The organism is Mycobacterium sp. 852002-53434_SCH5985345, assembly GCF_001667155.1.
Lineage (GTDB): Bacteria > Actinomycetota > Actinomycetes > Mycobacteriales > Mycobacteriaceae > Mycobacterium.
The window spans coordinates 115,343-171,077 of sequence record NZ_LZIE01000058.1; the positions used below are offsets into that span (position 1 = coordinate 115,343).

The 55,735-nt window shown below is 69.0% G+C and carries 55 protein-coding genes and 2 pseudogenes (2 of these 57 cut by a window edge); 28 read left to right on the forward strand and 29 right to left on the reverse strand.

Features of this window, described 5'->3' with window-relative positions:
* Positions 1–207, forward strand: the 3' portion of a protein-coding gene (locus A5756_RS14080) for an NUDIX domain-containing protein (RefSeq protein WP_066953223.1). It extends 510 nt beyond the left edge of the window; the window shows 207 of its 717 coding nt (coding positions 511–717); the start codon falls outside the window, past its left edge; it ends in the stop codon at positions 205–207.
* Positions 208–368: 161 nt separating this feature from the next.
* Entirely contained in the window at positions 369–1,709 is a 1,341-nt protein-coding gene (locus A5756_RS14085; RefSeq protein WP_066953225.1) for a lipase family protein, read from the forward strand.
* On the opposite strand, the gene A5756_RS14090 is transcribed toward A5756_RS14085, so the two are convergent.
* From A5756_RS14090 to bioB, 3 genes are read right to left on the reverse strand one after another with little or no spacing between them, the layout of a single operon-like run.
* Positions 1,704–2,357 carry a DUF2567 domain-containing protein gene (locus A5756_RS14090; protein ID WP_197505405.1) on the reverse strand — a complete coding sequence of 218 codons (654 nt, stop codon included), beginning with the start codon at positions 2,355–2,357 and terminating at the stop codon, positions 1,704–1,706. The genes A5756_RS14085 and A5756_RS14090 overlap by 6 nt on opposite strands.
* Before the next feature lie 17 nt (positions 2,358–2,374).
* Complete coding sequence (locus A5756_RS14095) at positions 2,375–2,602, reverse strand: hypothetical protein (protein ID WP_066953229.1); 228 nt, start codon at positions 2,600–2,602, stop codon at positions 2,375–2,377.
* A 14-nt stretch (positions 2,603–2,616) separates the two neighbouring features.
* The gene (gene bioB / locus A5756_RS14100; protein ID WP_066953231.1) at positions 2,617–3,651 is read right to left on the reverse strand and encodes a biotin synthase BioB; all 1,035 of its coding nucleotides are present in this window, start codon (positions 3,649–3,651) and stop codon (positions 2,617–2,619) included.
* A 130-nt stretch (positions 3,652–3,781) separates the two neighbouring features.
* On the opposite strand from bioB, the gene A5756_RS26255 reads away from it, so the two are divergent.
* The 4 genes from A5756_RS26255 (at position 3,782) to A5756_RS14115 (ending at position 7,617) form a co-directional block, all read left to right on the forward strand.
* Entirely contained in the window at positions 3,782–3,955 is a 174-nt protein-coding gene (locus A5756_RS26255) for a hypothetical protein (protein ID WP_197505776.1), read from the forward strand.
* Positions 3,956–4,039: 84 nt separating this feature from the next.
* Positions 4,040–5,884 carry a hypothetical protein gene (locus tag A5756_RS14105; RefSeq protein WP_066953233.1) on the forward strand — a complete coding sequence of 615 codons (1,845 nt, stop codon included), beginning with the start codon at positions 4,040–4,042 and terminating at the stop codon, positions 5,882–5,884.
* 3 nt (positions 5,885–5,887) lie between these two features.
* A complete protein-coding gene (locus A5756_RS14110) occupies positions 5,888–6,256 on the forward strand; it encodes a hypothetical protein (protein ID WP_066953235.1) in 369 nt (122 codons plus the stop codon).
* Positions 6,253–7,617: a hypothetical protein gene (locus tag A5756_RS14115; RefSeq protein ID WP_066953237.1), complete on the forward strand. Its 1,365-nt coding sequence runs from the start codon at positions 6,253–6,255 to the stop codon at positions 7,615–7,617. The genes A5756_RS14110 and A5756_RS14115 overlap by 4 nt, the downstream gene beginning before the upstream one ends.
* On the opposite strand, the gene A5756_RS14120 is transcribed toward A5756_RS14115, so the two are convergent.
* From A5756_RS14120 to A5756_RS14135, 4 genes are all read right to left on the reverse strand, one after another.
* Complete coding sequence (locus tag A5756_RS14120) at positions 7,614–8,123, reverse strand: 2'-5' RNA ligase family protein (protein ID WP_066953239.1); 510 nt, start codon at positions 8,121–8,123, stop codon at positions 7,614–7,616. The genes A5756_RS14115 and A5756_RS14120 overlap by 4 nt on opposite strands.
* On the reverse strand, positions 8,123–8,803 hold the full coding sequence (bioD, locus tag A5756_RS14125; RefSeq protein ID WP_066953241.1) for a dethiobiotin synthase: 681 nt from the start codon (positions 8,801–8,803) through the stop codon (positions 8,123–8,125). The genes A5756_RS14120 and bioD overlap by 1 nt, the downstream gene beginning before the upstream one ends.
* Positions 8,800–9,948: an 8-amino-7-oxononanoate synthase gene (locus A5756_RS14130; protein ID WP_066953243.1), complete on the reverse strand. Its 1,149-nt coding sequence runs from the start codon at positions 9,946–9,948 to the stop codon at positions 8,800–8,802. The genes bioD and A5756_RS14130 overlap by 4 nt, the downstream gene beginning before the upstream one ends.
* A gap of 61 nt (positions 9,949–10,009) precedes the next feature.
* Positions 10,010–11,314, reverse strand: a complete 1,305-nt coding sequence (locus A5756_RS14135; RefSeq protein WP_066953245.1) for an adenosylmethionine--8-amino-7-oxononanoate transaminase — start codon at positions 11,312–11,314, stop codon at positions 10,010–10,012.
* A gap of 62 nt (positions 11,315–11,376) precedes the next feature.
* Here A5756_RS14135 and A5756_RS14140 point away from each other — a divergent pair, with 62 nt between their 5' ends.
* The 8 genes and pseudogenes from A5756_RS14140 to A5756_RS25915 all read left to right on the forward strand — a co-directional run bounded on the left by A5756_RS14140 (position 11,377) and on the right by A5756_RS25915 (position 21,794).
* The gene (locus A5756_RS14140; protein WP_066953247.1) at positions 11,377–11,829 is read left to right on the forward strand and encodes a hypothetical protein; all 453 of its coding nucleotides are present in this window, start codon (positions 11,377–11,379) and stop codon (positions 11,827–11,829) included.
* 160 nt (positions 11,830–11,989) lie between these two features.
* Positions 11,990–12,139: a hypothetical protein gene (locus tag A5756_RS25910; protein ID WP_156659512.1), complete on the forward strand. Its 150-nt coding sequence runs from the start codon at positions 11,990–11,992 to the stop codon at positions 12,137–12,139.
* 13 nt (positions 12,140–12,152) lie between these two features.
* Positions 12,153–12,806: pseudogene (gene ripD / locus A5756_RS14145) on the forward strand (NlpC/P60 family peptidoglycan-binding protein RipD); the annotation flags it as partial.
* Positions 12,807–13,169: 363 nt separating this feature from the next.
* Entirely contained in the window at positions 13,170–15,320 is a 2,151-nt protein-coding gene (locus tag A5756_RS14150) for an acyltransferase family protein (protein WP_066953251.1), read from the forward strand.
* A 38-nt stretch (positions 15,321–15,358) separates the two neighbouring features.
* Complete coding sequence (gene glgX, locus A5756_RS14155; protein WP_066953253.1) at positions 15,359–17,557, forward strand: glycogen debranching protein GlgX; 2,199 nt, start codon at positions 15,359–15,361, stop codon at positions 17,555–17,557.
* Between the two features lie 3 nt (positions 17,558–17,560).
* Positions 17,561–19,861, forward strand: a complete 2,301-nt coding sequence (treY, locus tag A5756_RS14160; protein WP_066953255.1) for a malto-oligosyltrehalose synthase — start codon at positions 17,561–17,563, stop codon at positions 19,859–19,861.
* Positions 19,854–21,587 (forward strand): malto-oligosyltrehalose trehalohydrolase, encoded by a 1,734-nt coding sequence (treZ, locus tag A5756_RS14165; protein WP_066953256.1) that lies wholly within the window; start codon positions 19,854–19,856, stop codon positions 21,585–21,587. The genes treY and treZ overlap by 8 nt, the downstream gene beginning before the upstream one ends.
* A 51-nt stretch (positions 21,588–21,638) precedes the next feature.
* On the forward strand, positions 21,639–21,794 hold the full coding sequence (locus tag A5756_RS25915) for a hypothetical protein (RefSeq protein WP_156659514.1): 156 nt from the start codon (positions 21,639–21,641) through the stop codon (positions 21,792–21,794).
* Between the two features lie 7 nt (positions 21,795–21,801).
* Here the strand turns inward: A5756_RS25915 and A5756_RS14170 are convergent, their stop codons facing one another.
* Positions 21,802–23,130 carry an aminotransferase class I/II-fold pyridoxal phosphate-dependent enzyme gene (locus A5756_RS14170; protein ID WP_066953258.1) on the reverse strand — a complete coding sequence of 443 codons (1,329 nt, stop codon included), beginning with the start codon at positions 23,128–23,130 and terminating at the stop codon, positions 21,802–21,804.
* A 35-nt stretch (positions 23,131–23,165) separates the two neighbouring features.
* Here A5756_RS14170 and A5756_RS14175 point away from each other — a divergent pair, with 35 nt between their 5' ends.
* The gene (locus tag A5756_RS14175) at positions 23,166–23,828 is read left to right on the forward strand and encodes a pyridoxamine 5'-phosphate oxidase family protein (protein ID WP_066953260.1); all 663 of its coding nucleotides are present in this window, start codon (positions 23,166–23,168) and stop codon (positions 23,826–23,828) included.
* Positions 23,829–23,839: 11 nt separating this feature from the next.
* On the opposite strand, the gene A5756_RS14180 is transcribed toward A5756_RS14175, so the two are convergent.
* From A5756_RS14180 to A5756_RS14195, 4 genes are read right to left on the reverse strand one after another with little or no spacing between them, the layout of a single operon-like run.
* A complete protein-coding gene (locus A5756_RS14180) occupies positions 23,840–24,760 on the reverse strand; it encodes a phosphatase PAP2 family protein (RefSeq protein WP_066953261.1) in 921 nt (306 codons plus the stop codon).
* 13 nt (positions 24,761–24,773) lie between these two features.
* On the reverse strand, positions 24,774–26,057 hold the full coding sequence (gene ilvA, locus A5756_RS14185; protein ID WP_066953263.1) for a threonine ammonia-lyase: 1,284 nt from the start codon (positions 26,055–26,057) through the stop codon (positions 24,774–24,776).
* 38 nt (positions 26,058–26,095) lie between these two features.
* Positions 26,096–26,533 (reverse strand): nitroreductase family deazaflavin-dependent oxidoreductase, encoded by a 438-nt coding sequence (locus A5756_RS14190; protein ID WP_066953264.1) that lies wholly within the window; start codon positions 26,531–26,533, stop codon positions 26,096–26,098.
* A 39-nt stretch (positions 26,534–26,572) separates the two neighbouring features.
* Positions 26,573–27,055, reverse strand: coding sequence for a MarR family winged helix-turn-helix transcriptional regulator (locus A5756_RS14195; RefSeq protein ID WP_066953266.1), 483 nt, complete (start codon positions 27,053–27,055; stop codon positions 26,573–26,575).
* Positions 27,056–27,155: 100 nt separating this feature from the next.
* Here A5756_RS14195 and A5756_RS14200 point away from each other — a divergent pair, with 100 nt between their 5' ends.
* The 3 genes and pseudogenes from A5756_RS14200 to A5756_RS26470 form a co-directional block, all read left to right on the forward strand.
* On the forward strand, positions 27,156–27,779 hold the full coding sequence (locus tag A5756_RS14200; RefSeq protein WP_066953268.1) for an NADPH-dependent F420 reductase: 624 nt from the start codon (positions 27,156–27,158) through the stop codon (positions 27,777–27,779).
* An 88-nt stretch (positions 27,780–27,867) separates the two neighbouring features.
* Positions 27,868–28,767 carry a TIGR03619 family F420-dependent LLM class oxidoreductase gene (locus A5756_RS14205; protein WP_066953270.1) on the forward strand — a complete coding sequence of 300 codons (900 nt, stop codon included), beginning with the start codon at positions 27,868–27,870 and terminating at the stop codon, positions 28,765–28,767.
* Positions 28,754–28,881, forward strand: a pseudogene (locus A5756_RS26470) (SDR family NAD(P)-dependent oxidoreductase); the annotation flags it as partial. The gene A5756_RS14205 and the pseudogene A5756_RS26470, both read left to right, overlap by 14 nt.
* Here A5756_RS26470 and A5756_RS14210 read toward each other — a convergent pair.
* Positions 28,853–29,434, reverse strand: coding sequence for a TetR/AcrR family transcriptional regulator (locus tag A5756_RS14210; protein ID WP_066953272.1), 582 nt, complete (start codon positions 29,432–29,434; stop codon positions 28,853–28,855). The pseudogene A5756_RS26470 and the gene A5756_RS14210 overlap by 29 nt on opposite strands.
* A gap of 95 nt (positions 29,435–29,529) precedes the next feature.
* Between A5756_RS14210 and A5756_RS14215 the strand changes: the two genes are divergently transcribed.
* Together A5756_RS14215 and A5756_RS14220 are read left to right on the forward strand one after the other, a co-directional pair.
* Positions 29,530–29,937 carry a hypothetical protein gene (locus tag A5756_RS14215; protein ID WP_066953274.1) on the forward strand — a complete coding sequence of 136 codons (408 nt, stop codon included), beginning with the start codon at positions 29,530–29,532 and terminating at the stop codon, positions 29,935–29,937.
* Positions 29,934–31,379: an FAD-dependent oxidoreductase gene (locus A5756_RS14220; RefSeq protein ID WP_066953275.1), complete on the forward strand. Its 1,446-nt coding sequence runs from the start codon at positions 29,934–29,936 to the stop codon at positions 31,377–31,379. The genes A5756_RS14215 and A5756_RS14220 overlap by 4 nt, the downstream gene beginning before the upstream one ends.
* A 2-nt stretch (positions 31,380–31,381) precedes the next feature.
* Here the strand turns inward: A5756_RS14220 and A5756_RS14225 are convergent, their stop codons facing one another.
* The 4 genes from A5756_RS14225 to A5756_RS14240 form a co-directional block, all read right to left on the reverse strand.
* Positions 31,382–32,167, reverse strand: a complete 786-nt coding sequence (locus A5756_RS14225; RefSeq protein WP_066953277.1) for a DUF6065 family protein — start codon at positions 32,165–32,167, stop codon at positions 31,382–31,384.
* Between the two features lie 43 nt (positions 32,168–32,210).
* A complete protein-coding gene (locus A5756_RS14230) occupies positions 32,211–32,774 on the reverse strand; it encodes an arsinothricin resistance N-acetyltransferase ArsN1 family B (protein WP_066953341.1) in 564 nt (187 codons plus the stop codon).
* Positions 32,775–32,878: 104 nt separating this feature from the next.
* Positions 32,879–34,126: an HNH endonuclease signature motif containing protein gene (locus A5756_RS14235; protein WP_066953279.1), complete on the reverse strand. Its 1,248-nt coding sequence runs from the start codon at positions 34,124–34,126 to the stop codon at positions 32,879–32,881.
* Between the two features lie 230 nt (positions 34,127–34,356).
* Positions 34,357–34,875, reverse strand: a complete 519-nt coding sequence (locus tag A5756_RS14240) for a phenolic acid decarboxylase (protein ID WP_066953343.1) — start codon at positions 34,873–34,875, stop codon at positions 34,357–34,359.
* 168 nt (positions 34,876–35,043) lie between these two features.
* Here A5756_RS14240 and A5756_RS14245 point away from each other — a divergent pair, with 168 nt between their 5' ends.
* Positions 35,044–36,129: a diguanylate cyclase gene (locus tag A5756_RS14245; RefSeq protein WP_066953281.1), complete on the forward strand. Its 1,086-nt coding sequence runs from the start codon at positions 35,044–35,046 to the stop codon at positions 36,127–36,129.
* A gap of 40 nt (positions 36,130–36,169) precedes the next feature.
* Here A5756_RS14245 and A5756_RS14250 read toward each other — a convergent pair whose 3' ends face one another.
* The 4 genes from A5756_RS14250 to A5756_RS14265 are packed head-to-tail and all read right to left on the reverse strand — an operon-like array spanning position 36,170 to position 40,822.
* Entirely contained in the window at positions 36,170–38,062 is a 1,893-nt protein-coding gene (locus tag A5756_RS14250; RefSeq protein ID WP_066953283.1) for a lysophospholipid acyltransferase, read from the reverse strand.
* Complete coding sequence (fadD11, locus tag A5756_RS14255; protein ID WP_066953285.1) at positions 38,059–39,885, reverse strand: fatty acid--CoA ligase FadD11; 1,827 nt, start codon at positions 39,883–39,885, stop codon at positions 38,059–38,061. The genes A5756_RS14250 and fadD11 overlap by 4 nt, the downstream gene beginning before the upstream one ends.
* A gap of 60 nt (positions 39,886–39,945) precedes the next feature.
* Positions 39,946–40,419, reverse strand: a complete 474-nt coding sequence (locus A5756_RS14260) for a VOC family protein (protein WP_066953287.1) — start codon at positions 40,417–40,419, stop codon at positions 39,946–39,948.
* A gap of 13 nt (positions 40,420–40,432) precedes the next feature.
* Positions 40,433–40,822: a helix-turn-helix domain-containing protein gene (locus A5756_RS14265; protein ID WP_066953289.1), complete on the reverse strand. Its 390-nt coding sequence runs from the start codon at positions 40,820–40,822 to the stop codon at positions 40,433–40,435.
* 54 nt (positions 40,823–40,876) lie between these two features.
* Here A5756_RS14265 and A5756_RS14270 point away from each other — a divergent pair, with 54 nt between their 5' ends.
* Both A5756_RS14270 and A5756_RS14275 read left to right on the forward strand, forming a co-directional pair.
* Entirely contained in the window at positions 40,877–41,323 is a 447-nt protein-coding gene (locus A5756_RS14270) for a PPOX class F420-dependent oxidoreductase (RefSeq protein WP_066953292.1), read from the forward strand.
* Positions 41,324–41,394: 71 nt separating this feature from the next.
* Positions 41,395–42,249, forward strand: a complete 855-nt coding sequence (locus tag A5756_RS14275) for an MBL fold metallo-hydrolase (protein ID WP_232001802.1) — start codon at positions 41,395–41,397, stop codon at positions 42,247–42,249.
* 197 nt (positions 42,250–42,446) lie between these two features.
* Here the strand turns inward: A5756_RS14275 and dnaE are convergent, their stop codons facing one another.
* The 4 genes from dnaE to A5756_RS14295 form a co-directional block, all read right to left on the reverse strand.
* Positions 42,447–45,986 carry a DNA polymerase III subunit alpha gene (gene dnaE / locus A5756_RS14280; RefSeq protein WP_066953296.1) on the reverse strand — a complete coding sequence of 1,180 codons (3,540 nt, stop codon included), beginning with the start codon at positions 45,984–45,986 and terminating at the stop codon, positions 42,447–42,449.
* A gap of 78 nt (positions 45,987–46,064) precedes the next feature.
* Complete coding sequence (locus A5756_RS14285; RefSeq protein WP_066953298.1) at positions 46,065–46,496, reverse strand: SRPBCC family protein; 432 nt, start codon at positions 46,494–46,496, stop codon at positions 46,065–46,067.
* A gap of 84 nt (positions 46,497–46,580) precedes the next feature.
* The gene (locus A5756_RS14290) at positions 46,581–47,384 is read right to left on the reverse strand and encodes an SDR family oxidoreductase (protein ID WP_066953300.1); all 804 of its coding nucleotides are present in this window, start codon (positions 47,382–47,384) and stop codon (positions 46,581–46,583) included.
* A 4-nt stretch (positions 47,385–47,388) separates the two neighbouring features.
* A complete protein-coding gene (locus A5756_RS14295; RefSeq protein WP_066953302.1) occupies positions 47,389–48,429 on the reverse strand; it encodes an SDR family NAD(P)-dependent oxidoreductase in 1,041 nt (346 codons plus the stop codon).
* Between the two features lie 285 nt (positions 48,430–48,714).
* Here A5756_RS14295 and A5756_RS14300 point away from each other — a divergent pair, with 285 nt between their 5' ends.
* The 3 genes from A5756_RS14300 (at position 48,715) to A5756_RS14310 (ending at position 50,602) form a co-directional block, all read left to right on the forward strand.
* Positions 48,715–49,125: a group 1 truncated hemoglobin gene (locus tag A5756_RS14300; RefSeq protein WP_066953304.1), complete on the forward strand. Its 411-nt coding sequence runs from the start codon at positions 48,715–48,717 to the stop codon at positions 49,123–49,125.
* 67 nt (positions 49,126–49,192) lie between these two features.
* Entirely contained in the window at positions 49,193–49,822 is a 630-nt protein-coding gene (locus tag A5756_RS14305) for a lysozyme inhibitor LprI family protein (protein WP_066953306.1), read from the forward strand.
* A 21-nt stretch (positions 49,823–49,843) separates the two neighbouring features.
* Positions 49,844–50,602, forward strand: a complete 759-nt coding sequence (locus A5756_RS14310) for a class I SAM-dependent methyltransferase (RefSeq protein ID WP_066953348.1) — start codon at positions 49,844–49,846, stop codon at positions 50,600–50,602.
* Here the strand turns inward: A5756_RS14310 and A5756_RS14315 are convergent, their stop codons facing one another.
* Both A5756_RS14315 and lspA read right to left on the reverse strand, forming a co-directional pair.
* On the reverse strand, positions 50,603–51,529 hold the full coding sequence (locus A5756_RS14315; RefSeq protein WP_066953308.1) for an RluA family pseudouridine synthase: 927 nt from the start codon (positions 51,527–51,529) through the stop codon (positions 50,603–50,605).
* On the reverse strand, positions 51,522–52,109 hold the full coding sequence (gene lspA, locus A5756_RS14320; RefSeq protein WP_082948108.1) for a signal peptidase II: 588 nt from the start codon (positions 52,107–52,109) through the stop codon (positions 51,522–51,524). The genes A5756_RS14315 and lspA overlap by 8 nt, the downstream gene beginning before the upstream one ends.
* Positions 52,110–52,180: 71 nt before the next feature.
* Here lspA and A5756_RS14325 point away from each other — a divergent pair, with 71 nt between their 5' ends.
* A complete protein-coding gene (locus A5756_RS14325) occupies positions 52,181–53,110 on the forward strand; it encodes an asparaginase (RefSeq protein WP_066953350.1) in 930 nt (309 codons plus the stop codon).
* Here the strand turns inward: A5756_RS14325 and A5756_RS14330 are convergent.
* Positions 53,075–54,472 (reverse strand): DNA polymerase IV, encoded by a 1,398-nt coding sequence (locus tag A5756_RS14330; RefSeq protein ID WP_197505406.1) that lies wholly within the window; start codon positions 54,470–54,472, stop codon positions 53,075–53,077. The genes A5756_RS14325 and A5756_RS14330 overlap by 36 nt on opposite strands.
* A gap of 49 nt (positions 54,473–54,521) precedes the next feature.
* On the opposite strand from A5756_RS14330, the gene A5756_RS14335 reads away from it, so the two are divergent.
* On the forward strand, positions 54,522–55,022 hold the full coding sequence (locus tag A5756_RS14335) for a hypothetical protein (protein WP_066953312.1): 501 nt from the start codon (positions 54,522–54,524) through the stop codon (positions 55,020–55,022).
* 48 nt (positions 55,023–55,070) lie between these two features.
* Here A5756_RS14335 and A5756_RS14340 read toward each other — a convergent pair whose 3' ends face one another.
* Positions 55,071–55,735: the 3' portion of a hypothetical protein gene (locus A5756_RS14340; RefSeq protein ID WP_066953314.1), read on the reverse strand. The gene runs 106 nt beyond the window's last position; only the last 665 of its 771 coding nucleotides appear in the window; the start codon falls outside the window, past its right edge; the stop codon is at positions 55,071–55,073.

The window sequence follows — 55,735 nt, forward strand, 5'->3', positions numbered from 1 at the left end:
CTCCGCGACATCTACGGCGCCGCGCTCGGCTACCAAGTCGATGCGACGAACCTGCAACGCGTGCTGGTCCGCCGCGGCGTGATCAGCCAGACCGGCACCATCGCGCAGTCGGGCCGCAGCGGCGGGCGGCCGGCGGCCCTGTACCACTTCACCGACTCCCGACTGCGGATCACCGACGAATTCGCCGCCTTACGGCCCCCCGGCTAGGCTTGTGAAAAGCGTCTTCGGGTGACGCGATCGCAAATCGATGCCAGTGGCGCGTCCGACTCTGCACGCCCCGGCAACAAGTCGCTCACAGTGCGGCGATTACGTTTTGGTTACCTGCCGTTCGTGCGCGACAATGCCGGATGGCCTAGAAGGGAGCCTCAATGGCTGAGCTCGGCAATCTGGCAGGCACGCATGGCGCGGAGTGGATCGCCCGGCCGCCGCACGAGGAACTGCAGCGCAAGGTACGCCCGCTGCTGCCCTCGGACGATCCGTTCTACCAGCCGCCACTGGGCTTCCAACACGCCGAACCCGGGACGGTGCTGCGTTCGCGCGACGTCGAACTGGCGTTTTTGGGTTTGATCCCGCAGCCGGTCAAGGCCATTCAGCTGCTCTACCGGACGATGGACATGAACGGGGAGCCGGAGGCGGCGGCGACCACCGTGATCGTCCCGGCCGAGCTCGCGCCGGAACGTCCGTGCCCGCTGCTGTCCTACCAGTGCGCGATCGACGCCGTGTCGTCCCGTTGCTTCCCGTCCTACGCGCTGCGGCGCCGGGCGAAGGCCCTCGGATCGATCGGTCAGTTCGAACTCTTCCTGATCGCCGCCGCCGTCGCCGAGGGCTGGGCCGTCTCCGTGCCGGACCACGAGGGGCTCCAGGGCCTGTGGGGTGCGCCGTACGAGCCCGGCTATCGCGTCTTGGACGGCCTCCGGGCCGCTCTGGGTTCGGAACGCCTCAGGCTTTCCCCGGAGGCGCCGATCGGGCTGTGGGGGTACTCCGGCGGCGGGCTGGCCAGCGCCTGGGCCGCCGAGGTATGCGCCGACTACGCGCCCGAACTGGACATCGTCGGGGCGGTACTGGGGTCACCGGTCGGGGATCTCGGCAACACCTTCCGCAGGCTCAACGGCAGTTTCCTTTCGGGCCTGCCCGCGCTGGTGGTGGCCGCGCTGGCCCACATCTATCCCGAGCTGGACAGGGTGATCAAGGAGCACAGCAACGAAGAGGGGCGCGCCCTCCTCGAGTCGCTCGAGAAGATGACCACCGTGGAGGCGGTCGTCCGGATGGCGGGCAAAAACATGGGCGACTACCTCGACGAGCCGCTGGAGAGCATCCTGTCCACGCCCGAGGTGATGCACGTCTTCGAGAACATCAAGCTGGGCGTGGCCGTGCCGACGCCACCGGTGTTGATCGTGCAGGCCGTCCACGACTACCTCATCGACGTGAAAGACATCGACGTGCTCGCCGACGCCTATTCGGCCGGCGGCGCCCAGGTGACCTACCACCGGGACGCGTTCAACGAACACATGCTGCTACACCCGCTGTCGGCGCCGATGACGCTGCGCTGGCTCACCGACCGGTTCGACCGCCGCCCGCTGACCGAGCACCTCATCCGGACCACCTGGCCGACGATGTTCCATCCGATGACCTATGTCGGGATGGCCCGGCTGGCCAAGATCGCCGCCAAGGTCATCTTCGGCCGGAGCATTCACCGCCGTCCGCTATGAGACGGCCGCTTCGGCGGCACCCCCTGCTCCCACCGGGAGCGCATCGGAAGGCCGGCCGCCCGGCGGACGGGCGCCCAGGTCGTCGCGGGCGTCGGCGGCCGCCAGCACCGCATACACCAGCGCGGCGATAGCGGCGGGCCACAGCAGGGTCAGCGCGACCTGCAGCGGGTTTTGGGCGAAGAACACCGGGGGCGCCTGGACGACGTACGCCACCGACGGGCTTTTGGACAGCGGCACCGCGTCGAAGTTCAATGCGCCGTAGCTGATCCGGACCAGCGCGGCCCCGGTGGCCGTCGCGGCCGCGGCAGCGGTCAACAGGCCGGTGGACAGCGCGACGACCATCCCCGGCCCGCGGTGCTCGCGCCACTGCCACCCGAGCACGGGCGCCACGACGGCCAGCACGGTCAGCAGCCCCAGCATCAGGCACGGCGCGTCGAAGAAGTGCTCGGACTCGGTGCCGAGATAGTCGTGGACCCGTTCACCCGCCCGCGTGAGCGCCACCACGGCATGGATCGGCGGGGCGATCCACGCCCACAGCCCACCGACCAGCACACCGGCCGCCGCGGACCCCAGCCCGGCGATGGCGATGGCGCGCACCGGCGGCTTACGCGGGGCGATTGCGGCCGGCGGCGTGTCCCGTCCTTCCATGGGCGTCACGGGCTCGGTCATCGCTGGGTCTCCAGCTCGACGGAGTCGACCTGACCGTGCCGCGAGCATTGCGCCCGCCAGCCGTCGGGTCGGACCTGCACGATCATCCGGCGTCCGCATTCCGCACAGAACCGGGGCGGCTCGAGGCCCAACTGTGCCGCTGTCGGCACCACGGTGCCGCCCAATTCCCCGGTGTAGACGTTGTAGACGCCGGCGCTGACCGGAGCGCCCAGATCCCGAACCACAGTCGCCAAGTTTCCTACAGGGTGGCGTTGAGCGCCTTGATAGGCATCTGTAGGTCGTCGAGCAGTTCCAGGTCGGCCTCGGCCGGGCGGCCGAGGGTAGTCAGATAGTTCCCGACGATCACCGCGTTGATGCCGCCCAGGATGCCCTGCTTGGCGCCCAGGTCGCCCAGGGTGATCTCGCGGCCCCCGGCGAACCGCAGCATCGCGCGCGGCAAGGCCAGGCGGAAGGCGGCCACCGACTTCAGCGCCTCGGCCACCGGCAGCACCTCCAGGTCACCGAACGGCGTGCCGGGACGCGGGTTGAGGAAGTTCAACGGCACCTCGTCGGGCCCGAGCTCGGCCAGTTCGGCGGCGAACTCCGCGCGCTGCTCGAGCGTCTCGCCCATGCCCAGGATGCCGCCGCAGCACACCTCCATGCCGGCATCGCGCACCATCGACAGGGTCTGCCAGCGCTCTTCCCAGGTGTGGGTGGTCACCACGTTGGTGAAGAACGAGCGGGCGGTCTCCAGGTTGTGGTTGTAGCGGTGCACACCCATCGCCGACAACTGCTCGACCTGCTCGGTGGTCAGCATCCCCAGCGAGCAGGCGATGTTGATCTCGACCTCATTGCGGATCGCCTCGATGCCGGCCGCGACCTGGGCCATCAACCGCTCATCGGGCCCACGGACGGCGGCCACGATGCAGAACTCGGTGGCACCCGACTTTGCGGTTTGCTTGGCGGCCTCGACCAGGCTGGGAATGTCCAGCCGGGCGCTGCGCACCGGCGAGGCGAACAACCCCGATTGCGAGCAGAAATGACAATCCTCCGGGCAACCGCCGGTCTTCAGGCTGATGATGCCCTCGACCTCGACCTCGGGCCCGCACCAGCGCATCCGGACCTCGTGGGCCAGCGCCAGCAGGTCGTCGAGCCGGTCGTCGGGCAGTTGCAGCACCCGCAGCACCTGCTCGCGACTCAGTCCCTCGCCGCGCTCGAGTACCTGTTCGCGGGCGACCGCCAGGATGTCTGCGTCGTTGGCGCCGGTGGCCGGTCGAGTTGCCGCTTGAGTCACCCGTACTCCCCTGCATCATCGGTGGCCGCGCACGCGGCCCCCCTGCCCACGGTGGTGGCAGCTTGAATAAAAGTGTTCAAAGTAGGGTAACGGCCGCAGAACATGCCGTCCGCCGGGGTATCTCACCAGAATGACCGATCCGCACGTCGCGTACGTGGCTCACCACATGATCCTGCTGGCGATCCCGGCCTTCTTGCCGGCGATCATCGTCGTCGGGGCGATCCTCTACGTCGCGCTCAAGGACCGCCGCTCCCCCGGCGACCAGGAGGAGGCCGGGCAGCGCAACGACGAAATCGGTGATTGACCGGCCGCCGATTTGGGCATTCCGCTTCCTGCGAGCTGGATCACAGCCCGCCAGGCGGTCGGGCGCTGTTGGGAGGGTTTGACGATGAAATCGGCGGAACTCACTTTCGTTGCCGAGGCACCGGCGCGCGGCGCCGGCCTGAACCAGGTGATCGGGCTGTCGGTCGCGGCGGTAGTGATCGCCGCGGTCATGCTCTGGGTCGGTTATGCCCACCGCACCCATCGGATCGAGTGGTTGACCCGGGTCGCCGACAAGCTGGGCGAGAAGTTCCACCGGCCCAATTGGGTGGCGCTTCCGGTCCTCATCTTCACGACGTTCATCATCTGCGCGCTGTTCGGATTCATCTGGGACGTCAGCTGGCACATCGGCAACGGGCGCGACCCCGGCCCCTTGGCCAACCCCGCGCACTACTTCATCATCATCGGGCTGTTCGGAATCTTCGTCGCCGGCATGGTCTCGGTGGTGCTGCCGTTCGACAAGCCGGGCCCCGCGTCGGTGCGGATCACCCGCAACTGGCACGCGCCCGTCGGCGGCCTGCTGATGGCGGGCTGCGGGATGTACGCGATGATCGGGTTCCCGCTCGACGACATCTGGCACCGCATCTTTGGGCAAGACGTAACCCTCTGGGGCCCAACACATTTGATGATGATCGGCGGTGCGTGTTTCTCGCTGTTCTCGGTGCTGATGCTGGAGCGTGAAGGTGAGGCGCACGACGGCGACGAGGTAACCCACGGCGCCTTCATCACCTTCCTGCGTTACCTGTCCTTCGGCGGGCTGTTCATCGGCCTGTCCGTCTACCAGATCGAGTTCGACTTCGGGGTTCCGCAGTTCCGGCTGGTGTTTCAGCCGATGCTGATTGCCGCGGCGTCCGCGCTGGCGGCTGTCGCCGCCCGCATGACGATGGGACGCGGTGCCGCGATCATCGCGGCGCTGTTCGCCATCGCGCTGCGCGGTGCGGTTGCGGTGCTGGTCGGCCCTATCCTGGGCGCTCCGATCAACTGGTTCCCGCTGTACCTGGGTCCCGCGCTGGTCGTCGAGCTGGTGGCGCTGACCCCGTTGATCAAGCGTCCGGTGGCCTTCGGCGCCGTCTCCGGCCTCGCGGTCGCCACGGTGGGGCTGTGGCTGGAATCGCTGTGGATCGGGGCCGTGTACCACTACCCGTGGCCGACCAGCATGTGGGGCGAGGCGCTGGCGATGTCGGTGCCCGTCGCGGCGCTGACCGGGGTTTGCGGCGCGCTGTTCGGCCTGGTCCTCACCGGCCGGCGCCTGCCAAGCCGCGGGGTCGGCATCTCGGTGGTGGCGGCGGCGGTGGTGGTGATCGGCATCGCGGTGGCCAACGGCCTGCACATCCTCGTGCCGGGACAGAACACCGCCACGGTGACGTTGACGGATCTCCCCAGCCCCGCGGGGCAACGCATGGTGTCGGCCGACGTGATGATCTCCCCGACGACCATGGTCAGTGACCACCCGGACTGGCTGACGATCCTGTCCTGGCAGGGGCGGATGCAGAACGACCGTGGCCTGATGATCGACAAGCTCGCCAAGGTCGGGCCGGGGCACTACCGGTCCACCCAGCCGGTCCCGGTGTGGGGAGACTGGAAGACGCTGTTGCGGGTGCAGGACGGCCGCACGATGACGGCCGTGCCGATCTACGAGCCGGCCGACGACGCCATCCCGGCGCCCGAGGTCCCCGCGCTCGCGACCAGCACGCGGCCGTTCGTCCTGGAGGTCACCATCCTGCAGCGCGAACGCGACCAGAGCGCGCCCGCCTGGTTGTTCACCGCCGGGGGGATCGTCGTGCTGTTCCTGACGCTGATGGTGATCAGCGCCTTGACCTGGGGCGCCGGCCGGATCAACAACTACGACACCCTGCCCAAGCGGCCGAAGGAAGAGAAGCACACCGTGCCGGGCACCCCCCAGGCGGCGTGATCGATGACGATCCGTAGCACCCTGAGCGCGGCGTGGGTGGCGGCGCTGGCGTGGGCGTTGATCGCTTGCGGCGGTTCGCATAACCAGTCGCAGCCCGCCGGCGCGGGCCCGACGATCGATGTCACCATCGCCAAGGGGCAGGTGACTCCCACCAATGCCGCCCTGCAGGCCAAGGTGCACCAGCCGATCACGGTGAAGGTGACCAGTGACGCCGCCGACGAGCTGCACGTGCACTCGACGCCCGACCACAAGTTCCAGGTGGCGGCCGCGCCAAACCAGACGTTCCAGTTCAGCGCCGACGTGCCCGGCAACGTCGAGGTGGAGTTGCACCACCTGGACCGCACGATTGCGACCGTCCAAGTCCAACCGTGACCGGCGGCGGCGCGACCGTGGTGCTCGCGCACGGGCTCGGCGGATCCGGCGACCTTCCGGTGCCGTACATGTACGCGATGGTCGGCGCGGCGTGGGCCCTGACGTTCACCTTCGCGCTGGTCGCCTTCGCCTGGCGGCGGCCGCGGTTCGATCCGCTCAAGCCCGGCCGCCCACTGCCCGCGGCGGTGACCGCGCTGGTTGACGCCCCGGCGACGCGGTGGACGGCCGCCGGGCTGGCGCTGGTGTTCGCCGCGTGGGCGGTGGCGGCCGGGGTGTGGGGCCCGCAGTCGGAGACCAATGCCCTGCTGGGCGTGTTTTACGTGCTGCTGTGGGTCGGGTTGGTGGCGGTGTCACTGGCGATTGGGCCCGTTTGGCGGGTCATCTCCCCGATGCGGACGGTCTACCTGTTGCTGCGACGGGCCACACCCGAGCGCCTGCACCGACCGCGGCGGCCCTATCCCGAACGGTGGGGCTACCGGCCGGCCGCGCTGGGCCTGTTCGCGTTCGTCTGGATAGAGCTGGCCAGCCCGAACCCGGCGTCGCTGCCCTGGGTGCGCGCGTGGCTGGGTGGGTATGCCGTGGCCATGCTGGCGGGCGCCTGGCTGTGCGGCCAGCGCTGGCTGGCCCGCGCCGACCCGTTCGGCGTGTACAGCATGGCGGTGTCTCGCCTGTCCCCGTTTCGCCGCAACCCGCAGAGCGGGAAGATCGTCATCGGGAATCCGCTCGACCATTTGCCGTCGCTGCCGGTGCGGCCCGGGGTGGTCGTGCTACTCGCGGTGTTGCTCGGGTCCACGGCGTTCGACAGTTTCTCGTCGTCCCCGACGTGGCGCGGCTTCGCCGACGGGCTGTCTCACGACGTCGGCCTGCCGCCGACGCTGGCGTCGTCGCTGCTGCGCACCCTCGGGCTGGTGGTGTTCATTTCTGTTGTGGCGGTTACCTTTTCGCTCGCCGCGCGCGCGACGGGCGGCGTGGACCGAGAGCAGCGGGGCGCCCTGCCCGGCCAGATGGCGCATTCCCTGATCCCGATCGTGGTGGGCTACATCTTCGCCCACTACCTGACCTACCTCGTCGAGCGCGGACAGCAGGCCATGCTGGCGCTGGCCGACCCGTTCGGCCGCGGCTGGAATTTGCTGGGCTTGGCGCACCAGCAGGTGGCCTACGTGTTGTCCGCCCACCCGCCGGTGCTGGCCGGGATCAAGGTGGCCTGCGTGGTCACCGGCCACATCGTCGCGGTGATCGCGGCCCACGACAAGGCCCTGCGGCTGCTGCCGAGCGGCCATCAGCTCACCGGCCAGCTGACCATGATGCTGGTCATGGTCGGCTACACCTTCACCGGCCTGTACCTGCTGTTCGGCGGCTAGCCGATCAGGTAGTCGACCTTCTTCTCGCCGTTCCAGTGCCGCAAACCGGCGAAGCTCCCCTCGACGAGGGTGGGCCGCCCCGCGATCCGCAGCGCCCGGCCCAGCGCCGGTCCGCCGACGCGCCGGGCCAGCGTGACGTGCGGCGTCCACTGGCCGGGCAGGCTGGTGGGGGCCGGCGCGGGGGCCAGGTGCTCGCCGCACCGCCGGTGCACCTCCGCGTGGAAATCCAGCAGCTCCGCCGTCGGGACGATGAGCCGGGCCAGGATCGCGTTGGACCGCCCGAGCAGCAACGACGCGCCGACGGCGCAGCCCAGCGGCAGCCGGTCGGTCAGCGGCCGGAGCGCGGCGTCGGCCTCCTCGGCGATGCGGTCGGCCACCGCGAGCGTGACGTGCGGCCGCCCGGCCGGCGCCTGACTGGGAATCCCGGCGCCGGCCAGCGCGTCCCAAAGCCCGCGGATCGTCGCCTCGGTGTCGCCGTCGAAGAGCAGCTCGATGGAATGCACCATCAGCCGACCAGCGCGGTGACCCAGTCGCGGTCGAACGCCGCGGCGCTCATGGCCGCGAACCGCGCGGCGTCCATCGATCCGGCCCCCGCCGGCAGCGCGGCCCGCACCTGACCCAGCCGGTCCAGGGCGGAGCGATTCGAAGTCTCGACCGGCCCGGGGCGCGCCGGCCAGCTGCCGATGACCAGCCCTGCGCACGGGACATCATGGGCGGCAAGCGATTCCAGCGTCAGCGCGGTGTGGTTGAGGGTGCCCAATTCCGCGGTCACCGCGACCAGCGCCGCGGCACCCGTCTCGACGGCCAGATCGCGCAGGGTGACGCCCGCGGCGGCGAGCTCGACGAGCAGCCCGCCGGCCCCTTCGACCAGCGTAAGCCGGCCCGGGCGGTCCAGGCCGGCGATGAGCCGCAGCACGTGGTCGCCGGTGGGCAGCGCGGCGCCGGCCAGCTCGGCGGCGGCGGCCGGTGCCAGCGGTTGCGGGTAGCGGGCCAGCCCGGCCAACTCGGTCACGCCGGACAACCGGGCGACCTCGGCAAGGTCGTCGTCGCCGGTGTCGGTGCCGGTCTGGACCGGTTTGCATACCGCCACGTCGATGCCTGCCTGACGCGCGTGACAGGCCAGCGCGGCGGTGACGATGGTCTTGCCGACCCCGGTTCCCGTCCCCGTGACGACCAGGACGGTCAACGGCGCGTCACAGCAAGCACGTCCGTGAGCACCCGCCGGGCGATCTCGAGTTCGGCGGAATCCAGCGACGCGCGCGCGGTCAGCCGCAGCCGGGAGGTCCCGGCCGGCACGGTCGGGGGCCGGAAGCAGCCCACCTTCACGCCGGCGTCCAGGCAGGCGGTCGCGGCGGCCAGGGCCACCTCCGGGTTCCCCAGGACCACCGACACCACCGCCGACTGCGGGATCTCGGGCACGTCGCACACCTCGGCCAGGATCCGGGCGTGCCGCAACACCGCCTCGGGTCGCCACGGTTCGGCCCGCAGCACGCTCAGCGCGGCCCGCGCGGCGCCGACCGCCGCAGGCGCCAGGCCAGTGTCGAAGATGAACGTGCGTGCCGCGTCGATCAGGTGGGCCCGCACGGCCGCGGGCCCGAGCACCACTCCGCCCTGACTGCCCAGCGCCTTGGACAGCGTCGTGGTGAGCACCACGTCGGGGGCGCCCGCCAGCCCGAGCTCGTGCAGCAGCCCGCGCCCTCCCCCGCGCACGCCCAGGCCGTGGGCCTCGTCGACGATCAGCAGCGCGCGGTGCCGGCGACAGACCTCGTGCAGCTCCCGCAGCGGCGCCAAGGCGCCGTCGGCGCTGAACACCGACTCGGTGATGACGACGGCGCGCCCCTCGTCGCGTGCGGCGAGGGCGGTCTCCACGGCATCGATGTCGCGATGCGGCGTGACCACCACCCGGGACCGCGACAGCCGGCAGGCGTCGACCAGCGAGGCGTGCGAAAGCGCGTCGGACACCAGCAACGCGCCCCGGCCCGACAGGCCGACGACCGCGCCCAGGTTGGCCGCGTATCCCGACGAGAACAGCAATCCCGATGCGGCGCCGACGTATTCGGCGAGCTCGGACTCGAATTGCTGGTGCAGTTCGGTGTCGCCGGTGACCAAGCGGGAACCGGTGGAGCCGGCGCCCCACATGCGCAGCGCCGCGACGCCGCCCTCGATCACGTCGGGGTGCTGGGACAGCCCGAGGTAGTCGTTGGACGCCAAGTCCAGCTCGGTGGCGACGGCGGGCCGCGGCCGCAACGACCGGCGCAGCCCGGCCTCGCGACGCTCACTTTCCACCGCGTCGAGCCAGGCCAGCGGGGAAGTATCGATCGGTGCCCTCATCGGGGATCAGCCTAGTGGCGATCGTCAGCGCGGCGAAGCCGGGCGCTCGGGGTCGCCACTGCTAGCCGACGAGGCGCGCGACCTCGACCATCGCCGAGGTTATCTGGGCGATCTCGGCGTCCGAGCAGATGTAGGGCGGCATCGCGTAGACGAGGTTCCGGAACGGGCGCAGCCAGACGCCCCGATCCATGGCCGCCGGGGTGGCGACGGCCAGGTCGACCGGACCGGCGCACTCGATGACGCCGATCGCGCCGCACACCCGCACGTCGGTCACGCCCGGCAGCGCCCGGGCGGGTTCGAGCCCGGCCGCCAGGCCGCCGGCTATTTCCTTGACCCGTGCGCGCCAGTCCTGGCCGAGCAGCACCTCGACGCTGGCCACCGACACCGCGCAGGCCAGCGGATTGGCCATGAAGGTGGGCCCGTGCATGAGCGCGCCGGCCTCGCCGGTGCTGATGGTGTGCGCGATGTCGGTGCTGCACAGGGTGGCCGCCAGGGTGACGTACCCGCCGGTCAACGCCTTGCCGACGCACATGATGTCGGGGCTCACCCCGGCGTGGTCGGCGGCGAACAGCTCGCCGGTGCGGCCGAAGCCGGTGGCGATCTCGTCGAAGATCAACAGCACGTCGTGCCGCAGGCACAGCTCGCGGAGGTCGCGCAGGTAGCGGGGGTCGTGGAAGCGCATCCCACCCGCGCCCTGCACCACCGGCTCGACGATGACGGCCGCCAGTTCCCCGGCGTGCCGGGCGAGTTGCTGCTCGAACGCCGCGCTGTAGCCGGCGTCGTAGTCGCGCGGCACCTGCGGGGCGAACACCTGGCGGGCCAGGATGTCGGTCCACAGCGAGTGCATGCCGCCGTCGGGGTCGCAGACGCTCATCGGCGTGAAGGTGTCCCCGTGGTAGCCGCCCCGCCACGTCATCAGCCGGTGCTTGCCGGGCCGGCCGCGGCTGCGCCAGTACTGCAGCGCCATCTTGACGGCTACCTCGACGGACACCGAGCCGGAGTCGCTGAAGAAAACGGTGTCGAGCCCCGCCGGGGTGATGTCCACCAGCAGCTGCGCCAGCCGGGCGGCCGGTTCGTGGGTGAGCCCGCCGAACATGACATGGTTCATCACGCCCAGCTGCCTGGTCAGCGCCGCGTCCAGGACGGGGTGGCCGTGCCCGTGGATCGCGGTCCACCAGGAGCTCATCGCGTCCAGCGCCTGGATCGGCCGGCCGTCCCGGATCAGGGTCAGCCAGGCGCCGCGCGCCGCCACGGCCACCACCGGCGCGACGGCCTCGCCGCCGATGGTGCTGTACGGGTGCCACAGATGCGCGGCGTCGATCGCGCTGATCTGCTCGGGCGTCAACCCGGCCCTCGCCGCAGGCATAGTGATCGAGGGTAAAGCAGCCGAGTCGCACAAAGTCCGCCCATCGGGGAGCATGGGATCCGATGGCCACGCCGCAATCGCCCGGTAACCCCGCCGCGGGCGCGTCTCCGACCGCGAAAGCCAATTCCCCGCTGGTCGACTACGACGACGAAGCGCCGCGGGTCATTCGCGTGCGGCTGGCCCCGTGGGACGTCGTTTCCACCGTCGCGCTGCTGGTGGTCCTCGTCGTCCTGGCCACCGCGACGACCTGGCCGGACCGCCTGTTCGGCTTCCTCGAGCACGTGTGCGCCGACGAGACCTGCGGGCCGGTGCCCTTCGGCATCGACTACTACATCCGTCCGGTGGTGTGGGGCGGTATCGGCGCGGCGATCGCCGCAGCGGTCGTCGGCCCCCTCGTTTCCATGCTGAAGGGCTGGTACATGTCCTTCTGGCCGGTTCTGGCCCTCACGCTGGTCATGGTCAGCTCGGTCGTCGGCTCCCTGTTGACCACCTTCAGCGAACGCTATTGGCTCTAGGCGCACCGCCGCCGCGGTTGGTCCACATGGGCCCGACTGAGACCGAAATCACAACTGCGCATACGGGATTCGTGCCGCGCAGTCACCGTCCGGTCACGGTACGACAAATAATCCCGCCGGGGCCTGGCGGCTAACACCTTCTGTTGTCAGAGTGGTTGCAGTGACTGATGTGAAAACGGGGGTGTCGTGCCCGCTGTCACATCCGCAAGTGTCATGCGGCGGCGCCGGCCCCAACGTCGGGGTCCTCGCCCAGGGCATGGATCGGCGGCGGACGCGTGAAGTCACCGCGCTGAAGCCACTGAGCGCCTGAGAGGCCAAGAACAATGAAACGCATCTACGCCTTCGCGATCGGTCTGGCGATGCTGGCGGCCCCGCTGGCCGCCCCCGGGGTCGCATCCGCCGACCCGGGCGTCCGGCCGATGGACTACCAGCAGGCCACCGACGTGGTGATCGCGCGCGGGCTGTCGCAGCGCGGCGTGCCGTTCTCCTGGGCCGGCGGGGGCATCAACGGTCCCACCCGCGGCACCGGTTCGGGCATCAACACCGTCGGGTTCGACGCCTCGGGCCTGATGCAATACGCCTACGCCGGCGCGGGCATCAAGCTGCCGCGTTCGTCCGGGGCGATGTACAAGGTCGGTCAGAAGGTGCTGCCGCAGCAGGCGCAAAAGGGTGACCTGATCTTCTACGGACCCGAAGGCACGCAGAGCGTCGCGATGTACCTGGGGAACAACCAGATGCTCGAGGTGGGCGACGTCGTCCAGGTTTCGCCGGTGCGAGCCAACGGCATGGCTCCCTACCTGGTCCGGGTCCTCGGGGTCCAGCCGGCGCCGGCCCAGCAACTGCCTCAGCAGGTGCCGACGCAGGCGCCGGCGCAGCAAGCCCCGCTGCAGCAGCCCCCGGTGCAGCAACTGCCCGCGCAGCAAGCGCCGGCGCAAGCCCCATCGCAGCAGGCCCCGCTACAGCAACTGCCCGCCCAGCAGCAGGCCCCGCTGCCGCAGGCTCCGGCCCAGCCGGGACCGGTGCAGCCGGCGCCGGTGCAGCAAGCGCCGGTGCAGCAAGCGCCGTTGCAGCAGCAGTCCGCGCTGGCCCCGGTGCAGCAAGCGCCGCGGCAGCAACTCCCGGCGCAACAGGCCCCGCTGGCCCCGCTCCCGCAGCTGCCGACGCAGCAAGTGCCGCCGCAACAGGCCCCCGTGCAGCTGTTGCCGCCCCAGCAATCGCCGTTCCTGCCCCCGGCCGCAGGCCCCGCCCGGTAATTTCCCGGGGCTTGCGGGACTATCGACCGCCGCCACCTGCTCCTAAACGGGAGCGGGTGGCGGTTTTCGGTAAATTAGCGGTCGATCATGTCGACCCTGTCCACGCCTCCCCTGCCGATCGCGACCGAGGAAACGGTCGCTACGGGAACGCGTAACGCGGGGTTCTACCGCTACGACCTCGACGGGTTGCGGGGTATCGCGATCGCGCTGGTCGCCGTGTTCCATGTCTGGTTCGGCCGCGTCTCGGGCGGGGTCGACGTGTTCTTGGCGCTGTCCGGATTCTTCTTCGGCGGCAAAATCATTCGCGCGGCGCTCAATCCCGCCGTCACCCTGTCGCCGGTTGCCGAGGTGATCCGGCTGGTCCGCCGGCTGGTCCCCGCTCTGGTCGTGGTGCTGGCCGGGTGCGCGGTGCTGACCATCCTGGTGCAACCGGAGACCCGCTGGGAGACCTTCGCCGACCAAAGCCTCGCCAGCCTCGGCTACTACCAGAACTGGGAGCTGGCCAACACCGCGTCGGACTACCTGCGGGCGGGCGAAGCCGTCAGCCCCTTGCAGCACATCTGGTCCATGTCGGTGCAGGGTCAGTTCTACGTCGGCTTCCTGCTGTTGATCGCCGGCTGCGCCTTCTTCTTCCGGCGTCCGTTGGGCGCCCACCTGCGCACCCTGTTCCTGGTGCTGTTGACGGCGCTGACGGTGGCGTCGTTCGTGTACGCGATCGTGGCGCATCAGGACGACCAGGCCGCCGCCTACTACAACAGCTTCGGGCGGGCCTGGGAATTGCTACTCGGGGCGCTGGTCGGCGCGGTGGTTCCGGCCATCCGCTGGCCGATGTGGTTGCGGACGGTGTTGGCCACCGTCGCGCTGGCGGCGATCGTGTCCTGCGGCGCCCTGATCGACGGCGTGAAGGAGTTTCCCGGACCGTGGGCCCTGGTGCCCGTCGGGGCCACCATGCTGATGATCCTGGCCGGGGCGAACCTGCAGCGTCATCCCGGGGACCGGCTGCCGCTGCCGAATCGCCTGCTGGCGGCCGGGCCGCTCGTCGCGTTGGGCGCGATGGCGTATTCGCTCTACCTGTGGCACTGGCCGCTGCTGATCTTCTGGCTGTCCTTCACCGGGCACAAGCACGCCAACTTCGTCGAAGGCACGACCGTGCTGCTGGTGTCGGGCCTGCTCGCCTACCTGACCACCCGGCTCGTCGAGGACCCACTGCGCTACCGCGCCTCCGGGAAATCACCGGCGCCCGCACCCGCGTGGCTGGCGCGCCTGCCCAGGCCCACGATGGCGCTGGGAACCGCGATCGTGCTGCTCGGCGTGACGCTGACCGCGACGTCGTTCACGTGGCGCCAGCACGTCACCGTCCTGCGCGCCGCGGGCAAGGAGCTCAGCGTGCTCAACCCGCAGGACTATCCGGGCGCGCGCGCCCTGACCGAACGCGTGCGGGTGCCGGCGTTGCCGATGCGGCCCAGCGTGCTGGAGGTCAAGGAAGACCTGCCGTCCTCCACCCGCGACGGTTGCATCAGCGACTTCGTCAACCCGGCGGTGGTCGTTTGCACCTACGGCGACGTGGCCGCCGACCGCACCATCGCACTGGCGGGTGGGTCCCACGCCGAACACTGGCTGCCCGCGCTGAGCCTGCTCGGCCAGCTGCACCACTTCAAGGTGGTGACGTACCTCAAGATGGGCTGTCCGTTGTCCACCGAGGAAGTCCCGTTGATCATGGGCAACAACGCCGCCTACCCGCAGTGCCGGGAGTGGGTGGAACAGACGATGACCAAGGTCATTGCCGACCATCCCGACTACGTGTTCACCACGACCACCCGGCCGTGGAACATCAAGCCCGGCGACGTGATGCCCGCGACCTACATCGGAATCTGGCAGAGGTTCTCCGACAACAACATTCCGATCCTCGGCATGCGGGACACCCCGTGGCTGGTGAAGAACGGCCAGCCGTTCGACCCGGCGGATTGCCTCGCCAAAAAGAACGGCAACCCCCAGTCGTGCGCGATCAAGCGTTCCGACGTGTTGTCCGACCGCAATCAAACCCTCGACTTCGTCACCCAGTTCCCGCTGCTGAAGGTGCTCGACATGTCCGACGCGATCTGTCGTGCCGACGTGTGCCGCCCGGTCGAGGGAAACGTGCTGATCTACCACGGCGCCCACCACCTCACCCCCACTTACGTGCGGACCATGGCAGGGGAATTGGGCCGCCAGATAGCTGCCGGCACCGGTTGGTGGTGACGCGCCCCGACACCGCCGAGCGCGGATAAGGTCAGAAGGTGCCGACCGACAAATACGCTTCAGAAACAGGCGTTACTGGTAACCATCAGCCGAAACTGGCCACCGTGTGGCCGGGGACCCCCTATCCGCTCGGAGCTTCCTATGACGGCGCGGGGACCAACTTCTCGTTGTTCTCCGAGATAGCCGAGAAGGTCGAGTTGTGTCTGATCGACCATGCCGGAGCGGAGTCGCGGATCGCCCTCGACGAGGTTGACGGCTTTGTCTGGCATGCCTATCTGCCGAACATCACCCCGGGCCAGCGCTACGGCTTCCGGGTGTACGGGCCCTTCGATCCGTCGGCCGGCCATCGGTGCGACCCGAGCAAGCTGCTGCTCGACCCGTACGGCAAGGCCTTCCACGGCGACTTCACCTTCGGCCAGGCGCTGTTCTCCTACGACCTGAATGCGGTCCACCTCGACGATCCCAACGCCGATGACGCCGACCCCGGGACTCCCCCGATGGTCGACTCGCTGGGCCACACCATGACCAGCGTGGTGAGCAATCCCTTCTTCGACTGGGGCTCCGACCGGTCGCCGCTCACCCCCTACCACGAAACGGTGATCTACGAGGCCCACGTGAAGGGCATGACGCAGACCCACCCCGGCATCCCCGAGGAACTTCGCGGCACCTACGCCGGCCTGGCCCACCCCCTGGTCATCGATCACCTCAAGTCGCTCAACGTCACCGCGCTGGAGCTCATGCCGGTGCACCAGTTCATGCACGACTCGCGGCTGCTGGACCTGGGCTTGCGAAACTACTGGGGCTACAACACTTTCGGGTATTTCGCGCCGCACAACCAGTACGCGTCCAACCGCAACTCCAGCGTCGCGGAGTTCAAATCCATGGTGCGCAGCTTCCACGAAGCCAACATCGAGGTCATCCTCGACGTGGTGTACAACCACACCGCCGAGGGCAACCACCTGGGGCCGACCATCAACTTCCGCGGCATCGACAACGCGGCGTACTACCGGCTCGTGGACACGGACCTGCGGTTGTACAAGGACTACACCGGCACCGGCAACAGCCTCAACCCGCGCCACCCGCACGTGCTGCAACTCATCATGGATTCGCTGCGCTACTGGGTGACCGAGATGCACGTCGACGGCTTCCGCTTCGATCTGGCCGCCACACTCGCACGCGAGCTGCACGACGTCGACCGATTGAGCGCGTTCTTCGATTTGGTGCAGCAGGATCCGATCGTCAGCCAGGTCAAATTGATCGCCGAACCGTGGGACGTCGGCGAGGGCGGCTATCAGGTGGGAAATTTCCCGGGTTTGTGGACCGAGTGGAACGGGAAGTATCGCGATACTGTGCGTGACTACTGGCGGGGCGAGCCCGCAACCCTTGGCGAGTTCGCGTCCCGGCTGACCGGGTCGTCGGACCTGTATGAGGCGACCGGCCGGCGCCCCAGCGCCAGCATCAACTTCGTCACCGCCCACGACGGGTTCACGCTCAACGACCTGGTGTCCTACAACGAAAAGCACAACCTGGCCAACGGCGAAGACAACCGGGACGGGGAGAGCCACAACCGCTCGTGGAACTGCGGCGTCGAGGGACCCACCGACGACCCGGAGATCATGGAGCTGCGCTGCCGCCAGATGCGCAACTTCTGGGCGACCCTGATGCTCAGCCAGGGCACGCCGATGATCGCCCACGGCGACGAGCTGGGCCGCACGCAGGACGGCAACAACAACGTGTACTGCCAGGACTCTGAATTGTCTTGGATGGATTGGTCGTTGGCGGACAAGAATTCGGACCTGCTGGCGTTCGCGCGCAAGGTGACCACGCTGCGCAAGCACCATCCGGTGTTCCGCCGCCGCCGGTTCTTCGAAGGTGAGCCGATCCGAACCGGCGAGGAAGTGCGTGACATCGCCTGGCTGAATCCGAGCAGCCGCGAAATGACGCACGAGGATTGGGGCGAGAGCATTCACAAGTGTGTGGCGGTGTTCCTCAATGGTGAGGCCATCACGGCACCCAACGCACGCGGTGAACGGGTCGTCGATGACTCATTCCTGTTGTGCTTCAACGCCGGCGAAGAACCCGTGGAGTTCGTGATGCCGAACGACGACTATGCGCAGGAGTGGACCGTGGAACTGGACACCAACCATCCGGGCGGTGACGCCGACCAGCTGGTGAAGGCCGAAGAGAAAGTCTCGCTGCCCGGACGCTCGCTTCTGGTATTACGTAAGACCTTCTGACGCATGGCCTTTCCCATACTGTCGACCTACCGGCTGCAGCTGCGTGGTGAGGCCAGCGGGTTCGCGTTCACCTTCGCCGACGCGGAAAACCTACTGGACTACCTGGACGAACTCGGGGTCTCGCACCTATACCTGTCCCCGATCATGACCGCCGCCACCGGGTCGAACCACGGCTACGACGTCACCGATCCGACGACGGTCTCGCCCGAACTCGGCGGCCGAGACGGGCTGGCGCGGCTGTCCGAGGCGGCGCGAGAGCGCGGCATCGGCCTGATCGTCGACATCGTGCCCAATCACGTGGGGATCGACCAGCCCCAACAGAACGCGTGGTGGTGGGACGTCCTGCGGCACGGCCGTTCGTCCGACTACGCAACATATTTCGACATCGACTGGGACCTCGACGAGGACGGCCGGATCGTGCTGCCCATCCTGGGTTCCGACGACGACGCCGCCGACTTGCACGTCGACGGGGACCTGCTCCGGTTGGGCGACCTGGCGCTGCCGATCGCGCCCGGTTCCGGCGAGGGCACCGGGCCCGAGGTGCACGACCGCCAGCATTACCGGCTGGTGGGCTGGCGCAACGGCGTCTGCGGCTACCGGCGTTTCTTCTCGATCACCTCGCTGGCCGGACTGCGCCAGGAAGATCGCGGCGTGTTCGACGCCACCCACGCCGAGGTGGCCCGGTGGGCCGCCGAGGGACTCGTCGACGGCGTGCGCATCGACCACCCCGACGGATTGTCAGACCCCTGCGGCTATTTGGCGTGGCTGCGCGAATCGGTTGGACCGCAGACGTGGATCGTGATCGAGAAGATCCTCGCGGTCGACGAGGCGCTGGAACCCACCCTGCCCATCGGCGGCACCACCGGTTACGACGTGCTGCGGGAGATCGGCGGCGTCTTCGTCGACCCGAATGGCGCCCCGGCCCTGACCGAGCTGGTCGAGTCGGCGGGGCTGGACTACGGGGCGGCGCCGGAGATGTTGGCGGAACTCAAGATCCGCGCGGCCACCGACACGTTGGCAAGCGAGCTGGGGCGGCTGCGCCGCAGCATCGTGGCGGCGGCCGGCGCCGATCATCCGCAGCTGCCCGCGGCGGTCGCCGCGCTGCTCACCCATATCGGCGTCTACCGCTGCGATTACCCAAGCCTGTCGGCGATCATGCCTAACGCGCTGGCCGAAACCCATTCGGAGTCACCGGAATTGGGGCCCGCGCTGCAGGTGCTCGCGGCGGCGCTGGCCCGCGGCGGCGAACCGGCCACCCGCCTGCAGCAGCTCTGCGGAGCCGTCACCGCCAAATCCGTCGAGGACTGCTATTTCTACCGCGACGCCCGGCTGGTGTCGCTCAACGAGGTGGGTGGCGAACCGCATCGTTTTGGCGTCGGCGCGGCGGAGTTCCACCAGAGCGCGGCCGACCGTGCCCGCTTGTGGCCGCAGACGATGACGACCCTGACCACCCACGACACCAAACGGGGCGAGGACGTGCGCGCCCGGATCGGGGTGCTCTCGCAGGTCCCGTCGCTGTGGGCTGAGTTCGTCGACCGCTGGGAGGCCGACGTGCCCTCCCCCGATCCGGCGACCGGACAGTTCCTGTGGCAGAACATCTTCGGCGTCTGGCCGGTCAGTGGCGAGGTCAGCCCGGAGCTGCGCGAGCGGTTGCATGGCTACGCCGAGAAGGCCATCCGGGAAGCGGCCTGGCACACCTCGTGGAACGATCCGGACGCCGAGTTCGAGGACGCGGTGCACCGATGGCTGGACACCGTGTTCGACGGACCGGTGGCCGGTCAGCTGACCAAACTGGTCAGCCAGCTCAACCCGCACGCCGCCAGCGACGCGCTGGGCCAGAAGCTCCTGGCCCTGACCGTGCCCGGGATACCGGACGTCTACCAGGGCACCGAACTCTGGGACGACAGCCTCGTCGACCCGGACAACCGCAGGGCCGTCGACTACACCGCCCGGCGGGCCGCCCTGAAGGCGTTGGAGCACCCCAAGATTCGGGTCGTCACGACGGCGCTTCGGGTGCGACGCTCCCACCCGGACAGCTTCCTGCACGGCGACTACGTCCCCGTGCTGGCCAGCGGCGACGCGGCCGAGCACGTGCTGGCGTTCCGCCGGGGCGACGACGTCCTGGTCGCGGTCACCCGCTGGACCGTGCGGCTGACCGAGTCCGGCTGGGGCAATACGGTGCTGCCGCTGCCCGAGGGAACGTGGAAGGACACGCTCACGGGGGCCATCGCGGACGGGCCGACCTCGGCGGCGCAATTGTTCGCCGACCTGCCCGTCGTCTTGCTGGAGCGCCACCATGACTGAATTCCGGGTCTGGGCACCCAAACCGGAGCTGGTCCGGCTCGATGTCGAGGGCCAGGTGCACGCGATGACGCGCGCGGATGACGGCTGGTGGCACGCGAACGTCGACGCGGCACCGGACGCCCGCTACGGCTTCCTGCTCGACGACGATCCCACTGTGCTGCCCGACCCGCGCTCGGCCCGGCAGCCCGACGGCGTGCACGCCCGCTCGCAGCTGTGGGACCCGGCCGGCGCTCGTTGGACCGACGGCGACTGGCAAGGCAGGCCGGTCGAGGGCGCGGTGATCTACGAGATGCACCTGGGTACCTTTACCGGCGCCGGCACCTTTTACTCCGCCATCGACAAGCTCGACTACCTGGTGGACCTCGGGGTCGACTTCGTCGAGCTGATGCCCGTGAATTCCTTTGCCGGGACGCATGGCTGGGGATACGACGGCGTGCTCTGGTACAGCGTGCACGAGCCCTACGGCGGTCCCGACGGTTTGGTCCGGTTCGTCGACGCCTGCCACGCGCGCGGCCTGGGGGTACTCATCGACGCGGTGTTCAACCACCTCGGTCCGTCGGGCAATTACCTGCCCAAATTCGGCCCCTACCTGTCGTCGGCGAGCAACCCGTGGGGCGAAGGCATCAACATCGCCGACGCGGACTCCGACGAGGTGCGCCGCTATATCATCGGCTGCGCGCTGCGCTGGATGCGTGACTTCCACGCCGACGGCCTGCGCCTGGACGCCGTGCACGCGCTGGTGGACACCACCGCCTTCCATATCCTCGAGGAGCTGGCAACCGAAACGGACTGGCTGGCAGACCAATTGGGCCGTCCGCTGTCGCTGATCGCCGAGAGCGACCTCAACGACCCACGATTGATCACCCCGCGCGAACGCGGCGGTTACGGGCTGACGGCGCAGTGGGCCGACGACATCCACCACGCCATCCACACGGCGGTGTCCGGTGAACGCCAGGGTTATTACGCGGACTTCGGGTCGCTGGCGACCCTCGCCCAGACGCTGCGGCACGGCTACTTTCACGCCGCCACCTATTCGTCGTTTCGGCACCGCCGGCACGGACGCCCGCTGGACACGGGTTCCATTCCCGCCACCCGGCTGGTCGCTTACACCTGCACCCATGACCAGGTAGGCAACCGGGCCCTCGGGGACCGCCCGTCGCAGAACCTGACCGGCGGCCAGCTGGCGATCAAGGCGGCGCTCGTGCTCGGGACACCCTTCACCGCAATGCTTTTCATGGGTGAGGAGTACGCGGCGTCCACCCCGTTCCAGTTCTTCAGCTCGCATCCCGAGCCGGAGCTGGCCAAGGCCACCGCGGAAGGGCGCAAGGCGGAGTTCGCCGAACACGGCTGGAACGCCGACGACATCCCCGACCCGCAAGACCCGGAGACGTTCCAGCGCTCGAAACTCGACTGGGACGAGGTCGACTCCGGCGAACACGGCCGGTTGCACCGGCTCTACCGCGACCTGATCGCGTTGCGGCACAGCGACCCCGACCTGGCCGACGCGTGGCTGGAGCACCTCGCGGTGGACTACGACGAGGACCAACGCTGGATCAGCGTGTCGCGCGGCCGGCTGCGCATCGTGTGCAACCTCGGCGCCCAGGCGACGAAGGTGCCCGTCGCCGGCGACGTGGTGCTGGCCTGGGGTGATCCCGCGGTCGATGCCGACAGCACCGTGCTGGACGGTCATTCGTTCGCCATCCTGGCGGTGCGCGAGCGGGCGTAAGCCTGTGGATGACGGTGCGCGGCCGGCCGCGCGGCCGCCGATGATTCGCCCATGAATGAATCGCTGAGCCGGTGGATCGGCTTGCTCAAGAAGAAGAAGCCGGTGCCGGCTCCGCTCGTCGTGATCGATGAAACGCCGCCGGCGCGCAGCGTGGCGCTGTTGTGGACGGGCCCGGGCCTGGGCAGCGCTGGCGGCGAGGGGCGTTGACGCCCCGCTAGACGCTGGGGCGGCCCGAGCCGTGCACCGCCTCGGCGATCGCGTCCGCCAGGGGGTCGATCTCGCCGGCTCGTAGGTCGGCGATGGTGACGCGGATGCCCGCCGGCGTGCGGATCCGGAACCGCGTGCCCGGCGCCGCGGCCCAGCCCGCGCGCAGCAGCCGGGTGATCGCGACCGTCTCGTCGGGCACGGGAATCCATACGTTGAGGCCGGAGCGCGCGTGGGCGGCGACGTCACGCTGGGCCAGGGCGGCGCAGAGCCGGCGGCGGGAGTCGGCGTATTGCCGCTCGGCCGTGCCGACGAGGCGCGCGGCCGCCCGGTCCGACCACAGGCTGACGGCCAGATCCTGCAGCAGGTGGCTCACCCAGCCCGGGCCGAGCCGCAGTCGGCCGTGCACGCGCTCGACGGTGCGATGGTCACCCGCGAGGACGGCCACCCGCAGGTCGGGTCCATAGGCCTTGGACGCGGATCGCACGAATGCCCAATGCTCGGTCACGCCGGCCAGCGTGCGCAGCGGCGCGCCGGAGATGCCCGCGCAGTGATCGTCTTCGACGAGCAGCAGATCGTCGGCCCGCTGCGCCAACAGTGGCCGTAGCGCGGCGGCGCGATCGGCGGACAGCGCCGCACCCGTCGGGTTCTGGGCGTGATTGGTGATGATCAGGCCGCGCACCCCGCGGTCCAGGGTCCGCGCCAGGTCGTCGACCAGTGGCCCGTCGTCGTCGACCCGGACCGGCTCGGCCGAAAGGCCCAGGGCTGCAAGGAGATCGAGCAGGTTGGCCCAGCCCGGGTCCTCCACCGCGACCCGGTCGCCGGGACGCAGATGCGCGGTCAGGACGCGCTCGATTCCATCGAGCGCTCCGCTCGTGACCGCGAGGTGATCGGACGGTACGCCGTCGGCGGACAGCGCGGCCCGCGCGAACTCCGACAGGGCGGCCGACATGGCCGGCTCGCCGTACAGCACCGGGCGGCCGGCAACCGGACCGGGCAGCGTGGCGCCCGCAAGGGGCAGCAGGGCCGGGTCCGGGTTACCGGTCGACAGGTCACGCACGCCAGCGGGGACGTCGAGCGCGAGCAGGGAGCGGGGGGTGGTCGCGGGGCGGTGCCGCACCCGGGTACCGCGCCGGCCGGCGGTTTCCACGGCCCCGCGATGCCGCAGCAGGCGGTAGGCCGCGGCGGCGGTGTTGGCGTTCACGCCGAGCTGACCGGCCAGGTCGCGCACGGGCGGCAGCGCATCGCCGGGCGCCAGTGAGCCCGCCGAGATGGCGGCTTCGATGCTGGCGGCTATGGACTCCGCACCCGTTCCGGTTATGCTTCTTTGTACTGGCACACTATTTATTATGTACTAGAACAAAGGTCTACGCTATGCAAACCGGATACGAGCCGACGCCGCGCACCACGCCCACCCGCTACCGGGAGCGCGCGCGCTACGACCGCGAAAGCGTGCACCAGATCCTGGACGAGGCGCTGGTCTGCCACCTGGGCTACCTCAGCGCCGGCCGGCCGGTGGTTCTGCCCACCACGCATGCCCGCCTCGGCGAGACGCTCTACCTGCACGGGTCCACCGGGAGCGGCCCGCTGCTGGCGGCCCGGGCGGCGCCGTCGGGCCTGCCGGTGTGCGTCACCGTCACCCTGGTCGACGGGCTGGTGCTGGCCCGTGCCGCCATGCACCATTCGGTGAACTTCCGCTCGGTGGTGGTGCTGGGCGCCGCGCGCGTCGTCGACGACGAGGCGGAGCAACTGCGGGCGCTCGCCGGCCTGCTCGAGCACATTGCGCCCGGCCGCGCCGCCGATTGCCGAGCCCCGAACGCGCGCGAGCTGGCCGCCACCGGGGTACTCGCGCTCGACCTCGTGGAGGTATCGGCCAAGGTGCGCACCGGTGCCCCGGTCGACGATCCGGAGGATCGCGCGCTGCCGCACTGGGCGGGGGTGGTGCCGCTGAGCGTAGCGGCCGGGGAGCCGGTGCCGGCCGGGGATCTGGATCCCGGCACTCCTGTGCCGCCGTACCTCAGCAAGCGCCGAGCCTGAGTCGCGGCCGCTCAGAGCTCCGCTTGTCTGGCGCCCACCCGGCCGCGTGCGCGCCGCGAGTTGTCCCACCAGGTTCCGACGAGCACGACGGTGCCGGCCCAGGCCGTGCCCAGCATCCACCCGGAGAGCACATCGCTGACGTAATGAACTCCTAGATAGACGCGCGAGAACCCGATCAGGAAGACCGAGCCGATCGCCACGGCCCATACGATCACGCACCCGGTCCACCACCGGATCAGCCAGCGGGTCAGCATCCACGCGGAGATGACCATCATCGCCGCGGTGCCGGTCGCGTGTCCGGAGGGAAACGAATACCCGTCCGCGTCGATGAGAGCGAAAGGCAGGGGCGGGCGTCGTCGACCCACCAAGGCTTTGGCGGTGAAGAGCACCAGCGGAACCGCGCCGCCGCCAACCAGAGCAAGCACCACGGGCCGCCAGGACCTGCACCGCCAACCCGCGGCAACGGAAATCGGAAAGGCGAGCGCAGTCAGAAATAGCGGTCCGCCCGCGACCGTGATCGCCCGCAGAGCGGCGGTCAGCCACAGGTCACGGTGGGCCGCAAGCCACCGAGTCACCGGTTGGTCGATCCCGGCGATGCCGTCGCCCTCGAGCACGTCCTCGAGCACTTCGGTGAAGCCGACCGCCAACGCCACCACCACGACCAGTCCGAGCAGCAACGCGATACCGGCGACCTGGCCCGTCGGCCACCGACGCGCCGGCGTCCACCCCCGGTCGCTGATCCGGTCCCGGACCCAGGTCAGCGTTTTGTCGATCACGGCCGAGTTGGACACCCGCCCTGCGAGCGTCCGTAACCGGGGTCCGTGCCGAGCGACCCAAATCGCCGCCCATGCAAGCAATATGAGCGACGCCATGACGCCCGCGCTGACCAGGCCGAACCCGCCAGTGCCGGGTCCATACTGCGAGTCATGCATCGCGGCGCGGGGTCTAGAACAGCAGGTAGCGGTAGGCCGGTGAGCCGGGCTCGAGGCGTTCGACGTGCAGCTCCGTCGCCCGCATCCGCGCCAGCAAACCGTCCAGATCGGCCGACGAAGCCAACTGGATGCCCACGAGCGCCTCGCCGGTCTCGCGGTTGTTGCGCTTGATGTACTCGAACAGCGTGATGTCGTCGTCGGGCCCCAGCACCTCGTCGAGGAACCGGCGCAACGCACCCGGTTCCTGCGGGAAGTCCACCAGGAAGTAGTGCTTGAGGCCGAGGTGGACCAGCGAGCGTTCCAGCACCTCGCCGTAGCGCGACACGTCGTTGTTGCCGCCCGAGATGAGGCACACCACCGTGGAGCCGGGCTCGACGTCGGCCTCCAGCAGCCCCGCGACCGACAGCGCGCCCGCCGGCTCAGCGATGATGCCCTCGTTCTGATAGAGGTCCAGCATCGCGGTGCACACCGCCCCCTCGTCGATCGTGGTGATCGACACCATGTCGCCTGCGGCGGCCAGCGCGGCGTAGGTCAGCGTGCCCGCGCGGCGCACCGCCGCGCCGTCGACGAACTGGTCGACGTGGTCCAGTGTCACGGGCGCGCCGGCGGCCAGTGCGGCCATCATCGCCGCGGCCCCGGCCGGTTCGACGCCCAGCACCGACGTGTTCGTCGTCCGCTCGGCCAGGTAGGTGGTGATGCCAGCGATGCAGCCGCCACCGCCCACGGGGACCACCACCAGGTCCGGCTCGCCGTCCAATTGGTCCAGCACCTCGACGGCGATGGTGCCCTGACCGGCCATGGTGCGCGGGTCGTCATAAGGCGGCACCAGCGTGGCGCCGGTGCGTTCGACGTCGGCCAGCGCGGCGTCGGCGGCCAGGTCATAGGTGGTTCCACCCACGATCAGCTCGATGAAATCACCGCCGTGGTAGCGGATGCGGTCCCGCTTTTGCTGGGGGGTCTTGGCGGGCACGTAGACGCGGCCGTGCACCCCCAGCGTCCGGCACGCGTAGGCGAAGCCCTGTGCGTGATTGCCCGCCGACGAGCACACCACGCCCGCGGCCAGCTCCTCGTCGGACAACTGCACCAGCAGGTTGTAGGCCCCGCGCAGCTTGTAGGAACGCACCACCTGCAGGTCTTCGCGCTTGAGGTAGACGTGCGCGCCGGTGATCGCCGACAACCGGTCGCTGTACTGCAGCGGGGTCGGCGTGACCACCGCGGCGATCCGCTTGGCCGCGCCGTCGATGTCAGCCGCGCACAGCGGCGCGACGCTCGGGTGATGGCTCAGTTCGGCGGACACTGATCAATGGTGCCATGGCAGCCGATCAACTCCGGAATTCAGCCGACCGGGGTCAGCACGAACACCGGGATCTGGCGGTCCGTTTTCTTCTGGTATTCGGCGTAGTCCGGCCAGGCCTCGACGGCGCGCTCCCACCAGACCGCCTTCTCGTCGCCGAACACCTCGCGGGCGTCGTATTCGCGGGTGGTGCCGCCGTCCTGCAGCTCGACCCGGGGGTTCTTGACGACGTTGTGGTACCAGACGGGGTGCTTCGGGGCCCCGCCGAGTGAGGCGACGATCGCGTACTCGCCGTCGTGCTCGACCCGCATCAGTGGGGTCTTGCGCAGCTTGCCCGTCTTGGCCCCGACGGTGGTCAGCACGATGATGGGTTTCCCCTTCATATCGGTGGCTTCGGTCCCGCCCGACTGCTCGTACTTCTCGGCCTGTTCGCGGGCCCAATCCCATGGGCTCGGCTCGTATTCCCCAGAAAGTGGCATGCCCCAACTCTATGCCGGGTGCAAACCTGCGAGGCCGGGCTATGAGGGCTCGCCGTCGGCAGGCGGGTCGTCGTCTTTGGCCAGGTGGCGGAGGACCCTTTCGTTGAGGGCGGCGAGCATGTCGAGCTCAGCCGGGGTGAGCAGGTCGATGAAGTTCCGGCGGACGTCCTCCACGTGCCCCGGCGCCGCCTTCTCAATGGCGGCGCGGCCGGCCGGCAGCAGGCAGACCATGGTGCTGCGGGCGTCGTCGGGGTTGGGCTCCCGACAGATCAGCCCGTCCTTCTGCATCCGTTTCACCTGATGGGAGACGCGACTCTTCTCCCAGCCCAGTGTGTTGCACAGGTCGCGGGCGGGCATGCGATCCCCGTCGTGAGCCGACAGCACCGCCAGGACCTCGTAGTCGGCCCCCGATAGGCCCGATTCCTGCAGGCCCCGGTTCAGGTGCACGTCGAGCTGATGATGCGCATGCTGGAATGCCCGCCAGGCGCGGTCTTCGCGAGGGTTCAGCCAGTTCGGTTCCATTAGCCTCCATGCTATCGCGAATTGGTTGACGCGTCATCAAACCCGGCTTAAGGTGGACGAGTCAACCTTTTTCGTTCGTTATTCAAAGACGGGACACCTCATGAGCAGCATCAGCATCATCGGCACCGGGAACATGGCCCGCGCCATCGGCGAGCTGGCGGTAGCAGGCGGCAACACCGTCGAGGTCATCGGCCGCGATCAATCCAAGGCCGCTGCCCTGGCCAAGGCTCTCGGCGGCGGCGCCACGACGGGAGAGTTCGGCGCCGTTCCTGCCGGGGACTTGGTCGTCGTGGCCCTGTTGTACGCCAACGTCGTTCCGGTCGTCGCCCAGTACGGAGATGCCCTCGCGGGCAAGGTCATTGTCGAGATCAGCAACCCCTTCAATTCCGCGGCCGACGGGCTGGCCATCCCCGATGACACCTCGATCGCGCAGGAAGTTGCCAAGGCGGCTCCGGCCAGCGCCAGCGTGGTGAAGGCATTCAACACCATCTTCGGTGTCGTCCTGGCCCAGGGCCGGCCGCTCGACGTGTTCATCGCCGGCGACGACTCGCGCGCCAAGGCGCGCGTGGCGGCGTTCATCGAGAGCCTCGGGCTGCGCCCGCTCGACGTCGGCGGCTTGAACATGGCGCACTGGCTGGAAGGAACGGGCCTGGTCATGATGGGCCTCGCCCGCAATGGGGTGGGGAACTTCGACTTCGCCCTCGGCGCCACCGTTCCCGGCTGAGCCGCACCGCGCGGTCCAGAAACGAGCGCACGTGCGCCCCAAAGTAATAGTTGATGGATCATCGAAACGATAGAAGAGGACTCTTGCGATGAAGCTCGGTTTCGCACTCCCCATCGTCGGGCCCGCAATCAGCAGCGCCACTGGCCTGAGCGCGTTCTGCCGTGGACTCGAGGATCTTGGCTACGACACGCTGTGGGTGGGCGATCGTCTGGTCACGCCGGTGGACATGCACAGCACCTATCCGGGCAAGGAACAGCCGTACCCGCCGCAGATGACCCGTTACCTCGATCCGGTGCTGCTGTGGACTGTCGCCGCGACGGCGACGAGCCGGGTGCGGCTGAACGCCAGCACGCTCAGCACGTTCTACTACGAGCCGGTGCACCTGGCCCGGCTGCTGACCACGCTCGACGTTCTCAGCGAAGGCCGCCTTGACGTTGGCGTCGGAATCGGGTGGATGAAGGACGAGCACGACATCGCCCGCGGCGCGGACTGGCGCCGGCGCGGGCGGATGCTCGATGACCTGCTGGCGTTTCTGCACGAGTGGTGGACGAGGACCCCGGTGTCCTGGGACAGCGAGTTCTTCTCCCTGCCGCCTGTCCATGCCGACCTGCGCCCGGTCCAGGCCGGTGGTCCGCCCATCTGGATCGGCGGTGCCAGCGAGGCCGCGATGCGCCGGGTCGGCCGCAGCGGCATCGGCTGGCTCGGGGTCGAGGGGCTGCAGGACGAGGTCACCGACCACTTGTGGTCGATTGCGCGCCGTGCGGCGCAGGACGCCGGCCGCGATCCTGACGCGTTGAAGACGGCCCTGCGGATCAACCTCGAACCGGGCACGTCCGTTGACTCGGTCGTCGGCCGGCTCGAGCGCCTCGCCGGGTCCGGTGCCGATGAGGCGATCGTGGATGCTTTCGCCATGTTCCCCAGCCTTGACCAGATGCTTGACTTCGCCGGCCGGGTAATCGCCCGATGGAGTGATCGTGGGAAAGCTTGACGGCAAGGTGCGGTGATCACGGGCGGCTCAAGCGGTTTGGCGCTGGCCGGTGCCAGGTTGTTCGTTGACGAAGGAGCTCACGTTTTCATCTCGGGCCGGCGGCAGGAAGCTCTGGCGCCGGGCCCGTCAGATAGCGCGCGAGCACCGGGCGCACCCATTCGGTCAGCGTCGCGTCGTCCATCTCGGCCAGCGCCGGCACCCCGACGACGTAGCGGGCCATCGCGATTCCCAGCACCTGTGAGCCCACCAACGCGGCCCGCTCCACGGCGCGGTCGGGGGTGACGGTCGCCAGGGCCGGGGCCACCTGCTCGACGAAAACCGCCAGCAGAGTGTCGGCGGCCGTGCGATTGGTCGCGGCCGCGCGCAGCAGCGGCAGAAAGGAACCGTGCGGATCCCACACCTGGACGAACAGCGGCACCAGCACGTCCGCGAGGCGCTCGGGGGCGACGCCGGAGAGATCGGGAAAGCTGACCTCGAGCCGCGACACGGCGGCGAACAGATCCGCCTTGCTGCCGAAGTAGTGCATGACCAACGCGGGATCGACGCCGGCCTCCGACGCGATCGAGCGGATGGTGGTTCGTTCGAAGCCCTGGGTGGAGAACTGAGCGCGCGCGACGCGCAGGATCGTGGCGCGGGTGACCTTCCCGTCACGGGCTTTCGCGGGCATAGCCAGATTGTATTCAACAACTGTTGACACGGCCAGAGGCCGGGCCTAGCGTTGAGTTCAACAATTGTTGAACTCAACGCCGAGGAGGTTCTCCAATGACCGTCACCGTCATCCAAATCGGGCTCGATCCCGACGTGATCGACTACTCGTCACCGGACTTCGCGCAGTTCGCCGGGCTGTCCAGGGATGCGCTGCGGTTGGCCAACGACGACAACGTCGCGGGGTTGCGCGCCGCCGGCTACGAGGTCGACAACTGCCTGATCGGCTTCGGGGCCGCGGGCGCCGGCAACGCCCGGCGCTGGCTGGAAGCCAAACGCTACGACGCCGTGTTGATCGGGGCCGGGATACGCCTGGTCGCCGGCAACACCCTGCTGTTTGAGTCGATCGTCAACGCCGCGCACGTGACCCAGCCGGGCTGCCGCTTCGTCTTCAACCGCGCGGCGCAGTCCACCCCCGGCGACATCCGCCGCTGGTACCCGCAACCGGAAGGAGCGTCGCGATGACGGCCCACGACGTCGACGTCCTAGTGGTGGGGGCGGGCCCCACCGGCCTGACCGCCGCGGGTGACCTGGCTCGCGCCGGGCGCTCGGTCACCGTGCTGGAACGCTGGCCGACCGAGAACCCGTCGAGCCGCGCGTTCGCCACCATGGCGCGCACGCTGGAACTGCTCGACGCGCGCGGGCTGGCCGACGACCTGCTGGCCCTCGGGCACCGCGCGCCGCGCGTGCGGCTGTTCGCCGGAGCGCAGATCGACCTCACCCATCTCGACTCGCCCTACTCGTTCGTGTTGGTCACCCCGCAGACCAATGTCGATGCCGCGCTGCGCCGCTACGCGCAGGCCCAGGGCGCCGAGATCCGGCGCGGCATCGAGGTGATCGCGCTCGAGCAGGACGCCGAGGGCGTGACGGTCACCGCCCGCCCCAAGGACGACGAGGATCCGGCGCACCGGCAGACGTGGCGGGCGCGGTACGTGATCGGCGCCGACGGCGCGCACAGCACCGTTCGACGGTTGGTGGGCGCCGGATTCCCCGGCAAGACGGTGCTGACGTCGATCGTGCTGGCCGACGTCAAGCTGGCCCACGGACCGGCCGGCGGGGGCCTGACGGTCGCGGCGCCCGGAGACGTCCTGGCATTTCTGGCCCCCTACAACCGCCAGGACCCGGATGGCTCGTGGTATCGCGCCATGGTGTGGGACCGCGATCATCAGGTGCCCGACGGCGAACCGGTCGAGGACGCGGAGATCGTCGACATCCTGGCCCGCGGCATGGGCACCGACTACGGCGTGGTCGAGGTCAGCTGGAAGTCCCGATTCCATTGCGACGAAAGGCAAGTCGAGCGGTACCGCCACGGGCGGGTGTTCTTGGCCGGCGACGCCGCGCACGTGCACTCCCCCAAGGGCGGCCAGGGCATGAACACCGGCGTTCAGGACGCAGCCAACCTGGCGTGGAAGATCGACGTGGTGCTCGGCGGCGCCGACGACCGGCTGCTGGACAGCTACCACGACGAACGCCACCCGATCGGCAAGCGCGTCCTGATCCAGTCCGGGCTGATCGCCCGCGCCGCGACGCTGCATCCGCGGCCCGCGCGGTGGCTGCGGAACCTGTTGGCGCCCAGGCTGCTTCGGGTTCCGGCCGTACGGGACCGGGTGGCGGGCAGTTTCGCGGGCACGACGCTGCGCTACGGCCGCCGCGGCCTGGTCGGCACCCGCGCCACCGCGATCCCGCTGACCGAGGGACGGCTGACCGAACTGCAGCGCACCGGAGGTTTCGTCCTCGTGCGCGAACACGGCGCCCCACCGGTTGATGCGCTCGGGATGCTGCAGGCGGAGCGGACCGACCGCGGGCCCGCGGTACTGGTGCGCCCCGACGGGTACATCGGCTGGGCCGGATCATCGGCCCAGGCGCCGACGCGAATCCCGGAGCTGACCGCGACGCACGCGGGGTGAGTCTATTGCTGCTTCTCCCCGTGTGGCTCGACGAACGGGCGCAGATGGATCCGCGTCTGGTGATCGGGGGCCCCGGCCTCCCCATCGGAATGCCTGCCGCGCGTGTAGTCGCCTTGCCACGGCACCTTTTCACCCAAAGCGATGTTGGTCGCGGCTTGTGCCTGCCCCAACTCGTTGCGTGAACGCAGGAAGAACTCGTGCTTACGGCGCACTTCCTCGTCGGAGTCGATCGGCCTGATTTCCGGGGCGAACTCTTCCAGCTCGGCCCGGCGCTGCGGGACAATCATGCAGATCGGTTCGTCGACATCGAAGCGCACCGGCATCATCTTGCGGGTGATCTGCCAGCTCATGCTGAAACTCGATGTGGCCCAGTCCGTTTCGACTATCCCTTCCAGCGGGGACACGGCGTCCTTCGGGTAGTTCGCCGGCCCGCGGACCAACAGGTTGTAGCCCGGCGGGGTGCGGAACAGCATCGGCAGGTGCCAGGTCAGGATGCCGTGACCGAAATGGCTGAACGGCAGCAGTTGACCGGGGTCGCGCCGGTCAGGCGCGATGATCACCCCCAGGCTGTCGTCCCCGCCCATCCACGTGGCGGTGAAGGCGCTCGGATTGCGCAGTTCCCAGCCACTTTGGTTGGCGATCAGCATCGGCAGGCACCGGTTCGGCCAACCGTTGCGCATCTGCGACATCCACGGCCGGCTGATGGGGGCCGGTGTGATCGGCGGCGCGTTGTCCTGCGTGGTGAACGCGATCAGCGGGCGGGCCTGCCCGCCGGGCTTGTCACTCATCGACTCCTCGATTCGCTGCTTGCCCCAGATTGTCTCCGGACCACTATCCAGTGTGCCGGTCGAGCGCAGACTCAAGTGTGCGGGCCGGTAGGGCCGACCACGGCCGCGGGTCGCTGGGCTGCGCGGGACGGTCGGCTAACGGGCGGAACCACCAGCCGACGTCCCGCCACGCCCCATCCTTGAAGCCCACACCATCGAAGACGCCGACGCGGGTGAAGCCCATCGCCTCGTGCAGGCCGACGCTTGCCGGATTGGGCAGCGCAACGGCCGAGTAGGCGTTCATATATCCCTGTGCGGCAAGCAGGTTGAGCAAGGCGGTGTAGATGCGGCGACCATACCCCAGCCGGTGACATGACCTATCCAGGTATACGGACACGTCAACAGACCAGCGGTAGGCGGCCCGGTCGCCGTGTGGGCCGGCATAGGCGTACCCGACGATGGCATCGCCATTGGTTATGACCAGCCAAGGGAGGCGGGGCAGCGTGGTAACCAGCCTCGATCGCATCCCCTGCGCACTGGGCGGCACCATCTCGAACGAGATCGCGGTGTCGCGCACATACGGCGCATAAATGTCGGCGATCGTGCCCGCATCCTCCGGAGTGGCCATTCGAATCATGTGAAGAGCGTGCCCAACGCGTTCTCGGCGAACCGACGGTGGGTGGTTATCTGCGTCGCGGCGAGCACCAATCAGCCGTTGGTCCGCTAACCCACCTAGTTGGTGTTCGGCGGTGGCTGCGGCTGAAAGGGTTCGTACCACCACCAGTCGGCGCGCTCGCCTGTCGGCCCGGGGCATGGCGGGACGGCGGGCCGGGCAAGGTTGGGCGCACGCGCAAGCGATCCCGCACTTAGCGGTCGGCCCGAGCTGTCGGTGACGACGAGGGCGTCGGCGGATCCGGTGATCGTGATTACCCCGTGGTGGTGCGACCGGTGGTGATATGGGCATACCAGCACCAGGTTGGCCAACTCTGTTGGGCCGCCCTCTTCCCAATGCCGGATGTGGTGTGCATGCAAACCGCGGGTAGCGCCACAGCCGGGAACCACGCAGGTGGGGTGGCGATGCTCGAGTGCGCGGCGAAGCCGCCGGTTGATCTGGCGGGTCGCCCGGCCGGCGCCGATGACCTCACCGTGCCGTTCGAACCAAACCTCACACGTGGCATCACAGGTCAGGTATCGGCGTTCGGCGTCCGTGAGTAGCGGACCCAGATGCAGCACGGCGACGCGCTGCTCGACATCGACATGCACCACGACGGTGGTGTGATGCCCGTGCGGGCGGCGGAACGCCTCGGCGTCCCATCCCGCCTCGACCAGGCGCATGAACGCCTCGAGGGTGCCTGGCAACGGCGGCATGGCATCGGATGCGCAGCCTCGATTGCCGCGATCGTGCTTCCACTCGGCGATCAGCGCGTCACGATGAGACGCCAATGCCGCGTCGAACTTCGCCGCATCCCAGTGCGGAAGTCTTATCCGCCAAGAAGTGAACTCGTTGCTGGAGGTCTTGGTGACCGAGGGTTGCGGTTGCGGCCGAGAATCGGGTTCGGGTCGCGGTTCCAGTTTGACCGCGGTGCGCAGCTGGTTGACCGTGGCGCAGCGCGCCAACTCCGCGTAGTGCTTATCAGATCCATCACCCGCCTGCGCCGCGATGACGCCGACTTGATCCAGTGACAGTCGACCCTCTCGCATGCCCTGCGCGCAGCGCGGGAACGCCTCGAGCCGGCGCGCGATGGTCGTGAGCGTGTGGGCGTTCGCCGACGAGCAGCCGAGCTTCCAGGCGACCAACGCCGCGACCGACCGAGCGCCCGTGGCGCCGCAGAGCTCGTCGCGATCCATTTCGGCGATGATCTCGACGATGCGCCCATCAATCGCGTTCCGCTGACCGGCCAACTCGGCCAACTCATCGAACAACACCTCGAGACGCTGGTTAGGGCTCACCGCCGCGGGAGGCGACGCGATCGAGGACATGACTTCATCATCGCAGGGGGGTACGACAAGTCTCGGCTACCAAACCCGCGGAGTGCTGCCATCATTCGGCCAGTGGGGTCTCCGGGGCCGGTTGGGCCGGCGGCGCGTTGTCCGCGGCGGTGAACGCGATCAGCGGGCGGGTCGGCCCGCCGGACTTGTCACTTGTTCGACGGCCTTGAAGCCAGGTTGATTCGATGCGGTCTGCACCCATGGCGGTACCCGCCGCGGTTTCAATCGGTGCGGTCGGGCCAGCCCTCCGGAAGCTGGTCGGGGGCTACATCGATCACCGATTCGTCGTCGGCCCCGACACGCTCGAACAGTGTGATGTAGGCGAATTCGTGCACGGTATAGATCGGGTAGGTCGGCCCCTCGTCGCGGTAGGCGCGCATCTCCTCGAGGTGATCGTTCTGGAAGCACACCGTGCGGTCGCCGTGCTGGCGGATCCACTGGGGAAAGAAGATCACCCCGTGGATTCGCCGCTTGCCGGGCATGACGTTGACCGCCACCGACGTGCCCGTGGGCTCGGTCCACGAGATCTTGTAACTGTCGTCGTCAAGCGCCACCAGGTCGACCTCTTGGCCCTTGACCCACCGCCCACCGACATGGCCGGAATGGATTCGATAGTCGATGGTCCGGTCGTTCTTGACATACATCTCGTAACGCCAGCCGTTGGCGTAGGTGTAGATGAACCGGCATCCAACGATCCCCGATAAGTCCTGCGGCGGAATGGGATTGTCGACGGTGGTCATGTTGAGATTCCGTTCAGCGTTCGGTTGGTTGATCGGGTCGCCAGTGCCCACGATTGCGCGGAAGCGCCAGTGCGGTCAGGGCGGGGACGGCCCGAAATTCTGAATGCCTCCCGATTCGGTCGGTGGTAAGTACCATACGGCGAAGGTACGTGTGAGGGGCGTCGCGGAATGCACTGGATCGGCGTGTGGTGGCGTCAGCCCGACCACTACGAGTGGTTCTCTGATTACCTAGGCGCACGCGGATTGAAGCCGTTCGTCCGCTACCTGATGGTCGCCATTCTGTCTATCCTGGCCGCGGCGACGTTGCTGATGCTGAACAGCCCTTCGGGTATGCGGACGCCCACGCGGCGCGTCATCGCCGCGGCGTTCGTCGCCTGTTTGGTGGCAATGGCGCTGGTGTGGGCACGGCGCTGGCCCGGGCGCGTTCAATCACAGGTGTTTTCGATCGTGGGCACACTCGGTATCGGCGCGGCGTGCGTGCTCGAGGGCGACCCGCGCAGCGGGCTGCTGGGCTGCGCGGCATTCGGTGGCCTCGCGGGCTACGTCGCTTTTTGTCACTCGGCCCGCCTCCTGGTTTTCACACTCGGCACCGCTTTGGGTACGGCGGCGGTGTGCGCCGCGCGGATCGCCTGGTCCGGTGACGCATCAATGGCGGCGGCCAACTTTCTGTTGCTCAGCGCGGGAATCCTGGCGGTGCCCTTCTGCGGACAGGTGCTCGTGCATTGGTTGTCGGTGGACGCCCTGAAGTCCTCGACCGATCCGCTCACCGGCTTGCGCAACCGCAGGGGCTTTTATCGAGCGGCGTCGAGAGTCTCAGCCGCCGACCGCCGCTCGCCGTGCCTGAGTGTCTTGATGGTCGATCTCGACAACTTCAAGCGGGTGAATGACACCTACGGTCACGCGACCGGGGACCGCATCTTGGTAGCCGTGGCCGACAATTTGCGGCGCATCGCCGATGAAGCAACGCTGATCGCCCGGGTAGGCGGAGAAGAATTTTTGGTCGCCCAGACGATCGAAACCGAACAAGCGCTTCGGGTGGCGGAGGCCATCCGCCAGGCCATCGCCGCCACCCCCTGGGGCGTGACAGCCAGCGTGGGCGTTAGCGGCTTCCGGCTGCCGGCCAACGGCGAAACTGTCGATCGGCCGATTATCGAACGCCTGGTACACGCGGCAGACCTCGCGATGTACGACGCGAAACGTGCTGGCGGGAACCGGGTTCGGCATGCCGACGTTCCCGTACCGCCGGTGCGCTGAGGGCCCCGCTGATTCGCCGTCCGCGCGGAACGCACGCCGTTTACCGCGCCCCGGCCAGGCCCGCGATGGTGTTGACCCGCCGGACGGCCGTGGCGATCTCGTCGGCGAACTCCCGCCGCCGCCGCGCGATATCCAAGTCCTCGAAGCCGTCCACCAGCTCGCGGTGTCGGGCCAACCGCAACGCGGTCTTGAACAGCTCCATCGACCTCGACTCGGCGCTGGCCATTCTGCGCTGCAGCTCCCACTGCTTGCCGACCTCGAGGCACTCGGCGAGAAAGGCGTTCTCGTCGAAGGATTCGTCCTCGTAGGCGGCCAACCGGTCGGCGACGATGTGGTAGGCGTCCAGGAACGGGCGCAACACCAGGTGCGCCAAGAGCAGGTCGGCCTTTTCCAGTAGCCCGCGCACATCGGCCGCGCTGGCGGCCTTGCTCGTGTCTTCCACCCGCCCGAGCAGTCGCACTTCGTCGGCGAGCTCCTTTTCGAATTGCGCGCGCGCGGAGAAGAGGAACTCGAATTTCAGCAACTCGCGCAGGGCCAGCGCCTCGTCTCGTACGCGCGTCGGCTGCACCAGCCCGTCGACCGAACCCTCGGCGTCTTCGATGGCCGCCAGCAACGCCGTCTCGGCGATCGCGCGATCGACCACGATGTGGATGGCCGCGTTGCGGTAGAACGCGGCGACCAGGTGCTGCTCCGCGCCGATGCCCCAAACCGGTTCGGTGCCGGCGTCATACACGCTGACCACCCCCGAGGCGACGAGCTGGTGCAGCGTCCAGCGGATGGTCGAGCGATTCGTCAGATCGGCGGCGCCCGCCACGCACCAATTCCGGGCCGCGATGTAGCTCGCCAGCGGCCGCACGGTGGCCAGCACCTCGCTGATGGACAACGAGCGGTCGGCGCCCAGCAGCGCGAGGCTCACCACCGCGGTGGGGGTGACCGGGGTGGCGCGGTTGATCCGGTGCTCGACATCCAGCGCGATGCGTTCGATCTCGGTGCCCGTTCCGGACTCCTCGGCGCGCAGCTCCTCGAGACGCTTGCGCAGCGGCAGCGGTTCGCCGAAGTCCAGGTACGCGCGGCCGAGCCGCTCACCCTGCTGCCGCGCGAGCCGGATCAGGAATCGGAAGTCCTCGGGCCGCTTCGCGGCTCCGTACGCCTCGGTGGTCATCGCCTCGACCTCGTGCAGCTGGTCGTACACGATCGAGGTAGGTACCAAATACACCTCGGGGCCGTCGATTTCGTCGACGGCGTCGCTGATGTAGCGCAGGATCCCGTACACCGGGGGACGCAGCTTGCCGGTGCGGGTGCGGCCGCCTTCTATCGACCAGGTGAGGTTGGCGTGGTTCTGCACCAGCTGGGCCGCGTAGGCGCGTAACACGAACCGGTACACGGGAATGTCTTTGGTCTGGCGCCGGATGAAGATCGTGCCGGTGCGCTTGGCCCAGGCGCCCATCGGGAAGAAGTTCAGGTTCGCCCCGCCAAAAGTGAGCGCTGGAGAGAGCCGGTTGGCCTGAATCACCTCCGGCAGCAGCAGGCCGTCCAGATAGGAGCGATGCGAAAAGGCAAACGCCAGAGTGGCTTTGCGATCCAACTTGCGCAGCTGCGCGATCTGGTCCTCGTCGACCAGGACGTCGTAGGCCCGCATCAGCCAGTTGCTGAAGCTGCGCCACGCCTTCACCGCGCGCTCGTCCAGCGAGGGCGCCATCTCGCGCAGGTAGCCCGCGGCCTCGGCGCGCACGCCGTCGTGGTCGCGCCCGAGCTCCTCGGCCAGCCCACTCAGCCGCTCGTCATACCACGGGGCGGCGAGCAGTTGGACGACCTCCACCGGGTCGGTCGTCAACGGTGTCGTCGACTCCTCGACAATGCCGGTGCGCTGCAGCAGCTTCCGCACACCGACCCGGCCGAATTCGCGAGCGGTCGCGCCCGGTCCCCCGCTCATGCCGGCTGCACCGTCGCGGCGGACGACGGCTCGTGCACGCCCGGGTGCAGTTCGGGCGCGTAGAGTTCCTCGATCTCGCTCGCGTACTTCGTCATGATCGGCTTGCGCTTGAGTTTCATGGTCAGCGTGATCTCGTCTCCCCCAGGCTCCCAGAGCTCGGGCAGTATCCGGAAACGTTTGATCTGCTCCACCCGGGACAGTTTGGCGTTGCCCTCGGCCACCCCCGCGGCGATCCGGGAGATGACTTCAGGATGGTTCGCCAGGGCCGCGGGCGACGCGTCGGCCAGGCCGTGCTGGGCCGCGTACGGCCCGACCGATTCGGCGTCGAAGACCATCAGCGCGGCGTTGTACGGCCGCCCATCACCGATCGTGATCATCACGCCGACCATCGGACACGCGGCCAGCATGGTGTTCTCAATGTTGGCCGGCGACATGTTCTTTCCGGCCGCATTGATGATCAACTCCTTCTTGCGGTCGATGATCCTCAGGTAGCCGTCGTCGTCGACGTCGATGATGTCACCGGTGTGCAGCCAGCCGTCGGCGTCGATGGCCTCCGCCGTCTTGGCGGGCTCCTTGCGGTAGCCCCTCATCACCAGCGGACCGCGCACCAGGAACTCACCGTCGTCGGCGATCTTTCCCTCCAGACCCGGAAGCAGCTTGCCGACCGTGCCCAGGCGCGCATCGCTAGGGTGGCTGATAGTGGCGACGCAACTCAGCTCCGACATCCCCCAGCCCTCCGCGATGGGGATGCCGATACCGAGGAAGAACGCCAGCGTCTCCTTCGGGATGGGCGCCGCACCCGACACCGCCCAGCGGAGGTCCCCGAAGCCAAGCCGCTCGCGCAGCTTCGACAGCACCAACTCGTCGGCCTGGGCCCATTCGGCGGCCAGCTCGTCCGGCATCGGCTCGCCGGCCACCAGGACGGCGGCGCGCTTGTCGGCCACCGACATCGCCCACTGCAAGGCCTGACGCTTGACCTCGTCGGTCTCGCTGCTGACGGCGAATTCGATTCCGGCCTTGAGCTTTTCCCACACCCGCGGCACCCCGCCCCACACCGTGGGGCGCACGTCGGGTAGCGCGGCGGCGATGGCCCGGACATCGGAGACAGCCGTGACCTGGGCGCCGAAAACCTCCAGGGCGTACAGACCCATCACCCGGTCGGCGATGTGGGCAGTCGGCAGATACGACGTGACCCGCTCGCCGAACTGGAACGGCAGCACGGCGTTGAGGGCGTACGCCTCGAACAGCAGATGGGCATGGGTCATCTCCACACCCTTGGGATTTCCGGTGGTCCCGGACGTGTAGATGAGCGTGACGACGTCGTCGGGTCGCACCGCCCGCCAGGCCGCCTCGAAGTCGAAATCCTGTTGCGCGGCGGCGTATAGGTCGTCCACCGAAATGGTGCCGGGCGGCGAACCGTCGATGCAGACGATGTGCTCGATCGGCGCGCCGCTGGCGCGGATGCGGTCCACGTATTGCTCCTCGCAGATCGCCACCTTTGTGCCGGCGTTGTCGAACAGGTAGGTCAGCTGCTCGGCGGGCAGCGTGTTGTACACCGAAAACGAAGTGGCGCCGAGGTGTTGGGCGCCGATCTCGAAGGGGTAGAACTCGACGCGGTTGGCCATCATCAGTGACACCGTGTCGCCCCGCGCGACCCCCAGGCCGGCCAGGCCGGCGGTGACTTTGCGCACCTGCGCGGCGAGCTCGCGCCACGTCATGGTCTGGGTGTCGCCGGGCGTGCGGAGCGCGACGGCGTCCGGATCGATCGACGCGTTGCGCTGGAATGCCTCGCATAGGGTGCCCGGGCGCTCGGCTGTCGTCATGTGTGTCCTCTCAGCTCTGCCTTCGTGAGCGTACGTCCGTGATCGGGGACGCGGAATGGATCACGCTGGATCCGGGCGCCAGAGCTGCAGCGTGCTTGATATGCCGGCGGGCAACTCCAGCAGTTCGATGGGGGTGCCGTCGGGGTCGTAGATGAAGAACATCCGCACCCCGCCGATGTCGACGGGCGGCTCGGCGCGCACGTCGGGATGTTCGCGCCGAACGGCGTCGAAGGCGGCGTCGAGGTCGTCGACCCGGAACGAGATGTTGGTGTAGCCCAGGTGCGGTCCGCTCGGGCAGTCGGGGACGGCGCCCAGCGACAGCAGCTCGACCATGGCGGCACCGATCAGCCCGCCGACCATGCGCCCGCGTTGCGCGGCCCCGCCGGTCACCGAGTCCAGCCCCGCGCCGTCGAGTTCGACGTCGAATACGACGTCCATGCCCAGCACGGCGGTGTAGAACGCGAGCGACACCTCGATGTCGGAGACGCCGATGCAGACATGGGAGAAATTGCGCACGGCGATGGGCTGGTTCATGGAGCTCCTTTGCTCAGGCGGGCAACGCGGTATGAATTCCACAGGTACATGCGTCAATTGAGGGACACGTGCAGCGCATGCCCCATTCGATGACCGCCCGGGCCTGGGCCAACGACTCCATTTGGGCATCGATTTCGGCGAGCTTGGCCTCGGCCAGGGCGCGGCTGGCCGGCCGCCCCGGTGCGTCGTCGGCGAACAACAGCTGGATCTCCTCCAGCGCGAAGCCGGCCGATTTGCAGAGCCGGATCACCTCGAGCCGGGCCAGCACCGAATCGTCGTAGCGGCGCTGCCCGCCCAGCCGCCCGGGCGGCGGCACCAAGCCGATCTGTTCGTAATACCGCAGCGTCGTCGCCGCGACCCCGGCCTGACGCGCCACCTCGCCGATCGTCAGCCGTGGACTCATCGGCCCTCCTTCGACGCTTGACTTAGAGCCAACTCTAAGTCGTTGACTGGTGTCATGCACACACATTCACTCGACGGACTGGGCGCGGCTCGCTACGCGCTGCTCCGATCGTTCCGCCGCGACGGATCGCCGGTCGACACACCGATCTGGTTCGGGCTGGACGGCGACGCGCTGGTGTTCCGCACCAAGGTGGGGCCCAAGACCAGGCGGCTGACCACGCGCCGCGACGTCGAACTCACCGCCTGCGACCATCGCGGCCGGGTCCGTCCGGGCGCGAAGCCGGTGGCGGGCCGCGCCACCATCCTGTCCGGCGACGACGCCGAGCGGGCCAACCGCGTCCTGAACAAACGGTATGGCTGGCAGTGGAACATCGTGCCGCTGATCAAGGTCCCGGGCGTCACCAACGTTCACCAAGACCTGTGCGTGCGCGAGAAGCTGAGCCGCGCGCGCGACCGCGGCGTGTGGCCCGACAGTGTCATCGTCCGGGTGGACGTACCATGACGCATGACCCCGTCCGCTCCCCCAGCCTGCGCCAATGTTGCTCCGCCGCAACCGGATTGGTTTGGGGCGCGGTGCGTCCCAGACGGCCCGACCACACGTTCCTGCGCAGCATCGCCGACGCCGGACTGCCCGGCCCCCGGCGCACCGTCACGGTGACTGCGCTGCCCCAGGTGCCGCGCTCGGTGCCGACCGCGGCGATCGTCGAGGGCACGTTCACCCCGCGGCGCGTCGGGAACTCGATGACCTCGTTCATCGTCAGCCATCCGGACGCCACCTTCATCGTCGACCCGGCCGTGTGCCGCGACGTCGAGCGGCGGGCGATCGCCCAGCTACCCGCGGTGCTGCGGGTCGCGGTCCGCCCGCCCGCCGACACCGTTCCCACGGTCACGGCCCTGCACCGGCTGCCGGAGCCGCCGGCGTTGGATTTCGCCTTGCCGACCCACGCGCACTGGGATCACGTTTCGGGCCTGCTGGATATGCCGGATCTCCCCGTTCACCTACACCGCACCGAGCGGGACTGGATCGGGTCCGGCCCCGTCGCGCCGGTCGGCGGTGTCCGCGATTCGCTGCGCGGACGGCCCGTGGTCGACTACGAGCTGGACGGCCCACCGGTACTGACCTTCGCCCGAAGCCGCGACCTGTTCGGGGACCGGTCCGTCCTCCTGGTCGACCTGCCCGGCCACACCCCGGGCAGCGTCGGGGTGCTCGCCCACACCGGGCGCGGCTGGATCCTGATCGCCGGCGACGCGGCCTGGCACTGGCTGCAGATCGAGAAGGTTCGCCAAAAGTCAAGCTATCCCGGCGTTTTGGTCGACGAGGATCGCGACGAAGCCTTCCGGACGCTGCAGCGGCTGCACCTGGCGCGCCACGCGGTGACGATCATTCCCACCCACGACCATCAGGCGGCGCTGGGGTTGACCGCGTAGCTGCCGCCGAGTGTGCGGCTGGCCGCACAGTGGCACGCGAGAGTGCGGCTGGCCGCACATTCGGCCGCGAGGGTGCGGCCCGCCGGGACAGCTAGCCCGCGAGTGTGAAGCCAGTTTCACGCTCGGCCGCGGGTGTGAAACTAACTTCACGCTCGACTACGGCGAAGGGGGCGGAACTGGCCTCGGCGGCCGCCGGCCTAGCTGCCCAGGCACCCCGGGCCGAGCAACTCCTTGAGGTCCCCCATCAGTGCGGGCGACGGCGTGACCCGCAGCGAGGCGTCCAGCTCGAGGGTGGTGATCCGGTCACCACTGATGAGCCGCAGATGCACCTGGGAGGTGCCGGGGTGGCGCGCCAGCACCTGCTTGAGCGCGCTGACCTTGTCGATGGTGCACTGCCGGGTGGGCAGGCTGACAGCGATCGGCCGGTTCGGCTGGGCGTTGGAAAAGTCCGGCACCACAAGCTCGTTGGCGATCAGGCTGATCCGGTCGTCGCGGATGGCCACCTTGGCGTTGATCAGCACCACCGCGTCGTCGGCGATGTCGGCGCCATAGGCGGAGTACGCGTGCGGGAAGAACATCACCTCGATGCCGCCGGTAAGGTCCTCGAGTTGGGCTGAGGCCCAAGGCATTCCGTTTTTGTTGACCCGCCGGTTGACCGACGCCAGGATCCCGCCCACCCGCACCTGGCTCTCGTTGGGGACGTCGCCGTCGAGGATGGCCGGGATCTGGGTGTCCACCTGGGCGGCGAGCAGGTGTGCCACGCCGTTGAGCGGGTGGCCCGACACGTACAGGCCGAGCATCTCCCGCTCCAGGGCCAGCTTGTGTTTGTCCTCCCACTCGTCTTCGGGCACCTTGATGGTGAAAACAGAATCGGTGACGCTGCCGTCACCGCCGCCGCCGAACAGGTCGAATTGGCCCATCGCCTCGGCCTTTTTGGTGCCCAGCACCGAATCGACCGCGTCGGTGTGCACCAGGAAGAGCCCCTTGCGGGCATGGCTGAGCGAGTCGAACGCGCCCGCCTTGATCAGCGACTCGGTGACCTTCTTGTTGCAGGCCGAGACGTCGATCTTGTTCAGGTAGTCGGAGAAGTCGGTGAACTTGCCCTTCTCGTTGCGGGTCTTGATCAGCGAACCGACCACGTTCGCGCCGACGTTGCGCACCGCGCCCAGCCCGAAGCGGATGTCCTGGCCGACCGACGCGAAGTTCACCAGGGACTCGTTGACGTCCGGCGGCAGGACGGTGATGCCGAGCTTGCGGCAATCGGCCAGGTAGACCGCGGCCTTGTCCTTGTCGTCGCCCACCGAGGTCAGCAGGCCGGCCATGTATTCGGCCGGATAGTTGGCCTTCAAGTAGGCGGTCCAGTACGACACCAGGCCGTAACCGGCGGCGTGCGACTTGTTGAACGCATAGCCCGCGAACGGAAGGATGGTGTCCCACAACGCCTTCACCGCTTTTTCGGAGAAGCCGTTGGCGGTCATGCCCTCGTAGAAGCCCTTGTACTCGGCCTCGAGCACCTCGAGCTTTTTCTTGCCCATCGCCTTGCGCAGCGCGTCGGCCTTGCCCATCGTGTAGGAGGCGACCTTCTGGGCGATGAACATGATCTGCTCTTGGTAGACGATCAGACCGTAAGTCTCCGAGAGGATTTCGCGCAGCGGCTCCTCGAGCTCCGGGTGAATCGGCCTGATCGCCTGCCGGTTGTTCTTGCGGTCGGCGTAGTCGTTGTGGGCGTTCATGCCCATCGGGCCGGGGCGGTACAGGGCCAGCACGGCGACGATGTCGTTGAACTCGGTTGGTTGCATGCGGCGCAGCAGATCGCGCATCGGGCCGCCGTCGAGCTGGAACACCCCCAGGGTGTCGCCGCGGCCCAGCAGTTCATAGGTGGGCTTGTCGTCGAGCGGCACCGATTCCAGGTCGAGGTCGATTCCCCTGTTGGCCTTGATGTTTTCCAGCGCGTCGCCGATGATCGTCAGGTTCCGCAGGCCCAGGAAGTCCATCTTCAGCAGGCCGATGGCCTCACACGACGGGTAGTCCCAGCCGGTGATGATGGCGCCGTCCTGCGGCCGCTTCCACAGCGGGATGGCCTCGGTGAGCGGCTCGCTGCTCATGATCACGGCGCAGGCGTGCACGCCGGCGTTGCGGATCAGCCCTTCCAGCCCGCGCGCGGTCTGGTAAATGGTGCGGACGTCGGGGTCGGTCTCGATCAGGCCGCGCACCTCGGCGGCCTCCTTGTACCGCTCGTGCGCCGGATCCGTGATGCCCGACAGCGAGATGTCCTTCGCCATGATCGGCGGCGGCAACGCCTTGGTGATCCGGTCGGCGATGGCGAAGCCGGGCTGGCCGTAGTGGATCCGCGCCGAATCCTTCAGCGCCGCTTTGGTCTTAATGGTGCCGAAGGTGATGACCTGAGCGACGCGGTCCTGGCCCCACTTGTCGGCGGCGTAGCGCACCATCTCGCCGCGACGACGGTCGTCGAAGTCGATGTCGATGTCGGGTGCCGACGGACGCTCTGGGTTGAGGAACCGCTCGAACAGCAGGCCGTGTGGGATCGGGTCGATGTTGGTGATGCCCAGCGCGTAGGCCACCAGCGAGCCCGCCGCCGAACCGCGCCCGGGCCCCACCCGGATGTCGACCGACCGCGCGTAGTTGATCAGGTCGGCGACGATCAGAAAGTACGACGGGAAGCCCTTGTCGCAGATGACCTTGATCTCGTACTCGGCCCGGTCGATGTAGTCCTGGCCGACATTGGATCCGAAACGTCTCCGCAGTCCCGCCATCACCTCGTGGTGCAGCCAGGTCGCCTGGTCGTGCCCCTCGGGCACCGGGAAGATCGGCATCCGGTCGCGCGGCGCCCACACGTCGTCGTAGGGCTGCACCCGCTCGGCGATCAACAGCGTCGAGTCGCACGCGCCCGGAATCTGGTCGTCCCAGAGCTGGCGCATCTCGGCGGCCGACTTCAGGTAGTAGCCGTCGCCGTCGAATTTGAACCGGTTCGGATCCGAAAGGGTCTTGCCGGTCTGCACGCACAACAAGGCCTCGTGGTTGTGGGCGGCGTCGCGGGTGACGTAGTGACAGTCGTTGGTGGCCAGCGGCGGGATGCCGAGCTTGCGGCCGATCTCGAGCAAGCCCTCGCGGACCCGCTGCTCGATGGACAGCCCGTGGTCCATCAGCTCGAGGAAGTAGTTGTCGGCGCCGAAGATCTCGCGCCACTTGGCGGCCGACTCCAGCGCCTCGCGGTCCTGCCCCAGCCGCAGGCGGGTCTGCACCTCCCCCGACGGGCAGCCGGTGGTGGCGATGATGCCCTCGGCGTGTTCGGCGATGATCTCGGCGTCCATGCGCGACCACTTGCCGAGCTGGCCCTCGAACGACGCCAGTGAGGACAGCTTGAACAGGTTGCGCAGCCCGGTGGCGTTCTCGGCCACCATCGTCAGGTGCGTGTAGGAACCACTGCCCGACACGTCGTCGGACTTCTGGCCGGGGTCACCCCACAGGATGCGCCGGGTATCGAAGCGCGAGCCCGGTGCGATATAGGCCTCGACCCCGATGATCGGCTTGATCCCCGCCTTGGTCGCCGCGTTATAGAACTCACTGGCGCCGAACATGTTTCCGTGGTCGGTCATCCCCACCGCGGGCATCTGCAACCGCTCCACCTCGGCCAGCATCGGCGAGATCTTCGCGGCCCCATCCAGCATCGAGTACTCGGTGTGGTTATGCAGGTGCACGAAGGAGGAGTGGTTCATAGAGACGCCAGTCTATGACTGCGCACCGACGGGTTTCGGGCGTGTCGCGTAAGTGTGTCTCGCGTTTCTTGGACCCGATTATCCGTACAACTCGACGAAGTTCTTCAACGACTTCTGCACGTCGCCTTTGACGGCGCGGGCCGCCGCCGAACCCACTGGGCCGAACAACGCACGCCCGCCCAGCTCAAGGCGCACGCCGAGCGTCGATCCATCTTCGGCGGCCTGCACGGTGAGCGTGACGGCGTACTTGGCGCCGCCCTTGCCGGACCCCGATAGCGCCACCTCGTGCGGCGGATCCCAGGTGGTCACCGTCCACGTCACCCGGTTGCGGAAGCCCTTCGCCCGGGCCACGCCCACGACTTGGACGCCCTCGCCGAGCTCCTCGGGCAGATCACTGCGCCACCCCTCATGCATCACCAGCCAGTCGCCCAGGTCCGACAGGTCGGAGACGCGGTCCCACATCTCCTGCGGGGTCATCGGCACGTCGGCGGTCAGGTCGACAGCGGCCACACGATCCTCCTTGCTCCCCCGCCGAACGCCACGCTGGCGTGACGCTCGGCGCTCAATGCCACGCTGGCGTGACAATCGGCGAAACTAGCGGTTGGGTCCCCCGCGGAAGCGGTTGCCGATGCGGATCCCGGGCAGCAGCAGGCTGCGCGGCACGAACCGGCCGCCGGTGCTGACGACCTTGGGCACGACGCCCGGCACCACCGTGCGCCGGCCGGACAGCATCCCGCCGATCGCCGCCTCGGCGACGTCGCGGGGCGAGACCTGCGCGATGGGGATGCTGAACCGCTCGGCGTTGGCGATCTCGGCCCACTCGGTCGGGACCGGTCCAGGGCACAGGCAGGTGACCGACACCCCGGTCCCGTGCAGCTCCTCGTGCACGGCTTCGGAGAAGGTCTGCACGAAGGCCTTGGTGGCCGAGTAGACCGCCATGTAGGGCACCGGCTGAAAACCGGCGATCGACGCGATGTTCATCACCGCGCCGGCGCCGCGCTCGACCATGCCGGGCAGCGCGGCGTGGGTGAGTTCCATCAACGCCAGCGCGTTGAGGGTGACCTCCTCGCTTTCGCGATCGAGCGGCAGCTCGTGAAAGACCCCGCTGGTGCCGAACCCGGCGCTGTTGCACAGGCCGGCGATCGGCTCGGCGCGCAGCCGGTCCGCCAGCTTCGCGCGGCCCTTGGAATCGCCGAGATCCAACGGCAGCACCTCGACGGCCACCGAGTATTCCTGGCCCACCTCGTTGGCGAGCTCGTCGAGGCGTTCCCGGCGCCGCGCGACCAGGAGCAGCGGGAAGCCGCGACGGGCCAGCCCGCGGGCCAGTTCGGCGCCGATGCCGGAGGAGGCGCCGGTGATCACGACGGTGGTCTCGATGTCAGGTTTCGGAAGGCTCATGATGTCACCAATGTATCCCGCGAGTCGCCCGCACAAACGTCTCGCTGCGTTTGTCGAATTGCGGTGAATCGCTTGGCGATTCGTCGCCCTTGGCGGCGTGGGAGTCGCCGAACATGGCGAACGCGCGGTTGCGCACCCGGTCCATCACCGCCGGGTTCACCGCGTCGGCGACGGCCGCGAATTGTCCGAACGGCGAGCTGGCCCGGCGGGGCCGGTGCACGATGGCGTCCGCGATCACCCCGGCCGCCTGATCCGGCGTCAGCGCCGGGAACTTGTCGTAGAGCGTGGTCGGACTGATCATCGGGGTGCGCACCAGGGCCATGTGGACGGTGGTGAACTTCACGCCGTCATTCACGGTCTCGGCCTGCAGGGAGTCGCACAGGCTGTCCAGCGCGGACTTGCTGGCGATGTAGGCGCCGAAGCGCGGCGCGCGGGTCTGCACGCCGACCGAGGAGACGTTGATGATGTGCCCGAACCCCCGCTCCCGCATCCCGGGGATGAATTTGAGGATCAGCTGGACCGCGCCCAGGTAGTTCAGTTGCATGGTGCGCTGATAGTCGTGGATGCGGTCGTAGGACAGCTCCAGCGATCGCCGGATCGACCGCCCCGCGTTGTTGATCAGGATGTCGACGCCCCCGAGGTCGGAGAGCACCTGATCGGCCATCTCGGCGATCGCGTCCATGTCGGTCAGATCGCACGGGTAGACGTGGGCGGTGCCACCGTCGCCTTCGATTTCGGAGGCGACCTTCTCCAGGTTCTCGCGGGTGCGCGCGACCAGCACCACCACGCCACCGGCTTCCGCGATCCGCTTCGCGGCGGCCTCGCCGATGCCCGACGATCCCCCGGTGATCAGGACGGTCTTGCCCTTGACGGCTTCGTCGAGCGTGCGGCCCTGTACCGCGTCGAGCAGATTCCTCAGATAGAAGGGGCGGTAACGGCCCGCGGAGTTCGGGGTGTTGACGATGTGGGACACCGCCGCGATCGGCTTCTCCACCAAGTTCGCGAGCGGCTTTTCGACGAGATTCGTTAAGTCACCCAGATTCATCGGCTTTGGCTCCTGATGATGTCGGCCCCCCGACCGCAGCTGGCCTGCCCGATGACCATGTGCTCCTTGCGGGGCGGTGTGAACGATGTGACGTGAGTCATTAAGCCAACCTAGGACATCAGGCCGGTGGCTCGATGCACATTGCTGGCATGTAACGCTTGCCGAGCGTCTCACGCCGCGGCCGACACGACCGTCAAGAGTGGGCAATCCGCTTGTTACGCAAAGATATCCGTGCGTGATCGCGAACTAACTGGCGGGCAACGCCGAAATGTTCCAATCGGACTTATGAAAATTCTGGCACGCTTCCGCAAACCACAGCCGGTCGCGGTCTACGACCGGATCGGCGGGCACGAGGCGATCGAGGTCGTGGTCGAGGACTTCTACGTCCGTGTGCTTGCCGATGACCAGCTTTCCGGCTTCTTCACCGGAACCAACATGAACCGCCTCAAGGGCAAGCAGGTCGAGTTCTTCGCCGCGGCCCTCGGCGGGCCCGAGCCCTATACCGGGGCCCCGATGAAGCAGGTGCACCAGGGTCGCGGCATCACGATGCACCACTTCAACCTGGTGGCCGGGCACCTGTCCGACGCGTTGGCCGCGGCCGGGGTGTCAGCCCAGACGGTCACCGAGATCATCGGCGCCATCGCGCCCCTGGCTCCCGAGATCGCGACGGGCGACGCCAACAAGGCCACGGTCTGACGGTTCCGCCAAGGTCGTCCCGGCGTGTCGTGCCCGGGGCGCGGCCGGCAGGCGGTAGTCAGCACGTATGCGACTGCTCGCCGTCATCGTTGCGGCCCTGATGCTGGGCGCCTGCGGTGCGAAATCGACCCCGCCGCCGGACGGCACCACCACGGGAACGACCACCACCACCGCCCCACCGACCGCGGCGGCGCTCGACTGTGCCAAACCGGCCAACGCGGCCCAGCAGCAGGTGTGCGCCGATCCGCAGCTGACCGACCTCGACCACCATCTGCAGGCCGCCTACCAACAGGCGCTTGCCCGGGCCGGCGCGGACCAGGGCGCGCTGACGTCCGCGCAGAACGGCTGGGCGACCACACGCGACGGTTGCGCACAGAACCCCGAAGCGCGCACCTGCCTGGTCGAGGCGTATCAGACGCGGCTGGTCCAGTTGGCCATCGCCGACCCCGGCACCCTGAGCCCGCCCGTCGTCACCTACCAGTGCCCGGCCGACGCGGGGCCGTTGACCGCGCAGTTCTACAACGATTTCGACCCGCCCGCGGCGGTGCTCAGCTGGAAGGGCAACCAGCAGATCCTGTTTCAAGAACCGTCCGGCAGCGGGGCCCGATACGGCCGCCAGGGCTCCGAATACTGGGAGCACCAGGGCGAGGTCAAGCTCGACCTCAACGGCACAAAATTCGTCTGCCGCGCGCCGTGATCGCTGCCTAGCATGCTCGACATGGGACGCACTTTCGACGACCTCGTGGCGGACGCGGACGCGGCCCCCGTCGACGGCTGGGACTTCTCCTGGCTGGACGGGCGCGCCACCGAAGAACGCCCGTCGTGGGGCTACCAGCGCCAAATGAGCCAACGGCTGGGGAGCGTGTCGGCGGCGTGCGACATCGACACCGGCGGCGGCGAAGTGCTCGCCGGCGCCGAGCGGTTTCCGCCCGCGATGGCCGCGACGGAATCGTGGCCGCCCAACGCGGACCTGGCCACCCAACGCCTGCATCCGCGCGGCGTGGTGGTCGTGGTGACCGGCGACCAGCCGCGGTTGCCGTTCGCCGACGCGGCCTTCGACCTGGTGACCAGCCGCCACCCCATCGCGGTGCGATGGCCGGAGATCGCCCGGGTGCTGCGGCCTGGCGGCACCTACTTCGCCCAGCAGATCGGGCCGGCGACCATGGCCGAACTCGTCGAATACTTCATCGGGCCGCAGCCGGAGAAATGGGCCGAGCTACACCCCGACGTCCAGAGCGCCGAGGCCCGGGCCGCCGGGATGGACGTCGTCGATATGCGGATGGAACGGATGCGGGCCGAGTTCTTCGACATCGGCGCCGTTATCTACTTCCTGCGCAAGGTGATCTGGACGGTGCCGGACTTCACGGTCGGCGCGTACCGGGAGCGGCTGCGGGAACTGCACGAGCGCATCGAGGCCGACGGCCCCTTCGTCGCGCACTCCACGCGGCTGCTGGTCGAGGCGCGCAAGCCCCGGTGATCAGTCCTCGGCGCGCAGCACGTCCAGCGCATGCTGCAGATCGGCCGGGTAGGGGCTGACGATCTCCATCCGCCTGCCGTCGGCCGGATGGGCGAACGACAGCGACCGGGCGTGCAGCCATTGCCTTTGCAGCCCAAGCCTTTTCGCGAGTTTGGGATCAGCCCCGTAGACGAGATCACCGCAGCAGGGGTGGTGCAGCGCGGAGAAGTGCACCCGGATCTGGTGCGTGCGGCCGGTTTCCAGGTGCACGTCGAGCAGGCTGGCGGCGTGGAAGGCTTCGATGGTGTCGTAATGGGTGAGGCTGTGCCGGCCATCCTTGGTGACGGCGAACTTCCACTCGCCGCCGCGGTGCCGCCCGATCGGTGCGTCGATCGTCCCGCTCGACGGGTCCGGATGCCCCTGCACCAGCGCGTGATAACGCTTGTCGACCGTGCGCTGCTTGAACGCCCGCTTGAGCACGGTGTAGGCGCGCTCCGATAGCGCCACCACCATCACCCCGGAGGTTCCGACGTCGAGGCGATGCACGATGCCCTGCCGCTCCGGCACGCCCGAGGTGGTGATCCGGTAGCCGGCGGCGGCCAGCCCGCCGAGCACCGTGGGCCCCGTCCACCCCACCGACGCATGCGCGGCCACCGACGCCGGTTTGTCGACCGCGACGATGTCGTCGTCGGAATACAGGATCGTCATGCCCTCGATGTCGACGGGCGTGTTCTCCACCGGCGCGGGGGCCTCGGGCAGGCGCACCTGCAGCCACGCGCCGCCGGTCAGCCGGTCGGATTTGCCGGCCTGCACACCGTCCAGTTCCACCCCGCCGTCTTCGGCCAGGGCGGCCGCGGCGCTGCGGGACAGCCCCAGCAGGCGCGCCAGGCCCGCATCCACCCGCATGCCCGCCAGCCCCTCGGGCACGGGCATGGAGCGGTCACTCATCGGCGCTGGTCGGCCTGCGCCTGCCCACGGTGTCGAAGTCGTAGCCGAAGATCGACAGCACCACCAGCAGGATGGCGCCGCCCACCACCGAGGGGTCGGCGACATTGAACACCGGCCACCAGCCGACCGACAGGAAGTCCACGACATGGCCGCGCAACGGCCCGGGCGCCCGGAAGAAGCGATCCACCAGGTTGCCCATGGCGCCGCCCAGGATCATCCCCAGCCCGACCGCCCACCACGGCGACACCAGCCGGCGTCCCATCCAGAAGATCCCGACCACCACTCCGGTGGCGATCAGCGTCAACACCCAGGTGTAACCCGTCGCCATCGAGAACGCGGCCCCGGAATTGCGCACCAACGTCCAGGTCACCGTGTCGCCGATGATCGGCACCGGCTGGCCGGGGGGCAGCAGTTTGACGGCGAGCACCTTGGTCACGATGTCCAGGGCCAGGACGATCGCCGCGACCGACAGCAGCAGGCGCAGCCGCCTCGGCGGCCGCCTCGGGTCGGTCGCGGCGGCGTCCTCGGCCTCGTCGGTCGAGGTCACGGGCTCAGTGGATCCGGTGGGTTCCTCGGGCACTCTCACATCATCCCCCAAATGCGGACGCGGTCTGACCGATGTTCGCGGTCGGCGTGCGCGATGATCTCATCATGGGCCGGCTCACCGTCATCGCCACCGGGGGCACGATATCGACCGGCACCGGTGCGGACGGCGTGCACCGGCCCTCGTACGGCGCGGCCGACCTGGCGGCCGGCCTCGACGTCGACGTCGTGGACGTGCTGGCGTTGGACAGCTCCCAGCTGGTGCCGGCCGATTGGGACGGGATCCGAGGCGCCGTGCGGGCGGCGATCGACGGCGGCGCCGACGGTGTGGTGGTCACGCACGGCACCGACACCATGGAGGAGAGCGCGCTGTGGCTCGAGCTCACCCACGCGGGTGACGTCCCGGTGGTCCTCACCGGGGCGATGCGCAGCGCCGACGCGCCCGACGCCGACGGCCCGGCCAACCTGCGCGCCGCTCTGGCCGTGGCGGGCCACCCCGCCGCCCGCGGCCTGGGCGTCCTGCTGTGTTTCGCCGGCCGGGTGCTGCAGCCGTTGGGTCTGACCAAGGTCGCGACGAACGACCTGAGCGGCTTCGCCGGTGAGCTGATCGGCACGGTGAACGGCGGCGGCGTCACCCTGACCGGCACCAAGACGCGGCCCCAGCTCGGCGGGCTCAGCGCGGCGGACGCACCTCGGGTCGACATCGTCGCCGCCTACCTGGGCAGCGACGGGGTGGCCCTGGACGCGTGCGTGGCCGCCGGGGCGCGGGGCCTGGTGCTCGAGGCGCTGGGTTCGGGCAACGCCGGCGACGCGGTGGTCGAGGCGGTGGCCCGCCATTGCCGGGCCGGGGTCGCCGTGGCGGTGTCCACCCGCGTCCCGGGCGGCCGAGTCGGCGCCAGCTACGGGCCCGGGCACGCGATGGTGGCCGCCGGCGCGGTGATGGTGCCCCGGCTGCGACCGCCGCAGGCCCGGGTGCTGGTGATGGCCGCGCTGGCCGCGAAGCTACCGGTCGGCGACGTCATCGCCCGCTGGGGCTGACGCCGCATTCGCTTCCAGGGCCTGCAGCGCCCCCAGGTAGTCCGGCCAGTCCAGGGAATCGACCGGGTTGGCCTTGCTCAGCTCGGCGGTGTCGGCGGGGAACGTCCGCGCCGGGCCCGGCCCCGAGGCGCGGGTTTCGAACCGCGCGGTGACCACGCCGTGGCCCGCCCCCTGCACCCAGCCGTGCCCGAGTTCGCGGTGCGACACGTCGTCGCCGACCCGCCACTGCGAGCCCGCTTCGGCCACCGGGGCGAACATGGCCTCGGCCGCGGTCTCTACGGGTTGCCCCTCCGAGGTCTCCCCCGCCAGGTCCAGGTCGGGGAACAGCGACTCCTGGCGCACGTCGCTCAATCCCGAAAAGCCCACGCCCAGTAGGCGAATCGGCCCGATTTCACGGGGGTCGAGCAGCAGCCGCCGGGCCACCGCGACCAGCGCGCCGGGCTCGGTCGTCGCGTAGGGCAACGTCGCCGAGCGGGTCAGCGTGCTCATGTCGGATTTCTTCAACTTCACCGTGACGGTGCGGGCGCCGCGCCCGTCGCGCAGCAGCCGCTGGTGCGCGTGCTCGGCGATCGGGTCGATCGCCTCACGCAGCTGCTCGAGGCTGGTCAGGTCGACGGCGAAGGTGGACTCGGAGCTGATCTGCTTGGCTTCGGCGCGCTCGGCGACGGGGCGGTCGTCGATGCCGAGCGCCAGGCGGTGCAGTGCCGGCCCGATCGTCGCGCCCAGGATGTTGGCGGCCTCGGCGTCGGTCAGCGCGGCCAGCTGGCCGATGGTGTCGATGCCGAGTCGATTCAGCTTCTCCTCGGCGACCGGACCGATGCCCCACAACCGCCGCACCGGCAACCCGCCGAGCAGCGACCGCTCCTCGGCGCGGCGGACCACCCGAATGCCGTCGGGCTTCGCCAGGCCCGACGCGATCTTGGCGATCTGCTTGCCCGAGCCCGCGCCGACCGAAGCGATCAGGCCGGTCTCGTCGCGGACCCGTCGGCGCAGGTCCTCGCAGAACGCCTCGACGTCCTCGGCGGACGCGCCCGCGAGGTGCGGCGGTTCCCCGAAGCCCTCGTCGAACGACAGCTGCTCGACGACCGGCACCACGCTGCGCACAGTGTCGAAGACCCGCCGGCTGGCCACCCCGTACACCACGCCGCGCGGCGGCAGCACCACCGCGGTCACGCCGATCAGGCGGCGGGCCTGATGCATCGGCATGGCAGAGCGGGCGCCATACACGCGGGCTTCGTAGCTGGCCCCGGCCACCACGCCCCGTCCGCCCAGGCCGCCCACCAGCACCGGCCGTCCGCGCAGGGTCGGCCGGGTGAGTTGTTCGACCGAGGCGAAGAACGCATCCATGTCCAGGTGCAGCACCCAACGGGACTCCACACTTCGAAATGCTATTGGTCTAGCGTCGTTGGGTATGGAGGCTGACGGCACCGACGCACCGCGGTCTCGGTGGGAGCGCCTGCGCCATCAATGGGACCAGCGGCTGCAGCCCGGCGAGCAGGCCACGGTGCTGGCCTGGACGTCGTTCACCCTCACGTTCGCCGGACTGCGGGCGCTCACGCATTGGATCCGCGCCGGCCATGGGCCGTCGGGTGGTGGTATGTCGATGGGCGGCAGACACTTTCACCACTACAACATCGGTATCGGGATGCTGGCGACGGTGGGTGGCGTGGGCCTGCGCGGAACCGACAGGCAACGCCGGCATCCGGCGGCGGCCGTCGCCTACGGCGCCGCGAACGCGATGATCGTCGACGAACTTGCCCTGCTCTTGGACCTCAAGGACGTGTATTGGGCGCGCGATGGCCGCCAAAGCGTCGACGTCGCGGTCGGACTCATCGCCACCGGCGCGACCGTGGTGGCGGGCATGCCGTTCTGGCCGCACGCCCACCGCGCGCTGCGCTCGCGTGCGCAATAGGCCGAGACCGGACCTGGTTGTCCGGCCTCGCCCTGCGCACCCGCTGTCTCAGGGATGCTGCAGCGGCTGCAGGCGGATCGGTTGCGGCTGAATCGGCTGCGGGTGAATCGGCTGCGGGTGTACCGGCTGCGGCGGGTGGCAGGCGAAACACTGGATCGGCCCGTGGCCGCTGCCACCGCTCGGCGCGGGCTGGCCGCCGCCCTGCTGGCTGCCACCTTGCTGGGGCGGCACCGGTACCGGAACGGGCACGGGCACGATCACCGGCGGGACGTTGACCGTCACATTGGGCGGGGGCGGCGGGGGACCCGGGTCCGCCGGTGCGGGGGGTCCGGCCGGGGCCGCCGCGGGCGGCGGTGCGGGCACGATCACGACGGGTGCATCCCCGCGGCTGACGGGTCCGGGCGAGACCTGAGCGGCGTCAGCAGGGGCGGGCGCCGACGGCGGGGCCGGCGCCACCGGCGGCGGCGCAACCGCGCTGGGAGCCTGCGGCTGCACCGAGCCGACGCTGGCATTCGGCGCCACGACGGTGGGCTTCAGCTCCTTGGAGCCCGACCCGTCGATGAGCAGCAGGCCGAGCCCGGCGACCGCTCCGAGCGCCGCGACCACGGCCCCGGCGACCAGGGCATTCGTTCCCCACGAGCGCGGCTTCGCGATCACGGTCGTGGCCGGAGAATCCTCAGACTCGACGGGTTGGGCCGAGGAACCGTCCTCGA

Excerpts from the sequence above, each read along its gene's own strand:
- A5756_RS14240 (WP_066953343.1), bottom strand. The coding sequence starts at position 34,875 with ATGACCACCGTCGACAATCCCATTCCGCCGCAGGACTTATCGGGGATC.
- dnaE (WP_066953296.1), bottom strand. The coding sequence starts at position 45,986 with ATGAACCACTCCTCCTTCGTGCACCTGCATAACCACACCGAGTACTCG.
- A5756_RS14300 (WP_066953304.1), top strand. The coding sequence starts at position 48,715 with ATGAAAATTCTGGCACGCTTCCGCAAACCACAGCCGGTCGCGGTCTAC.
- A5756_RS14090 (WP_197505405.1), bottom strand. The coding sequence starts at position 2,357 with ATGGAAGGACGGGACACGCCGCCGGCCGCAATCGCCCCGCGTAAGCCG.
- A5756_RS14335 (WP_066953312.1), top strand. The coding sequence starts at position 54,522 with ATGGAGGCTGACGGCACCGACGCACCGCGGTCTCGGTGGGAGCGCCTG.
- A5756_RS14150 (WP_066953251.1), top strand. The coding sequence starts at position 13,170 with ATGTCGACCCTGTCCACGCCTCCCCTGCCGATCGCGACCGAGGAAACG.
- fadD11 (WP_066953285.1), bottom strand. The coding sequence starts at position 39,885 with ATGACGACAGCCGAGCGCCCGGGCACCCTATGCGAGGCATTCCAGCGC.
- A5756_RS14205 (WP_066953270.1), top strand. The coding sequence starts at position 27,868 with ATGAAGCTCGGTTTCGCACTCCCCATCGTCGGGCCCGCAATCAGCAGC.
- A5756_RS14270 (WP_066953292.1), top strand. The coding sequence starts at position 40,877 with ATGCACACACATTCACTCGACGGACTGGGCGCGGCTCGCTACGCGCTG.
- A5756_RS14315 (WP_066953308.1), bottom strand. The coding sequence starts at position 51,529 with ATGAGTGACCGCTCCATGCCCGTGCCCGAGGGGCTGGCGGGCATGCGG.
- A5756_RS14180 (WP_066953261.1), bottom strand. The coding sequence starts at position 24,760 with ATGCATGACTCGCAGTATGGACCCGGCACTGGCGGGTTCGGCCTGGTC.
- A5756_RS14105 (WP_066953233.1), top strand. The coding sequence starts at position 4,040 with ATGAAATCGGCGGAACTCACTTTCGTTGCCGAGGCACCGGCGCGCGGC.
- treY (WP_066953255.1), top strand. The coding sequence starts at position 17,561 with ATGGCCTTTCCCATACTGTCGACCTACCGGCTGCAGCTGCGTGGTGAG.
- A5756_RS14220 (WP_066953275.1), top strand. The coding sequence starts at position 29,934 with ATGACGGCCCACGACGTCGACGTCCTAGTGGTGGGGGCGGGCCCCACC.
- A5756_RS14110 (WP_066953235.1), top strand. The coding sequence starts at position 5,888 with ATGACGATCCGTAGCACCCTGAGCGCGGCGTGGGTGGCGGCGCTGGCG.
- A5756_RS14190 (WP_066953264.1), bottom strand. The coding sequence starts at position 26,533 with ATGCCACTTTCTGGGGAATACGAGCCGAGCCCATGGGATTGGGCCCGC.
- A5756_RS14260 (WP_066953287.1), bottom strand. The coding sequence starts at position 40,419 with ATGAACCAGCCCATCGCCGTGCGCAATTTCTCCCATGTCTGCATCGGC.
- A5756_RS14215 (WP_066953274.1), top strand. The coding sequence starts at position 29,530 with ATGACCGTCACCGTCATCCAAATCGGGCTCGATCCCGACGTGATCGAC.
- A5756_RS14210 (WP_066953272.1), bottom strand. The coding sequence starts at position 29,434 with ATGCCCGCGAAAGCCCGTGACGGGAAGGTCACCCGCGCCACGATCCTG.
- A5756_RS14085 (WP_066953225.1), top strand. The coding sequence starts at position 369 with ATGGCTGAGCTCGGCAATCTGGCAGGCACGCATGGCGCGGAGTGGATC.
- A5756_RS14225 (WP_066953277.1), bottom strand. The coding sequence starts at position 32,167 with ATGAGTGACAAGCCCGGCGGGCAGGCCCGCCCGCTGATCGCGTTCACC.
- A5756_RS25915 (WP_156659514.1), top strand. The coding sequence starts at position 21,639 with ATGAATGAATCGCTGAGCCGGTGGATCGGCTTGCTCAAGAAGAAGAAG.
- A5756_RS14195 (WP_066953266.1), bottom strand. The coding sequence starts at position 27,055 with ATGGAACCGAACTGGCTGAACCCTCGCGAAGACCGCGCCTGGCGGGCA.
- A5756_RS14200 (WP_066953268.1), top strand. The coding sequence starts at position 27,156 with ATGAGCAGCATCAGCATCATCGGCACCGGGAACATGGCCCGCGCCATC.
- A5756_RS14305 (WP_066953306.1), top strand. The coding sequence starts at position 49,193 with ATGCGACTGCTCGCCGTCATCGTTGCGGCCCTGATGCTGGGCGCCTGC.
- A5756_RS14290 (WP_066953300.1), bottom strand. The coding sequence starts at position 47,384 with ATGAGCCTTCCGAAACCTGACATCGAGACCACCGTCGTGATCACCGGC.
- A5756_RS14325 (WP_066953350.1), top strand. The coding sequence starts at position 52,181 with ATGGGCCGGCTCACCGTCATCGCCACCGGGGGCACGATATCGACCGGC.
- A5756_RS26255 (WP_197505776.1), top strand. The coding sequence starts at position 3,782 with ATGACCGATCCGCACGTCGCGTACGTGGCTCACCACATGATCCTGCTG.
- A5756_RS14295 (WP_066953302.1), bottom strand. The coding sequence starts at position 48,429 with ATGAATCTGGGTGACTTAACGAATCTCGTCGAAAAGCCGCTCGCGAAC.
- A5756_RS14250 (WP_066953283.1), bottom strand. The coding sequence starts at position 38,062 with ATGAGCGGGGGACCGGGCGCGACCGCTCGCGAATTCGGCCGGGTCGGT.
- A5756_RS14130 (WP_066953243.1), bottom strand. The coding sequence starts at position 9,948 with ATGAGGGCACCGATCGATACTTCCCCGCTGGCCTGGCTCGACGCGGTG.
- A5756_RS14140 (WP_066953247.1), top strand. The coding sequence starts at position 11,377 with ATGGCCACGCCGCAATCGCCCGGTAACCCCGCCGCGGGCGCGTCTCCG.
- A5756_RS14175 (WP_066953260.1), top strand. The coding sequence starts at position 23,166 with ATGCAAACCGGATACGAGCCGACGCCGCGCACCACGCCCACCCGCTAC.
- A5756_RS14120 (WP_066953239.1), bottom strand. The coding sequence starts at position 8,123 with ATGGTGCATTCCATCGAGCTGCTCTTCGACGGCGACACCGAGGCGACG.
- A5756_RS14230 (WP_066953341.1), bottom strand. The coding sequence starts at position 32,774 with ATGGCCACTCCGGAGGATGCGGGCACGATCGCCGACATTTATGCGCCG.
- A5756_RS14265 (WP_066953289.1), bottom strand. The coding sequence starts at position 40,822 with ATGAGTCCACGGCTGACGATCGGCGAGGTGGCGCGTCAGGCCGGGGTC.
- A5756_RS14245 (WP_066953281.1), top strand. The coding sequence starts at position 35,044 with ATGCACTGGATCGGCGTGTGGTGGCGTCAGCCCGACCACTACGAGTGG.
- A5756_RS14235 (WP_066953279.1), bottom strand. The coding sequence starts at position 34,126 with ATGTCCTCGATCGCGTCGCCTCCCGCGGCGGTGAGCCCTAACCAGCGT.
- treZ (WP_066953256.1), top strand. The coding sequence starts at position 19,854 with ATGACTGAATTCCGGGTCTGGGCACCCAAACCGGAGCTGGTCCGGCTC.
- A5756_RS14310 (WP_066953348.1), top strand. The coding sequence starts at position 49,844 with ATGGGACGCACTTTCGACGACCTCGTGGCGGACGCGGACGCGGCCCCC.
- A5756_RS14135 (WP_066953245.1), bottom strand. The coding sequence starts at position 11,314 with ATGCCTGCGGCGAGGGCCGGGTTGACGCCCGAGCAGATCAGCGCGATC.